49 protein-coding genes, 2 tRNA genes and 2 pseudogenes (1 of these 53 only partly in view) are annotated in these 57,671 nt (G+C 70.0%); 30 read left to right on the top strand and 23 right to left on the bottom strand.

The window, feature by feature from the left end:
• The first annotated feature begins 75 nt into the window (after window positions 1–75).
• The 7 genes from ACIP4Y_RS23070 (at window position 76) to trxA (ending at window position 9,848) form a co-directional block, all read left to right on the top strand.
• Window positions 76–2,448, top strand: coding sequence for a DUF6049 family protein (locus tag ACIP4Y_RS23070; RefSeq protein ID WP_401396492.1), 2,373 nt, complete (start codon window positions 76–78; stop codon window positions 2,446–2,448).
• 45 nt (window positions 2,449–2,493) lie between these two features.
• Window positions 2,494–4,830 carry a murein biosynthesis integral membrane protein MurJ gene (gene murJ / locus ACIP4Y_RS23065; protein ID WP_401396490.1) on the top strand — a complete coding sequence of 779 codons (2,337 nt, stop codon included), beginning with the start codon at window positions 2,494–2,496 and terminating at the stop codon, window positions 4,828–4,830.
• Window positions 4,831–4,948: 118 nt separating this feature from the next.
• Window positions 4,949–6,670 carry a protein kinase family protein gene (locus ACIP4Y_RS23060; RefSeq protein ID WP_401396487.1) on the top strand — a complete coding sequence of 574 codons (1,722 nt, stop codon included), beginning with the start codon at window positions 4,949–4,951 and terminating at the stop codon, window positions 6,668–6,670.
• A 26-nt stretch (window positions 6,671–6,696) separates the two neighbouring features.
• Window positions 6,697–7,446 (top strand): RNA polymerase sigma factor SigM, encoded by a 750-nt coding sequence (gene sigM, locus ACIP4Y_RS23055; protein WP_401396485.1) that lies wholly within the window; start codon window positions 6,697–6,699, stop codon window positions 7,444–7,446.
• Entirely contained in the window at window positions 7,443–8,345 is a 903-nt protein-coding gene (locus ACIP4Y_RS23050; protein ID WP_401396482.1) for an anti-sigma factor family protein, read from the top strand. The genes sigM and ACIP4Y_RS23050 overlap by 4 nt, the downstream gene beginning before the upstream one ends.
• 153 nt (window positions 8,346–8,498) lie before the next feature.
• Window positions 8,499–9,467: a thioredoxin-disulfide reductase gene (gene trxB, locus ACIP4Y_RS23045; protein ID WP_358635771.1), complete on the top strand. Its 969-nt coding sequence runs from the start codon at window positions 8,499–8,501 to the stop codon at window positions 9,465–9,467.
• Between the two features lie 48 nt (window positions 9,468–9,515).
• Window positions 9,516–9,848 carry a thioredoxin gene (trxA, locus tag ACIP4Y_RS23040; protein ID WP_401396478.1) on the top strand — a complete coding sequence of 111 codons (333 nt, stop codon included), beginning with the start codon at window positions 9,516–9,518 and terminating at the stop codon, window positions 9,846–9,848.
• Between the two features lie 85 nt (window positions 9,849–9,933).
• On the opposite strand, the gene ACIP4Y_RS23035 is transcribed toward trxA, so the two are convergent.
• The 9 genes from ACIP4Y_RS23035 to rpmH all read right to left on the bottom strand — a co-directional run bounded on the left by ACIP4Y_RS23035 (window position 9,934) and on the right by rpmH (window position 16,783).
• A complete protein-coding gene (locus ACIP4Y_RS23035) occupies window positions 9,934–10,551 on the bottom strand; it encodes a GNAT family N-acetyltransferase (protein ID WP_208033194.1) in 618 nt (205 codons plus the stop codon).
• A 208-nt stretch (window positions 10,552–10,759) separates the two neighbouring features.
• Window positions 10,760–11,860 (bottom strand): ParB/RepB/Spo0J family partition protein, encoded by a 1,101-nt coding sequence (locus ACIP4Y_RS23030; protein ID WP_358635777.1) that lies wholly within the window; start codon window positions 11,858–11,860, stop codon window positions 10,760–10,762.
• On the bottom strand, window positions 11,857–12,930 hold the full coding sequence (locus ACIP4Y_RS23025) for a ParA family protein (protein ID WP_358636047.1): 1,074 nt from the start codon (window positions 12,928–12,930) through the stop codon (window positions 11,857–11,859). Before ACIP4Y_RS23025 ends, ACIP4Y_RS23030 begins: the two co-directional genes overlap by 4 nt.
• Window positions 12,931–13,253: 323 nt before the next feature.
• Window positions 13,254–13,970 carry a 16S rRNA (guanine(527)-N(7))-methyltransferase RsmG gene (rsmG, locus tag ACIP4Y_RS23020; RefSeq protein WP_059250036.1) on the bottom strand — a complete coding sequence of 239 codons (717 nt, stop codon included), beginning with the start codon at window positions 13,968–13,970 and terminating at the stop codon, window positions 13,254–13,256.
• 117 nt (window positions 13,971–14,087) lie between these two features.
• On the bottom strand, window positions 14,088–14,600 hold the full coding sequence (locus tag ACIP4Y_RS23015; RefSeq protein ID WP_208875608.1) for a R3H domain-containing nucleic acid-binding protein: 513 nt from the start codon (window positions 14,598–14,600) through the stop codon (window positions 14,088–14,090).
• A gap of 15 nt (window positions 14,601–14,615) precedes the next feature.
• Window positions 14,616–15,887, bottom strand: coding sequence for a membrane protein insertase YidC (gene yidC, locus ACIP4Y_RS23010; protein ID WP_358635782.1), 1,272 nt, complete (start codon window positions 15,885–15,887; stop codon window positions 14,616–14,618).
• A gap of 3 nt (window positions 15,888–15,890) precedes the next feature.
• Window positions 15,891–16,256: a membrane protein insertion efficiency factor YidD gene (gene yidD, locus ACIP4Y_RS23005; protein ID WP_358635784.1), complete on the bottom strand. Its 366-nt coding sequence runs from the start codon at window positions 16,254–16,256 to the stop codon at window positions 15,891–15,893.
• Window positions 16,253–16,624 (bottom strand): ribonuclease P protein component, encoded by a 372-nt coding sequence (gene rnpA / locus ACIP4Y_RS23000; protein WP_078611778.1) that lies wholly within the window; start codon window positions 16,622–16,624, stop codon window positions 16,253–16,255. Before rnpA ends, yidD begins: the two co-directional genes overlap by 4 nt.
• Window positions 16,625–16,645: 21 nt before the next feature.
• Window positions 16,646–16,783, bottom strand: coding sequence for a 50S ribosomal protein L34 (rpmH, locus tag ACIP4Y_RS22995; RefSeq protein WP_003956500.1), 138 nt, complete (start codon window positions 16,781–16,783; stop codon window positions 16,646–16,648).
• Between the two features lie 396 nt (window positions 16,784–17,179).
• Between rpmH and dnaA the strand changes: the two genes are divergently transcribed.
• From dnaA to ACIP4Y_RS22950, 9 genes are all read left to right on the top strand, one after another.
• Window positions 17,180–19,132, top strand: coding sequence for a chromosomal replication initiator protein DnaA (dnaA, locus tag ACIP4Y_RS22990; RefSeq protein ID WP_401396470.1), 1,953 nt, complete (start codon window positions 17,180–17,182; stop codon window positions 19,130–19,132).
• A gap of 932 nt (window positions 19,133–20,064) precedes the next feature.
• On the top strand, window positions 20,065–21,195 hold the full coding sequence (gene dnaN / locus ACIP4Y_RS22985) for a DNA polymerase III subunit beta (RefSeq protein ID WP_351601089.1): 1,131 nt from the start codon (window positions 20,065–20,067) through the stop codon (window positions 21,193–21,195).
• Between the two features lie 191 nt (window positions 21,196–21,386).
• The gene (gene gnd / locus ACIP4Y_RS22980; protein ID WP_358635789.1) at window positions 21,387–22,262 is read left to right on the top strand and encodes a phosphogluconate dehydrogenase (NAD(+)-dependent, decarboxylating); all 876 of its coding nucleotides are present in this window, start codon (window positions 21,387–21,389) and stop codon (window positions 22,260–22,262) included.
• Between the two features lie 46 nt (window positions 22,263–22,308).
• A complete protein-coding gene (recF, locus tag ACIP4Y_RS22975; RefSeq protein ID WP_401396465.1) occupies window positions 22,309–23,430 on the top strand; it encodes a DNA replication/repair protein RecF in 1,122 nt (373 codons plus the stop codon).
• Entirely contained in the window at window positions 23,427–23,987 is a 561-nt protein-coding gene (locus ACIP4Y_RS22970) for a DUF721 domain-containing protein (RefSeq protein ID WP_401396462.1), read from the top strand. The genes recF and ACIP4Y_RS22970 overlap by 4 nt, the downstream gene beginning before the upstream one ends.
• Window positions 23,988–24,371: 384 nt before the next feature.
• On the top strand, window positions 24,372–26,441 hold the full coding sequence (gyrB, locus tag ACIP4Y_RS22965; protein ID WP_401396459.1) for a DNA topoisomerase (ATP-hydrolyzing) subunit B: 2,070 nt from the start codon (window positions 24,372–24,374) through the stop codon (window positions 26,439–26,441).
• A 42-nt stretch (window positions 26,442–26,483) separates the two neighbouring features.
• On the top strand, window positions 26,484–29,078 hold the full coding sequence (gyrA, locus tag ACIP4Y_RS22960; RefSeq protein WP_358635797.1) for a DNA gyrase subunit A: 2,595 nt from the start codon (window positions 26,484–26,486) through the stop codon (window positions 29,076–29,078).
• Window positions 29,079–29,096: 18 nt separating this feature from the next.
• Complete coding sequence (locus ACIP4Y_RS22955) at window positions 29,097–29,831, top strand: DUF3566 domain-containing protein (protein WP_401396455.1); 735 nt, start codon at window positions 29,097–29,099, stop codon at window positions 29,829–29,831.
• 112 nt (window positions 29,832–29,943) lie between these two features.
• Window positions 29,944–30,020: transfer RNA gene (locus tag ACIP4Y_RS22950), tRNA-Ile, on the top strand.
• 96 nt (window positions 30,021–30,116) lie between these two features.
• Here ACIP4Y_RS22950 and ACIP4Y_RS22945 read toward each other — a convergent pair.
• Together ACIP4Y_RS22945 and ACIP4Y_RS22940 are read right to left on the bottom strand one after the other, a co-directional pair.
• A pseudogene (locus ACIP4Y_RS22945) lies at window positions 30,117–30,265 on the bottom strand (helix-turn-helix domain-containing protein); the annotation flags it as partial.
• Window positions 30,262–30,446, bottom strand: a pseudogene (locus ACIP4Y_RS22940) (replication initiation protein); the annotation flags it as partial. The pseudogenes ACIP4Y_RS22945 and ACIP4Y_RS22940, both read right to left, overlap by 4 nt.
• Window positions 30,447–30,573: 127 nt before the next feature.
• On the opposite strand from ACIP4Y_RS22940, the gene ACIP4Y_RS22935 reads away from it, so the two are divergent.
• Entirely contained in the window at window positions 30,574–30,927 is a 354-nt protein-coding gene (locus ACIP4Y_RS22935) for a DUF1330 domain-containing protein (RefSeq protein ID WP_401396452.1), read from the top strand.
• A gap of 233 nt (window positions 30,928–31,160) precedes the next feature.
• Here ACIP4Y_RS22935 and ACIP4Y_RS22930 read toward each other — a convergent pair whose 3' ends face one another.
• On the bottom strand, window positions 31,161–35,204 hold the full coding sequence (locus ACIP4Y_RS22930) for an AAA family ATPase (RefSeq protein ID WP_401396449.1): 4,044 nt from the start codon (window positions 35,202–35,204) through the stop codon (window positions 31,161–31,163).
• 477 nt (window positions 35,205–35,681) lie between these two features.
• Between ACIP4Y_RS22930 and ACIP4Y_RS22925 the strand changes: the two genes are divergently transcribed.
• The gene (locus ACIP4Y_RS22925) at window positions 35,682–36,155 is read left to right on the top strand and encodes a hypothetical protein (protein ID WP_358635803.1); all 474 of its coding nucleotides are present in this window, start codon (window positions 35,682–35,684) and stop codon (window positions 36,153–36,155) included.
• Window positions 36,156–36,230: 75 nt separating this feature from the next.
• Window positions 36,231–36,449, top strand: coding sequence for a ferredoxin (locus tag ACIP4Y_RS22920; RefSeq protein WP_401396445.1), 219 nt, complete (start codon window positions 36,231–36,233; stop codon window positions 36,447–36,449).
• Here the strand turns inward: ACIP4Y_RS22920 and ACIP4Y_RS22915 are convergent.
• Together ACIP4Y_RS22915 and ACIP4Y_RS22910 are read right to left on the bottom strand one after the other, a co-directional pair.
• Window positions 36,439–37,215 carry a glycosyltransferase family 2 protein gene (locus tag ACIP4Y_RS22915; protein ID WP_401396442.1) on the bottom strand — a complete coding sequence of 259 codons (777 nt, stop codon included), beginning with the start codon at window positions 37,213–37,215 and terminating at the stop codon, window positions 36,439–36,441. The two genes, ACIP4Y_RS22920 and ACIP4Y_RS22915, sit on opposite strands and share 11 nt — an antisense overlap.
• A gap of 173 nt (window positions 37,216–37,388) precedes the next feature.
• Window positions 37,389–37,730: a DUF6344 domain-containing protein gene (locus tag ACIP4Y_RS22910; RefSeq protein WP_358635812.1), complete on the bottom strand. Its 342-nt coding sequence runs from the start codon at window positions 37,728–37,730 to the stop codon at window positions 37,389–37,391.
• A 349-nt stretch (window positions 37,731–38,079) separates the two neighbouring features.
• Between ACIP4Y_RS22910 and ACIP4Y_RS22905 the strand changes: the two genes are divergently transcribed.
• Window positions 38,080–38,208 carry a DLW-39 family protein gene (locus ACIP4Y_RS22905; protein ID WP_003999697.1) on the top strand — a complete coding sequence of 43 codons (129 nt, stop codon included), beginning with the start codon at window positions 38,080–38,082 and terminating at the stop codon, window positions 38,206–38,208.
• 228 nt (window positions 38,209–38,436) lie between these two features.
• Window positions 38,437–39,789, top strand: a complete 1,353-nt coding sequence (locus tag ACIP4Y_RS22900) for a hypothetical protein (protein WP_401396438.1) — start codon at window positions 38,437–38,439, stop codon at window positions 39,787–39,789.
• Here ACIP4Y_RS22900 and ACIP4Y_RS22895 read toward each other — a convergent pair.
• Together ACIP4Y_RS22895 and ACIP4Y_RS22890 are read right to left on the bottom strand one after the other, a co-directional pair.
• Window positions 39,753–41,057 (bottom strand): serine/threonine-protein kinase, encoded by a 1,305-nt coding sequence (locus ACIP4Y_RS22895; protein WP_401396435.1) that lies wholly within the window; start codon window positions 41,055–41,057, stop codon window positions 39,753–39,755. The genes ACIP4Y_RS22900 and ACIP4Y_RS22895 overlap by 37 nt on opposite strands.
• Window positions 41,058–41,198: 141 nt before the next feature.
• Window positions 41,199–41,747 (bottom strand): DNA-binding protein, encoded by a 549-nt coding sequence (locus ACIP4Y_RS22890; protein ID WP_358635818.1) that lies wholly within the window; start codon window positions 41,745–41,747, stop codon window positions 41,199–41,201.
• A 182-nt stretch (window positions 41,748–41,929) separates the two neighbouring features.
• On the opposite strand from ACIP4Y_RS22890, the gene ACIP4Y_RS22885 reads away from it, so the two are divergent.
• Window positions 41,930–42,002: transfer RNA gene (locus ACIP4Y_RS22885), tRNA-Ala, on the top strand.
• 75 nt (window positions 42,003–42,077) lie between these two features.
• Here the strand turns inward: ACIP4Y_RS22885 and ACIP4Y_RS22880 are convergent.
• On the bottom strand, window positions 42,078–42,779 hold the full coding sequence (locus ACIP4Y_RS22880; protein ID WP_358635820.1) for a DUF5324 family protein: 702 nt from the start codon (window positions 42,777–42,779) through the stop codon (window positions 42,078–42,080).
• Between the two features lie 270 nt (window positions 42,780–43,049).
• On the opposite strand from ACIP4Y_RS22880, the gene ACIP4Y_RS22875 reads away from it, so the two are divergent.
• Entirely contained in the window at window positions 43,050–43,580 is a 531-nt protein-coding gene (locus ACIP4Y_RS22875; protein ID WP_358635822.1) for a peptidylprolyl isomerase, read from the top strand.
• Window positions 43,581–43,682: 102 nt separating this feature from the next.
• Window positions 43,683–44,570: a rhomboid family intramembrane serine protease gene (locus tag ACIP4Y_RS22870; protein WP_401396430.1), complete on the top strand. Its 888-nt coding sequence runs from the start codon at window positions 43,683–43,685 to the stop codon at window positions 44,568–44,570.
• Window positions 44,571–44,828: 258 nt separating this feature from the next.
• Here the strand turns inward: ACIP4Y_RS22870 and crgA are convergent, their stop codons facing one another.
• A complete protein-coding gene (crgA, locus tag ACIP4Y_RS22865) occupies window positions 44,829–45,083 on the bottom strand; it encodes a cell division protein CrgA (RefSeq protein ID WP_053711550.1) in 255 nt (84 codons plus the stop codon).
• 152 nt (window positions 45,084–45,235) lie between these two features.
• Here crgA and ACIP4Y_RS22860 point away from each other — a divergent pair, with 152 nt between their 5' ends.
• The 6 genes from ACIP4Y_RS22860 (at window position 45,236) to ACIP4Y_RS22835 (ending at window position 49,509) form a co-directional block, all read left to right on the top strand.
• Window positions 45,236–46,024, top strand: a complete 789-nt coding sequence (locus ACIP4Y_RS22860) for a DUF881 domain-containing protein (RefSeq protein ID WP_401396426.1) — start codon at window positions 45,236–45,238, stop codon at window positions 46,022–46,024.
• A 21-nt stretch (window positions 46,025–46,045) separates the two neighbouring features.
• Complete coding sequence (locus ACIP4Y_RS22855) at window positions 46,046–46,735, top strand: class E sortase (protein WP_401396424.1); 690 nt, start codon at window positions 46,046–46,048, stop codon at window positions 46,733–46,735.
• Between the two features lie 63 nt (window positions 46,736–46,798).
• Window positions 46,799–46,960 (top strand): hypothetical protein, encoded by a 162-nt coding sequence (locus ACIP4Y_RS22850; protein WP_030344318.1) that lies wholly within the window; start codon window positions 46,799–46,801, stop codon window positions 46,958–46,960.
• A complete protein-coding gene (locus ACIP4Y_RS22845) occupies window positions 46,957–47,595 on the top strand; it encodes an aminodeoxychorismate/anthranilate synthase component II (RefSeq protein WP_358635832.1) in 639 nt (212 codons plus the stop codon). Before ACIP4Y_RS22850 ends, ACIP4Y_RS22845 begins: the two co-directional genes overlap by 4 nt.
• Window positions 47,592–48,722 (top strand): class E sortase, encoded by a 1,131-nt coding sequence (locus ACIP4Y_RS22840; protein ID WP_401396419.1) that lies wholly within the window; start codon window positions 47,592–47,594, stop codon window positions 48,720–48,722. The genes ACIP4Y_RS22845 and ACIP4Y_RS22840 overlap by 4 nt, the downstream gene beginning before the upstream one ends.
• A 28-nt stretch (window positions 48,723–48,750) precedes the next feature.
• Window positions 48,751–49,509, top strand: coding sequence for a class E sortase (locus ACIP4Y_RS22835; RefSeq protein ID WP_401396416.1), 759 nt, complete (start codon window positions 48,751–48,753; stop codon window positions 49,507–49,509).
• Window positions 49,510–50,584: 1,075 nt separating this feature from the next.
• Here the strand turns inward: ACIP4Y_RS22835 and pknB are convergent.
• The 5 genes from pknB to ACIP4Y_RS22810 form a co-directional block, all read right to left on the bottom strand.
• On the bottom strand, window positions 50,585–52,597 hold the full coding sequence (pknB, locus tag ACIP4Y_RS22830; protein WP_401396413.1) for a Stk1 family PASTA domain-containing Ser/Thr kinase: 2,013 nt from the start codon (window positions 52,595–52,597) through the stop codon (window positions 50,585–50,587).
• Window positions 52,598–52,792: 195 nt separating this feature from the next.
• Window positions 52,793–54,280 (bottom strand): peptidoglycan D,D-transpeptidase FtsI family protein, encoded by a 1,488-nt coding sequence (locus tag ACIP4Y_RS22825; RefSeq protein ID WP_401396410.1) that lies wholly within the window; start codon window positions 54,278–54,280, stop codon window positions 52,793–52,795.
• A complete protein-coding gene (locus ACIP4Y_RS22820; RefSeq protein ID WP_401396407.1) occupies window positions 54,277–55,722 on the bottom strand; it encodes an FtsW/RodA/SpoVE family cell cycle protein in 1,446 nt (481 codons plus the stop codon). Before ACIP4Y_RS22820 ends, ACIP4Y_RS22825 begins: the two co-directional genes overlap by 4 nt.
• Before the next feature lie 27 nt (window positions 55,723–55,749).
• Window positions 55,750–57,330: a Stp1/IreP family PP2C-type Ser/Thr phosphatase gene (locus tag ACIP4Y_RS22815; RefSeq protein ID WP_401397043.1), complete on the bottom strand. Its 1,581-nt coding sequence runs from the start codon at window positions 57,328–57,330 to the stop codon at window positions 55,750–55,752.
• A 140-nt stretch (window positions 57,331–57,470) separates the two neighbouring features.
• Window positions 57,471–57,671, bottom strand: the final stretch of a protein-coding gene (locus ACIP4Y_RS22810; RefSeq protein ID WP_358635844.1) for an FHA domain-containing protein. The gene runs 327 nt beyond the window's last position; 201 of the gene's 528 nt are visible here — the last part of the coding sequence; its start codon lies off the right edge, out of view; the stop codon is at window positions 57,471–57,473.

Raw genomic sequence — 57,671 nt, 5'->3', positions numbered from 1 at the left:
GTTCAGCGCGCATCGTTACCATGCGTGGACGCACATTCCGACGACCACTGACGACGACGAGGGACGGGCGAGCGCGTGGCCGAGGCGGCTGACTTCCAGAGGACCAGTGCCTCACCTGCCCGCCGGTGGCTGCGGCGCGCCGGAGCACTGCTCTCCGGAGCACCACTGCTGGCCGGCCTGCTCCAGCTGCCCGCGGCCGGGCCCGCGCAGGCCGCCTCCTCCGACACGGTGTCCGTCTCCCTGGACTCGCTCAGCCCCAGTGCCCCCACGGACGGCGACACGCTGACCGTGTCCGGCACAGTGACCAACAACGGCAAGCAGACCGTCACCGACGCCCATGTGGGGCTGCGGGTGGGCCCCCCGCTGACCACCCGCTCGGCCATCGACTCCGTCGCCCGGCACTCCGACGAGACACAGGGCAGCACCGGCACCGACGTCGGTGACAAGTACGAGGAGAACTTCGACAAGCTGGCCCCGGGCGTCGCCGAGCACTTCACCATCTCCGTCCCCGTGGACAAGCTCGACCTCGACGAGGAGGGGGTCTACGAGTTCGGGGTCGCCCTCTCCGGCCAGACCTCCGCCCAGCCCTGGGACCAGGTGCTCGGCATCCAGCGGACCTTCCTGCCGTGGCAGCCGTCCGACGCCGACACCAAGACCAAGACGACGTTCCTGTGGCCGCTGATCTCCACGGTCCACATGACCGCCAAGACGGGCGCGGGCGAACTGCAGACGCCGGAGTTCCTCGACGACGACCTGGCCAAGGACCTGGCACCGGGCGGGCGGCTGGCCCGGATGGTGGAGCTGGGCAAGGACCTGGACGTCACCTGGGTGATCGACCCGGACCTGCTGGCCTCGGTCGACGCCATGGCCGTCGGCAACTACCGGCTCCAGGGCCCCGACGGCACCAGCACGCCCGGCTCACGGGAGAACCAGACGGTCGCCAAGCAGTGGCTGGCCGGTCTGCAGAAGGCGGTGGCCGGCAAGGAGGTCGTCGCGCTGCCGTTCGGCGACCCGGACCTGGCCTCCCTGGCGCACAGCGGCACGAGCGTCACCGGCTCCCTCAGCCACCTCAAGGACGCCAGCGACGTCGCCGCGATCACCGTCAAGACGGTGCTCCATGTCACGCCGAGCACCGACTTCGCCTGGCCGGCGGACGGCGCCGTGGACCCGTCGATCATGAAGGTCGCGACCTCCGCCGGCGCAGACCGGGTGATCGCCCGCAGCGACAGCCTCCAGGAGACCGCCGGACTGCCGTACACGCCGTCCGCCGCCCGCCCGGTCGGCGGCGGCACCACGGCGGTGGTCGCCGACGCCCGGCTGTCCACGGCGTTCGAGGACGACCTGACGAAGGCGGGCTCGGGCACCCTCGCCGTCCAGCGGTTCCTGGCCCAGAGCCTGGAGCTGAACACGCAGACGGACAAGCAGCGCAGCATCGTCGTCGCTCCGCAGCGGATGCCCACGGCGAGCCAGGCACAGGCGATGGCGGCGGCGCTGAAGGCGCTCCAGGGCGGCACCTGGTCCCAGTCCCAGAACCTCACCGCCGCGGCCAAGGACAAGCCCGACCCGGGCGCCACCACGCGCATCCCGTCGAGGTCCGCCTATCCCTCCTCGCTGCGCCGGCAGCAGCTGCAGAGGACGGCCTTCGAGCAGATCGCCCGCACCCAGGACAAGCTCGACAGGTTCCGGGTGGTCCTCTCCAACCAGTCGCGCGTGGTCACGCCGTTCGGCCGGGCCATAAACCGCGAGATGTCCACGTCCTGGCGCGGCCGGGCCGATGCGGCGGACAGCTACCGCGACGGCGTGGAGGCCTGGGTCGACGACCTGGCGGACCAGGTCAAGCTGATCGACAAGTCGGAGACCAAGCTCTCGGGCCGCAGCGCCACCATCCCGGTGACCGTCCAGAACAACCTCGTCCAGCCCGTCGGCCACCTGGTGCTGCGCCTCACCTCGACCCAGCCGACCCGTCTGAAGATCGGTGGCAAGGCCTACTACGAGCAGCCCGTGGAGATCTCCGGCGGGCACAGCCAGTCGGTGAAGTTCACCACCTCGGCCAACGCCAACGGCCGGGTGACGGTCCTCGCGCAGCTGTTCACCGAGGACGGCCAGCCCTACGGCGACGCCGTCAGCTTCGACGTGAAGGTCACCGAGGTCACGCCCACCGTGATGCTGGTCATCGGCGGCGGCGTCCTGCTCCTGGTGCTCGCCGGTTTCCGGATGTACACCCAGCGCAAGCGCGCCGCCGCCCGGCAGACCGAGGAGGACGGCCCCGGCACGGCGGGGGAGGGCGCGGACGAGCCCGGGAACCCGGGGGCGCCTGGGGACCGTCTCACCGGAGAGTCCGGCTCCGCCTCCGGGGCGGACGACCCGGAGCAGCCGAGTGACCCTGCGCCGGACACCGCACCGGAAAGCGCCGACCCGTCCGGGACGGGTGAGAGAGTGGACCGTTGAGCGATGTCGTGGCCGGTGGGCCCGGGACGATGAGGTGGGGTAAGCATGAACGCGCCGTACGACGGTGACCGCGGTCAGGGCGCGGCCGGCTCGGGCTACCCCGAGCCGCCGCCCGAGCCCGGCCAGGTGCCGCCGCAGCACGCGGCGGACATGTACCTCCAGGACGCCTACGAGCAGGACCCCTACCGGGCGCACGACCTGTCCGCCCAGGACCCGGTCGCCGAGGCGCTGTACGACCGCGCCGCGCACCCGCCGCCTCCCCCGGACCCGTACGACCAGCAGCAGCCGTACGCCCCGCCCGCCCAGTCGCCCTACGCCCCCGACCCGAGCGTGTGGGCGCAGACCCCGGCGCCGGAGCCGGGGGGCGCCACCCAGTACCTCCCCTACGGCGAAGACCCGCGCACGACCCAGTTCGTCGGCGTGGACGACCTGGTCACGCACTCCGGCGAGGAGTACCACGAGCCGGACGCCTTCGCGCATCTCTTCAAGGACCAGCAACAGGGCGGCGGGCACACGCCGACCGATCCCCCGGCCGTCCCGGGACCGGCCGCCGCTCCGGGCGGTGGGCTCGGCCCCGGCCAGTACCCGCAGCCGCACGGTCGGAGTCCGCAGGAGGGCCACCCGTACGCCGGGGCCGGATATCCGGCGCAGTCGTCAGTGCCCGCCCCGGCCGTCGCTCCGGATACAGCCGGTCCGGCCGTGGCCGGCGAGCCGGCGGCCTCCGCGGCCGCGGCCGTTCCCGCCAAGAAGGGCGGGCGGGCCGCCGGGCTGCTGAAGTCCAGCGCGGTCATGGCGGCGGGCACGATGGTCTCCCGTCTCACCGGCTTCGTCCGCTCCGCGCTGATCGCCGCCGCGCTGGGCCTGGGCTTCCTCGCCGACTCCTTCCAGGTGGCCTACCAGCTGCCGACCATGATCTACATCCTCACCGTCGGCGGCGGCCTGAACTCCGTGTTCGTGCCGCAGCTGGTGCGCTCCATGAAGGAGGACAAGGACGGCGGCGAGGCCTTCGCCAACCGGCTGCTGACCCTCGTGATGGTGGCCCTGGCCGCGCTGACCGGGCTCGCGATGCTCGGCGCGCCCCTGCTGGTGCGGGCGCTGGCCAACCCGGTGGCCAACAACCCGGCTGCGAACGAGGTCGCGGTCACCTTCACCCGCTACTTCCTGCCCTCGATCTTCTTCATGGGCGTCCACGTGGTGATGGGTCAGATCCTGAACGCGCGTGGCAAGTTCGGCGCGATGATGTGGACCCCGGTCCTGAACAACATCGTCATCATCGTGACGCTCGGCATGTTCATCTGGGTCTACGGCACCGCCTCGAACTCGCACATGGCGGTCGAGAGCATCCCGCCGGAGGGCCAGCGCCTGCTCGGTGTCGGTGTGCTGCTCGGCCTGGTCGTCCAGGCCCTGGCGATGATCCCCTACCTGCGCGAGACCGGCTTCCGGATCAGGCTGCGCTTCGACTGGCGGGGCCACGGTCTGGGCAAGGCCGCGATGCTCGCCAAGTGGACGGTGCTGTTCGTCCTCGCCAACCAGGCGGGCGCCCTGGTGGTGACCCAGCTGTCCATCGCCGCGGGCAAGGACTCCGGCGTCGCGGGCACCAGCTTCGCCGCCTACGCCAACGCCCAGCTGATCTGGGGTCTGCCGCAGGCCATCATCACCGTGTCCCTGATGGCCGCCCTGCTGCCGCGAATCTCCCGCTCGGCCGCGGAGGGGGACTCGGGTGCCGTCCGTGACGACATCTCCCAGGGCCTGCGCACCACCGCGGTCGCCATCGTGCCCATCGCCTTCGGGTTCATCTCGCTCGGCATCCCGATGTGCACCCTGGTCTTCGGCTCCGCCGGCACCGGCTCGGCCACCAACATGGGCTACATGCTGATGGCCTTCGCCCTCGGTCTGATCCCGTACTCCGTGCAGTACGTCGTGCTGCGTGCCTTCTACGCCTACGAGGACACGCGCACGCCGTTCTACAACACGGTCATCGTGGCCGCGGTCAACGCGGGTGCCGCGGCACTGTGCTACTTCCTGCTGCCGGCGCGCTGGGCGGTCGTCGGAATGGCCGCCGCCTACGGTCTCGCCTACGCCATCGGCGTGGGTGTCGCCTGGCGCCGGCTGCGTACGCGGCTCGGCGGGGACCTGGACGGGTCCCGGGTGCTGCGGACGTACGCACGGCTGGGGATCGCCTCGGTGCCGGCGGCCCTGCTGAGCGGCGCGGCCTGCTACGGCATCGGGAACACCCTCGGCCAGGGCGTGATCGGCTCGTTCGCCGCGCTGCTCGTCGGCGGTGTGATCCTCTTCGGCGTCTTCTTCGTCGCCGCGCGCCGGATGCGCATCGAGGAACTCAACTCGCTCGTCGGCATGGTGCGCGGGCGCCTGGGTCGTTGAGGCGGGGGTAGCCGCACAACCATCGTCCGCCGCCGCGTGTCGTGCATAGCGGCGGACTGTGGGCACAATTGGTTTCGGCGTCGGACAGCGTGCAACGGATGGGGAGGCAGGGACGACGGTGGCGGAACGGAGCACGGCTGCCGTCGACGTGGCAGACAACAGCGGTGAGCAACCGCTGACCGCGGAGACGGACCAGTCCACGGCCGACGGGGTGGCCAAGAACCCGGAGCGGGACACGGACAGTGACGAGGCACAAGGGAGCGGCGGAACCGAGGGTCCCGGACGGAAGGCGTCGCCTCCCGAGCTGCACAGCGGTCACAAGCTCGCCAGACGCTACCGGCTGGAGGAGTGCGTCACCCGTCTGGACGGATTCAGCAGCTGGCGTGCGGTCGACGAGAAACTCCGTCGTGCCGTCGGCGTGCATGTACTGCCCGCGGACCACGCCCGGGCCCGTTCCGTCCTCGCCGCCGCCCGTTCCTCCGCCCTGCTCGGTGATCCACGCTTCGTCCAGGTCCTCGACGCCGTCGAGGAGAACGATCTCGTCTACGTCGTCCACGAGTGGCTGCCCGACGCCACCGAGCTGTCCACGCTCCTCGCCGGCGGCCCGCTGGAGCCGCACGACGCCTACCAGATGGTCAGTCAGGTCGCCTCGGCCATGGCGGCCGCGCACCGGGAAGGCCTCGCCCATCTGCGGCTGAACCCGAACGCCGTACTGCGCGCCTCCACCGGCCAGTGGCGCATCCGGGGCCTGGCGGTGAACGCGGCGCTGCGGGGCATCAGCTCCGACACCCCGCAGCGAGCCGACACCGAGGCGATCGGCGCCCTGCTGTACGCGGCGCTGACCCAGCGCTGGCCCTACGAGAGCGACGCCTACGGCCTGTCCGGCCTGCCCAAGGACATCGGTCTCATCGCCCCGGACCAGGTGCGGGCCGGTGTGCACCGCGGCCTGTCCGAGCTGACCATGCGCGCCCTCGTCAACGACGGGGCCACGGCGTCCCGGCACGAGGCGCCGTGCACCACGCCGGAGGAGCTGGTGAAGGCGATCGGCGAGATGCCGCGCATCCGCCCGCCCGAGCCGGCGTTCACGGCCCCGCCGGAGTACCAGCGCACGACCTACCAGCAGGGCACCTACGGCCGCCCTGCGCCGCACCCCGGTGCCACCCAGCCGATCGGGGCCCCGCCGCCCCCGCTCCAGAGCCGCACCGGCAGGGCCCTGAAGTGGGCGGTGTCGGCCCTGTTGATCGCCGCCCTCGGCCTGGGCAGCTGGCAGCTGGCGGACGCCTTGATGGACCAGAGCGAGAAGTCGGACGACACCCACAAGACCCAGACGACGGACGGCGGCGACAAGAACGTCGTGAAGCCGAAGCCGACCCCGATAAAGGTCCAGAACGGCCAGGAGTTCGTCGCCAAGGGCGACCCCCAGAACTCCGGCGCCGAATCGAAGACCTACGACGGCGACACGTCGACGTACTGGAAGACCAAGAGCTACAACGAGGGACCGACGTTCGCGCCGTACAAGCCGGGCGTCGGCATCGTGTACGACCTCGGCTCGGCGAAGAAGCTCAGCACCGCCACCCTCGACCTGCGCTACGGCGGTGACCACACGACGGTCGAGCTGTACGCTGCGGACTCGCTGACGCCGGCGTCGCTGGACTCCATGACGAAGATCGGCAGCGTCACGACCACGGGCACCAACGCCACGGTGAAGGTCACCAAGCCGGTCGAGACGCAGTACGTCCTCGTCTGGCTGACGGCCGTGCCGAACTCGGGGTACGACTCCACTCTGTACGCCAGTGCCGGCTTCAAGCAGGCCATCGGCGAAGTGAAGTTCACGGGCTGACGTCTCACCCGGACCGGAGGGGGCAGATGGCGGAGGGCGCCGGATACGACGGAGTGGGCGACCGCGACCTGCTCGCCCGTCACGTGGAAGGCGACCCCGAGGCCTTCGGTGAGATCGTGCGGCGGCACCGGGACCGGCTCTGGGCGGTGGCCCTGCGGACCCTGGGGGACCGCGAGGAGGCCGCTGACGCGGTGCAGGACGCCCTGGTGTCGGCCTACCGGGCCGCCCACACCTTCCGGGGCCAGTCGGCCGTCACGACCTGGCTGCACCGGATCACGGTGAACGCCTGCCTGGACCGGGCGCGCAAGGCGGCCTCGCGCAAGACGGCCCCGGTCGACGACACCGAGCGGCTGGAGCAGCTGCTGGAGCCGCACGAGTCCGCCTCGGCGCCGGCCGAGCGGAAGGATGTGCACCGCCAGCTCCTCGAAGCGCTCGGCACCCTTCCGCCGGAGCAGCGGGCCGCGTTGATCCTTGTGGACATGCAGGGCTATCCCGTGGCGGAGGCCGCGCGGATCCTGGACGTGCCGACGGGAACGGTGAAGAGCCGATGCGCCCGGGGCAGAGCCAGACTGTTCCCCCTGCTGACGCACCTGCGCCCCGAAGGAACCGCAGACCCAGCACCGGGCGGTACCGGGAGCGCGAAAGAAGCCCGTCCGGGACGGAACCGGGGACAGGGGCCATCCGTCCCACCGGCAACGGGGTCCCCGGGCGGGCGCCCCAAGGACGCGGGACCAAGCGATTCAGCCGTAGCGAAGGGCGGAGGTGGGCGAGCGTGACTTCCACGACAGACACGGCCGGGCACCCGGACGTCGCCGAGATCTCCGACCTCACCGAAGGCGTGCTGCCACCGGACCGCGGCACGGACGTACGGCGCCATCTGGACGCATGCGAGGCGTGCGCGGACGTGTATGCCCAGCTGGAGGAGATCCGCGATCTGCTGGGCTCGGTGCCTGCACCGGAGCGGATGCCGGACGATGTGTCGGCGCGTATCGACGCCGCCCTTGCCGCCGAGGCACCGCTGACCGCAGGCGACGAAGACACCACGGGCCGTGTTTCACGTGAAACATCGACCTCCGCCGATCACCCTGCGGACCTCCCCGCCGACCGCCCCGCGGGGCGTCCGCGTGCGGCGACCGGACCGGGACGCAAGGACAAACGAGGGAGGCGGCGCGGACGGCTCGTGCTGGGTGCCGTTCTCACGGCCGCGGTACTGGGTGCCGGAAGCCTCGTCCTGACCTCGCTCGGCGACAACGGCGATCACACGACGGCCCACGGCACCCCGACCGCCTCCGCCGAGACCTTCTCGGGTGACAGCGTGCAGCACCAGGTGAAGACCCTCCTCATCACCAAGAAGGGTTTGCAGCGGGGCAGCGAGAGGCCCCGGCTGAACTCCGACGGCGGGTCCGACACCCCCGGCTCGACCGAGGGGCCGAACACCTTGATCCAGACCACGGTTCCGGTCCCCGACTGCGTCCGGCAGGCGCTCCGGCAGAGCGCTGACGTCCTGGGCGCCAAGACGGGAACGTATGCGGGGAAGGCCGCCTACCTCGTCGTCGTGGCCGACACCCAGGACAGCAAGCGGGTCACCGCGTACGTGGTCGACGCAGCCTGCGTACACCAGCAGACGGCTTCGACCGGCACCGTTCTGCTGAAGCAGTCCGTCTCGCGTCCCTGAGTCGGCTGGAACACACCTTCGGCCGTCCCCGGGCGCGCGTGTGCCCGGACACACCGGGAATGCGCGCCCCGTAGGATCCGTTGGGTGGGGTGAGAGTCCCGAAAGGGACTCGCACCGGTCGACTGATGCAGACCAGAGACGAGGAATCAAGCCGTGAGCGACGTCCGTAACGTGATCATCATCGGCTCCGGGCCCGCAGGCTACACGGCGGCGCTGTACACCGCCCGCGCGTCGCTGAAGCCCCTGGTGTTCGAAGGCGCCGTCACCGCGGGTGGTGCACTGATGAACACCACCGAGGTGGAGAACTTCCCGGGCTTCCGCGACGGCATCATGGGTCCCGACCTCATGGACAACATGCGTGCCCAGGCCGAACGCTTCGGCGCCGAGCTGGTTCCGGACGACATCGTCTCCGTCGACCTGACCGGTGAGATCAAGACCGTCACCGACACCGCGGGCACCGTCCACCGGGCGAAGGCCGTCATCGTCACCACCGGCTCGCAGCACCGCAAGCTGGGCCTGCCGAACGAGGACGCGCTCTCCGGCCGTGGTGTCTCCTGGTGCGCCACCTGTGACGGCTTCTTCTTCAGGGAGCACGACATCGCCGTGATCGGTGGTGGCGACACCGCGATGGAGGAGGCCACCTTCCTGTCGCGGTTCGCCAAGTCCGTGACGGTCGTCCACCGCCGCGACACCCTGCGCGCCTCCAAGGCGATGCAGGAGCGCGCCTTCGGCGACCCGAAGATCAAGTTCGTCTGGGACAGCGAGGTCGCCGAGATCCAGGGCGACCAGAAGCTCTCCGGCCTGAAGCTGCGCAACGTGAAGACCGGCGAGCTGTCCGAGCTGCCCGTGACGGGTCTGTTCATCGCGATCGGCCACGACCCGCGCACCGAGCTGTTCAAGGGCCAGCTGGACCTGGACGAGGAGGGCTACCTGAAGGTCGCCGCCCCGTCCACCCGCACCAACGTGGCCGGTGTCTTCGCCGCCGGTGACGTGGTCGACCACACGTACCGTCAGGCGATCACCGCGGCCGGCACCGGCTGCTCCGCCGCTCTGGACGCCGAGCGTTACCTCGCCGCCCTCGCCGACGAGGAGCAGGCGGAACCCGAGAAGACCGCAGTCTGACCTTCCCCTCTCCCCGCCCCACCGCACGACCAAGGTAAGGAGCCCACTGTGGCCGGCAACCTGAAGATTGTGACCGACGACTCCTTCGATCAGGAAGTCCTCAAGAACGACAAGCCTGTCCTCGTGGACTTCTGGGCGGACTGGTGCGGTCCGTGCCGCCAGATCGCTCCGTCCCTGGAGGCGATCGCCGCCGAGCACGGCGACAAGATCGAGATCGTCAAGCTGAACATCGACGAGAACCCGGGCACGGCCGCCAAGTACGGCGTCATGTCCATCCCGACCCTGAACGTCTACCAGGGCGGCGAGGTTGCCAAGACCATCGTCGGCGCCAAGCCCAGGGCCGCGCTCCTGCGCGACCTCGAAGAGTTCATCGCCGAGTGACGTTTCACGTGAAACACGAATGGGCCAACCCCCTCGGGTTGGCCCATTCGCATTGAACGGCCATGCGCGCGGCCGCTGCCCAGGACTACAGCGGCCTGAGCGCCGGCTCCTTCTGGACCGCTCCCAGGAGCCGGTCGAGTGCCATCTCCACGTCTTCCTTCCAGGAGAGCGTGGACCGCAGCTCCAGCCGCAGCCGGGGATGCGTGGGATGCTGCCGGACCGTCTTGAAGCCCACGGCCAGGAGATGGTCGGCGGGCAGCAGACAGGCGGGCTCCTTCCAGCGGGCGTCCCCGAACGCCTCGATCGCCTTGAAGCCCCGGCGCAGCAGATCCTTGGCCACCGCCTGCACCAGCACTCGGCCCAGCCCCTGCCCCTGATAGCCGGGCATGACGAAGGCCGTCATCAGCTGGACGGCGTCCGGCGACACCGGGCTCGTGGGGAAGGCCGTCGAGCGTGGGACGTAGGCCGGCGGAGCGTAGAGGACGAATCCCGCCGGTACGTCATCCACGTACACCACCCGGCCGCACGACCCCCAGTCCAGCAGGACGGCGGAGATCCAGGCTTCCTTCTCCAGTGCGGCCGTGCCCGCCTTCACTGCCGCTTCGCCGCTGACGGGGTCGAGCTCCCAGAAGACGCACGAGCGGCAACGATGGGGAACGTCCTGAAGGTTGTCCAGCGTAAGCGGCACGAGCCGACGCCCCATGAAGGCTGATCCTCGCTTCCTTCACCCGCCGCATCGCGAGCGACTGTCAGAGCGCTGCAGATGCTGTCCGGTGGATGTGCCTTACCTGATCGCATCGTATCCACGATGGGATTCACTCGATACCGCCTCAAAGCAAAGAGCGGGCCGCGTTCCGGTACCACCGGACACGGCCCGCTCCCCTGCCCCACCGGGCAGAAACACCCGAGGATCAGTCGTGCGTCTCCTCGCCGTCGTTCTCGTGGAGGCTCTTCTGGAGCGCCAGCTTCTCGCCCGGGGCGAGCGTGCTGAGGATCCTTTCGAGGTCGTCCGCGGAGGCGAACTCGACGGTGATCTTGCCCTTCTTCTGGCCCAGCTCGACCTTCACCCGCGTCTCGAAGCGGTCCGAGAGCCGCGTGGCGAGCTCGCTCAACGCCGGCGAGGGCACGGAGCCGGCCCGGGGCCCCCGGGCGCGCGAGGCCTTCTGGGGCCGCGAACCCATCAGGGTCACGATCTCTTCCACGGACCGCACCGACAGCCCCTCGGCGACGATCCGGTGGGCCAGCCGGTCCTGCTCCTCCGAGTCCTCGACGGCCAGCAGCGCCCGGGCATGACCAGCCGAGAGCACGCCGGCGGCCACTCGCTTCTGTACGGTCGGGGAGAGCTTCAGCAGCCGCAGGGTGTTGGAGACCTGCGGGCGGGAACGCCCGATCCGGTCGGCCAGCTGGTCATGCGTGCAGTTGAAGTCCTTCAGCAGCTGGTCGTAGGCAGCGGCCTCTTCGATCGGGTTCAGCTGCGCGCGGTGCAGGTTCTCCAGCAGCGCGTCCAGGAGGAGCTTCTCGTCGTCCGTGGCCCGGACGATGGCCGGGATAGCCTCCAGGCCGGCCTCGCGGCAGGCCCGCCAGCGGCGCTCGCCCATGATCAGCTCATAGCGGGCGGGCCCCAGCTGCCGCACCACGACGGGCTGCAGAAGGCCGACCTCCTTGATGGAGGTGACCAGTTCCTGGAGCGCGTCCTCGTCGAAGATCTCACGGGGCTGGCGTGGGTTCGGCGTGATGGCGTCGAGGGGGATCTCGGCGAAGTGGGCCCCCATCGGAGGCGCAGGCACCTCGGCGCCCGGGCTCGCGGGAGCCGCCTCGGCTTCCTGTGCAACCGGCGGCAGCGTGGCCACCTTTGCCGCGGCCACTCCGCGGTCGGTCGTCAGCACCGGCACGGCTGCGGGGGATGCGGACGCTCCGCCTCCCATCGCCGCCGGGGCCGGGGCCTTCTCGGTCGGGGCAGCGGGAATCAATGCGCCGAGACCACGGCCCAGACCCCTCCGTCGCTCGCTCACTGGATCCCCTCCACCATGCTCGGGTCTTTCTGGGCGCCGATATGGGCCTGGCTTGCGTCGTAGCTGAGGCCGATGCCCTTCAGCGCGATTTCTCGTGCCGCCTCAAGATACGAGAGGGCGCCGCTCGATCCTGGATCGTAAGTGAGCACCGTCTGCCCGTAACTCGGCGCCTCGGAGATACGGACCGAGCGAGGAATGCTCGTCCGCAGCACCTCGTCACCGAAGTGGGTGCGCACCTCTTCCGCGACCTGCGACGCAAGGCGCGTCCGGCCGTCGTACATGGTGAGCAGGATGGTCGACACATGCAGGGTGGGGTTGAGGTGCCCCCGCACCAGGTCGACGTTGCGCAGGAGTTGGCCGAGGCCCTCCAGTGCGTAGTACTCGCACTGGATCGGGATGAGGACCTCGGCGCCCGCGACGAGCGCGTTGACCGTCAACAGTCCGAGCGAGGGCGGGCAGTCGATGAGGATGTAGTCCAACGGCTGCTCGTACGCCTGGATGGCTCGCTGCAGCCGGCTCTCCCGGGCCACCAGGGACACCAGCTCGATCTCCGCACCGGCGAGATCGATGGTGGCGGGGGCACAGAAGAGGCCTTCGACATCCGGGACCGGCTGGACGACCTCGGCGAGAGGCTTGCTCTCCACCAAAACGTCATAGATGGAGGGCACTTCTGCGTGGTGGTCGATTCCCAGGGCCGTGGACGCGTTGCCCTGAGGGTCGAGGTCGATCACCAGGACGCGGCCACCGTGCAGAGCCAGCGAGGCGGCAAGGTTGACGGTTGTCGTCGTCTTGCCGACGCCGCCCTTCTGGTTGGCGACCACGATGATTCGGGTCTGCTCCGGTCGTGGCAGGCCTTCGCCGGCGCGGCCGAGAGCCTCTACCGCCAGTTGGGCCGCACGACCGATGGGAGTGTCGTCCATCGGGGGCGGTGTTTCACGTGAAACATCCGCCCCCATCGACTCGGTACGGGGACCGGGGACCGGATCGGTCATCGGTCCCGCGATGTTGGCGTCGGACCGCAAGGATTCACTCTCCTCGACTTCAGGCTCGCAATGAACAGAGCCTCCCATGTCTTCGGGGTCGTGAACCAGTGAGGCCTGGCGTTCTGTGGAGAAATCCACCTCTGTGGACAACTCCGTACCCCTCGAGGGGGACGGAGTGTCCGGGGAAACGGGATCCTCTCGAAGGGCACCGAGAGGCTTCCGGTCGCGGGGTTCGGCCGCAGCGCGGCCACGACTGATGATGCCGTGCAGCAGTGAGCGACGTTTCACGTGAAACACGATGCACAGCCGCTGCGACCGGACCTTCGCGACACTCCGGCTTGCGTAGGTTTGGCAGCTTGTGTGGAGTACGTCTCGTCGTCAGGACGGATCAGCGCCGCCCGTCACTCGCATCACCGACGACGGCGAGCGCGGCCGGTGCGGGCCGCCTTGGCTCGCTTCGCGGCGAAGCGCACACCGCCCGGGCTCTCCCCGACCTCGACCCGCACCACCGTGGACAGCGGATCCACCACGCCCTCGCCCACATGGAGGATGGAGGTCTCCACGGCACCGAGCTTGCTGAGGGCGGTGGCCGCGGCCTTCAGCTCCTCCTCTGCGGTGTCGCCCTTGAGCGCGAGCATCTCGCCGTACGGGCGCAGCAGCGGAATGCCCCAGGCGGCCAGACGGTCCAGCGGGGCCACGGCCCGGGCGGTCACCACATGGACCGGCGGCAGCTTGCCCAGGACCTCTTCGGCCCGGCCGCGCACCACGGTGACATGGTCCAGGCCGAGCAGTTCGACGACCTCGGTCAGGAAGTTGGTGCGCCGCAGCAGGGGCTCCAGCAAGGTGATGTTCAGGTCGTCGCGGACCAGGGCCAGCGGGATGCCCGGCAGCCCGGCACCGGAACCGACGTCGCAGACCGTCACTCCCTCCGGGACCGCCTCGGAGAGCACCGCGCAGTTCAGCAGGTGCCGCTCCCACAGGCGGGGCACTTCCCGTGGGCCGATCAGCCCCCGCTGCACGCCCGCCTCGGCGAGCAGCTCCGCATAGCGGACCGCATCGGCGAAGCGATCACCAAACACTTCCCGCGCCTGCTCGGGCGCGGGGGGAAGCTCCGCTGCCTCCGTCACGGGGACCGTCCTTCCGTACAGCGCCGACGCTTCACGCGCCGGCCACCAGAACTACCAGGCTGACAAAATTCGGCCCCGCCTGCTCAACAGACGGGGCCGGTGAAACGAGAGGACCGATCAGGCGGGCAGCACGACGACGAAGCGCTGCGGCTCCTCGCCCTCGGACTCGCTGCGCAGTCCCGCGGCCTTGACCGCGTCGTGCACGACCTTGCGCTCGAACGGGGTCATCGGCTTGAGCTTCACGGGCTCGCCGCTGCTCTTCACCTCGGCGGCGGCCTTGGCGCCCAGCTCGGACAGCTCGGAGCGCTTCTTGGCCCGGTACCCCGCGATGTCCAGCATCAGCCGGCTGCGGTCGCCGGTCTCCCGGTGCACCGCCAGGCGCGTCAGCTCCTGCAGCGCCTCCAGCACCTCGCCGTCCCGGCCGACCAGCTTCTGCAGATCGCGGCTGCCGGTGTCGCTGATGATCGACACGGAGGCCCGGTCGGCCTCGACGTCCATGTCGATGTCGCCGTCGAGGTCGGCGATGTCCAGCAGACCCTCCAGGTAGTCCGCCGCGATCTCACCCTCCTGCTCCAGGCGGGTGAGGGTGTCTGCACCCTCGGCAGCGGCGGAGGTGGTGCCTTCCGTCACGGGATGGGCTCCTTCTTACTTCTTGGACGGGGACTTGGGCCGCTGCGGTCCACCCTTGCGCTGGCCGGACTGGGCCTTGCTGCGGGTGCCCGAGCCGGGCTTCTGGGGCTGCTTGGCAGCGGCGGGCTTGGCGTCCTGCGGCTCGGACTTCTCCAGCGACGGGGAGTCCTCCGCCTGCTTGGCCGTACCCGACTGACGCTGGGACTTGGACTGACGCTTGGGCTGCTGGCGCCGTACGGCGGTGGCCGTGGCGGTGCCGGCGACCGCGCCCTCCTCGGTCTGGGCCGCGGCCTGGGTCGTGCTGTGCGTCACCGAGCCGTCGGCCTGGGCGGCGAGGCCGGCCTTGTTCAGCGCGTTGATGAACTTGCGCTCGAACTCGTTGCGGTCGCGGCCCTTGGCCACGATCGCCTTGACGATGACCTTCTCGCTGCGCCGGCGGACCTTGCCGTGCTGCGTGACGTGCTTGGTCAGGCGCTCCAGGTAGGCGGCCTGGGCCTTGGAACCCGGGGTCGGGTTGTTGTGGATGACGTACATCTGCTGGCCCATGGTCCACACGTTGGTGGTCAGCCAGTAGACGAGGACACCGACCGGGAAGTTGATGCCGAAGACGGCGAACATGACCGGGAAGACGTACATCAGCATCTTCTGCTGCTGCATGAACGGCGTCTTGACCGTCGTGTCGACGTTCTTCGTCATCAGCTGGCGCTGCGTGTAGAACTGCGAGAACGACATCATGACGATCATGACCGCGGTCACGACCCGGACGTCGGTCAGCGTGGCACCCAGCGCCGCGACCTTGTCCGAGCTGTCCATGAACTTGGCGGCGAGCGGAGCACCGAAGATGTGCGCCTTACGGGCGCTGGCGAGCAGCGGCTCGTTGATGACACCGATGGTCTTGCCCGTCGCGATGCCGTTGAGCACGTGGTACAGGGCGAAGAAGAACGGGGACTGCGCCAGGATGGGAAGGCACGAGGAGAGCGGGTTGGTGCCCGTCTCCTTGTACAGCTTCATCATCTCTTCGGACTGGCGCTGCCGGTCGTTCTTGTAGCGCTCCTGGATCTTCTTCATCTCCGGCTGGAGCGTCTGCATCGCGCGCGTCGACTTGATCTGCTTCACGAAGAGCGGGATCAGGCAGATGCGGATCAGAATCACCAGGGACACGATGGACAGGCCCCAGGCCCATCCGGTGTTCGGACCGAAGATCGCGCCGTACACCTTGTGGAACTGGACGATGACCCAGGAGACGGGTGTCGTGATGAAGCTGAAGAGGCTGGCAATCGTGTCCACTAATCATGCTCCTTGGGCATGGGACGAGGTCTCTGCGGCCGGGCTCGAAGGAGACTCGCGAACAAGCTTCGCTTCGGTGGCCGGTTCGGCGGCGGAGGGCCCCGCCTTGCGTGCGCGCCACGCGTTGCGCAGCATTTCGTGCCACCGCGGGCGCTTACGCGGCGGAACATGGTCCACACCGCCGAGCGACCACGGATTGCACCGGAGGATGCGCCAGGCGGTGAGTGCCGTTCCCTTGATCGCACCGTGCCGGTCGATGGCCGTATAGCCGTAGTGGGAGCACGACGGGTAGTACTTGCACACCGGCCCGAGCAGCGGACTGATCGTCCACTGGTACAGCTTGATAAGAGCCAGCAGCGGGTACTTCATCGCGCGCCCCCTCCCAGCAGCCGCTGTAGGGCGGCATCCAGGTCTCGGGCCAGCTGTGCGTGGTCTGCGTCGCCCGCTCCGGGCAGCGCTCGTACGACTACCAGGCTACCGGGGGGAAACAGGGCGACTCGGTCACGCATCAGATGGCGCAGTCTGCGCTTCACTGTGTTGCGCACGACCGCGCCACCCACGGCCTTGCTCACGACGAAACCCGCACGCGTCGGGGGAGCGCTCTCCCCAGGCGCGTGCGGGTCCGTGGCACCGCTACGAAGGTGGACGACGAGAGTCGGGCGTCCGGCCCGACGACCTCGTCGTACAGCGGTCGCGAAGTCCTCGCGCCGCCTCAGCCGGTTCTCGGTGGGCAGCACGACGTCATGACCTGATCGGGATCAGGCGGACAGGCGGGCGCGACCCTTGCTACGGCGGGACGCGAGGATCGCGCGGCCGGCACGGGTGCGCATACGCAGCCGGAAGCCGTGGGTCTTCGCGCGACGACGGTTGTTCGGCTGGAAGGTGCGCTTGCTCACTCGGGGGCTCCAGAAGAAATCGGTAGTGGCGGGGTGCCGTCCTGGCTGTCACCGTGCGCCCACGAGTAGCTCGCTTCACGCCCGAGTGCACCGCTTCCCGATCACCCGAAGTGATCTGTGCCCATCGGAGGCAGGCGGCAGCAGCCATCGACAACTCGACCTGGTTACGGTACGCGGGGCTGCGCCATTCGGTCAAACCAGGGGTCACCGAGAGACACTGTCCACAGGCTGGGGACAACAACTTGAACCGTACCCGCCGCGCTGACTACCGTGGCTGGACTCCGATTCGTTCCCTTGTGCCCCGCCCGAGCGGGACCGCCCCGACCACCCACCCGGATTCCATCCCGACCCGTCCCCGGACCACACGTTCGTGGGACTCGTGAGAGAGCGTGCCCTGTGGCTGACGTACCTGCCGATCTTGCCGCAGTGTGGCCACGAGTACTGGAGCAGCTCCTCGGCGAGGGCCGCGGACAGGGTGTGGAGGCGAAGGACGAGCACTGGATCCGCCGCTGCCAGCCGCTCGCGCTGGTCGCGGACACCGCCCTGCTCGCCGTACCGAACGAATTCGCGAAGGGCGTACTGGAGGGCCGTCTCGCGCCGATCGTCAGCGAGACCCTGAGCCGTGAGTGCGGCCGTCCCATCCGGATCGCGATCACCGTGGACGACTCGGCGGGCGAACCGCCGGCTCCCGCGGCGCCCCCCGCCCCGCAGAGCCCGAAGCCGCGCTACGAGGAGCCGGAGCTGCCCTCCGGACCGTACGAGGGCTACGGCCGCCACCGCGGTGCCGAGCAGCTCCCGGGCACCGAGCCGCGCACCGAGCACCCGCCGGCCCGCCCGGATCAGCTCCCGACCGTCCGCCCGGCCTACCCGTCCGAGTACCACCGCCCCGAGCCCGGCGCCTGGCCGCGCCCCGGGCAGGACGACTACGGCTGGCAGCAGCCCCGGCTCGGCTTCCCCGAGCGGGATCCGTACGCCTCCCCGTCGTCCCAGGACGGCTACGGCTCGGGCGCCGACGCGTACGGCTCACCGGCCCAGGACTACCGCCCGCAGGGCGTGGACCGGCCGCCGTACGAGCAGCAGCGCGGCGAGTACGACGGCCCGCGCGCGGAGTACGAACCGTCCCGCCCGGACTACGACACCGGGCGCGGGGAGTACGACCCGTCCCGGACCGAATATGACCAGCGGGACCCGGTCCGCCGTGAGCGGCCCGAGCCGCCGGCGCACCGCGGCGGCCCCGGCCGCCCGGACGTGCCCCCCACCGGTGCCCCCGGTCCGCTGGCCGCGCAGCCGGCACCGGCGAGCGGCCCCGGTGAGCCGACCGCGCGCCTGAACCCGAAGTACCTCTTCGACACGTTCGTCATCGGCGCCTCCAACCGCTTCGCGCACGCGGCGGCGGTCGCGGTCGCCGAGGCACCCGCGAAGGCGTACAACCCCCTGTTCATCTACGGGGAGTCGGGACTCGGCAAGACGCACCTGCTGCACGCGATCGGGCACTACGCGCGCAGCCTGTACCCGGGCACGCGGGTGCGGTACGTCAGCTCGGAGGAGTTCACCAACGAGTTCATCAACTCCATCCGCGACGGCAAGGGCGACAGCTTCCGCAAGCGCTACCGCGAGATGGACATCCTGCTCGTCGACGACATCCAGTTCCTGGCGGACAAGGAGTCGACGCAGGAGGAGTTCTTCCACACCTTCAACACGCTCCACAACGCCAACAAGCAGATCGTGCTCTCCAGCGACCGGCCGCCCAAGCAGCTGGTCACGCTGGAGGACCGGCTGCGGAACCGTTTCGAGTGGGGCCTGATCACCGACGTCCAGCCGCCGGAACTGGAGACGCGTATCGCGATCCTCCGGAAGAAGGCGGTCCAGGAGCAGCTCAACGCCCCGCCGGAGGTGCTGGAGTTCATCGCCTCCCGGATCTCGCGGAACATCCGCGAGCTGGAGGGCGCGCTGATCCGGGTGACGGCGTTCGCCTCGCTCAACCGGCAGCCGGTGGACCTGGGCCTGACCGAGATCGTCCTGAAGGACCTGATCCCCGGCGGTGAGGACTCGACGCCGGAGATCACGGCGACGGCCATCATGGCGGCGACGGCGGACTACTTCGGGCTCACGGTCGAGGATCTGTGCGGCAGCTCGCGCGGCCGCCAGCTGGTCACGGCCCGGCAGATCGCGATGTACCTGTGCCGGGAGCTGACGGATCTGTCGCTGCCGAAGATCGGCGCGCAGTTCGGCGGCCGTGACCACACGACCGTCATGCACGCCGACCGCAAGATCCGCGCGCTGATGGCCGAGCGGCGCTCGATCTACAACCAGGTCACCGAGCTGACCAACCGCATCAAGAACGGCTGACACGGGCCGTACGGCGGCGCCGAGGGCGCCCTGGGGACAACCACGTCCCCAGGGCGCCCTTTCGTGTGCCGGGCGTCGGCGCAGACCGGTGGGCGCCGCCCCGACGACACGGCTGCGGCAGCTGCGGCCGGGTTCACGCGGGGTGTGCAGCGTTCCTCGTCCGTCATCCGGTGTTCGATTAATTGCCTGGTTACGGCCACTCTCCACAGATTCGGTGACTTTCTTCCGTCCACATCCTGGGGACTGCGGAGTTGTCCCGAACTGCGTCCACAGGGAAGCTGGTCCCACGGCTTCCGCCCAGCTCAGAGGCCTGTGGAATCGTGGACGAACGATCTCCACAGACTGTGGACAACTCGAAGATCCACAGCCTGTGCACGGAGTTGTCCACCGCTCACCCACAGGCTGAGGGCGGTTGTCCCCAGCGATCCCCGGCTTCTCCACAGCGCTGTCCACTGTTCGGCAACGCGGCGCACCCCGTCACCGCGTCGAGTGAAAGGCGTCACAGGAAGCTGCCGGGTTGGGGTGTGGGTAACGTGGGTATTCCTGGGGACACAGCTGGGGAGAACTGCCCTCAGCCTGTGGGCGGAGTGTGCAGAACTTTCTGTTCTCCACAGACAGCCCCAGTTGTCCACCGCCTCCACCCACAGGACCGGTGGATAAAAAACCTGTGCTGAGCTGGGCAAACGTGGTTATCCACGGTATCCACAGGCCCTACTACTACTCCCAACTAGAGAGAGCTCGGCAATCGCTTTGAAGCGGGGGCTGTGCACAACTCGCCGTCTCGCGCCCGGCTGCCCCTCGGACCGACTTGACCCCGACGGGCACCTACTGTCAGTGGGGTGCGTCAGACTGGTCCCCGGTGTCCTTCCCTTCGCAGTGGGCGGTGACACCGAGTCGGAGGACTCAGTAGCAACAGCAGGAGGCGGCTTACGGTGAAGATCCGGGTGGAACGCGACGTACTCGCGGAGGCAGTGGCGTGGGCGGCACGCAGCCTCCCGGCCCGTCCGCCGGCGCCTGTCCTCGCCGGCCTGCTGCTGAAGGCCGAGGACGGCCAGCTGAGCCTGTCGAGCTTCGACTACGAGGTCTCCGCGCGCGTCAGCGTCGAGGCGGAGGTCGAGGAGGAGGGCACCGTCCTCGTCTCCGGCCGCCTGCTCGCCGACATCTCCCGCGCGCTCCCCAACCGGCCGGTGGAGATTTCCACAGACGGTGTACGGGCGACCGTGGTCTGTGGATCCTCCCGGTTCACCCTGCACACCCTGCCGGTGGAGGAGTACCCGGCGCTGCCGCAGATGCCGAACGCGACCGGCACCGTCCCCGGCGAGGTCTTCGCCGCCGCCGTCTCCCAGGTGGCCATCGCGGCCGGCCGTGACGACACGCTCCCGGTGCTCACCGGTGTGCGCATCGAGATCGAGGGCGACACGGTCACCCTGGCCTCCACCGACCGCTACCGCTTCGCGGTCCGCGAGTTCCTGTGGAAGCCGGAGAACCCGGACGCTTCCGCCGTCGCCCTGGTCCCCGCCAAGACGCTGCTGGACACCGCGAAGTCGCTGGGCGCGGGCGACAGCGTCACGCTGGCGCTGTCCGGCTCCGGTGCCGGTGAGGGCCTGATCGGTTTCGAGGGTGCGGGCCGTCGTACGACCACCCGGCTGCTCGAGGGCGACCTGCCGAAGTACCGGACGCTGTTCCCGACCGAGTTCAACTCCGTCGCGGTGATCGAGACCGCGCCGTTCGTCGAGGCCGTCAAGCGTGTGGCGCTGGTGGCCGAGCGGAACACACCGGTGCGGCTGAGCTTCGAGCAGGGCGTGCTGATCCTGGAGGCCGGGTCGAGCGACGACGCACAGGCTGTGGAAAGGGTCGACGCGCAGCTGGAGGGCGACGACATCTCGATCGCCTTCAACCCGACGTTCCTGCTGGACGGTCTGAGCGCGATCGACTCCCCGGTGGCCCAGCTGTCGTTCACCACGTCCACCAAGCCGGCGCTGCTGAGCGGCAAGCCGGCGGTGGATGCCGAGGCCGACGACGCGTACAAGTACCTGATCATGCCGGTGCGGCTCAGCGGCTGATCGTCGTCCACAGCTGTGCACGGTGCCGGGGCCTCCTGTGGGTACCCGGCAGCGTGGCCAGGCGGAGTGGGTGCCCTGGGTTTCCGCAGGTGAGCGCGTATGCCCACAACTGTGCGGGAGGGGTCGGGTCTAGGCTCGGCTCGGCACGAAGGTGCCCCATACGCCACACAGCGACCTAAGGAACACAACTGATGGAGCTCGGTCTCGTCGGCCTCGGCAAGATGGGCGGCAACATGCGCGAGCGGATCCGCCGCGCGGGCCACACCGTCATCGGATACGACCGCAACGCGGACGTCGCGGATGTCCACAGCCTGGAAGAGCTTGTGGGCAAGCTCAGCGGCCCGCGCGTGGTCTGGGTGATGGTCCCGGCCGGCGAGCCCACGCAGTCGACCATCGACCGGCTCGCCGAGCTGCTGGAGCCCGGCGACGTCGTCGTGGACGGCGGCAACTCCCGCTGGACGGACGACGAGAGGCACGCCGAGGAGCTGGCCGCCAAGGGCATAGGCTTCGTGGACTGCGGCGTCTCCGGCGGCGTCTGGGGCCTGGAGAACGGGTACGCGCTCATGTACGGCGGCGACGCCGAGCACGTCGCCAAGGTGCAGCCGGTCTTCGACGCGCTGAAGCCGGAGGGCGACTTCGGTGCGGTCCACGCCGGCAAGGTCGGCGCGGGGCACTTCGCGAAGATGGTCCACAACGGCATCGAGTACGCCATGATGCAGGCCTACGCCGAGGGCTGGGAGCTGCTGGAGAAGGTCGACTCCGTCACGGACGTCCGCGAGGTGTTCCGGTCCTGGCAGGAGGGCACGGTCATCCGGTCCTGGCTGCTGGACCTCGCGGTGAACGCCCTCGACGAGGACGAGCACCTGGAGGGCCTGCGCGGTTATGCACAGGACTCCGGTGAGGGACGCTGGACTGTGGAGGCCGCCATCGACAACGCGGTGCCGCTGCCGGCGATCACCGCGTCGCTGTTCGCGCGGTTCGCCTCCCGCCAGGAGGACTCGCCGCAGATGAAGATGATCGCCGCGCTGCGCAACCAGTTCGGCGGGCACGCCGTAGAGAAGAAGTAGGCCGCGGCAGCAGGCCTGAGACAAGCAGGGAGGTCGGCGGACGACCATGCACGTCACGCATCTTTCGCTGGCCGACTTCCGCTCGTACGCCCGGGCCGAGGTCCCGCTCGACCCGGGCGTCACCGCCTTCGTCGGCCCCAACGGGCAGGGCAAGACCAACCTCGTGGAGGCGGTCGGCTATCTGGCGACCCTCGGCAGCCACCGGGTCGCCTCCGACGCGCCCCTGGTGCGCATGGGCGCCGAGCGGGCCGTCGTCCGGGCACAGGTCCGGCAGGGCGACCGGCAGCAGCTGATCGAGCTGGAGCTGAACCCGGGCAGGGCCAACCGGGCCCGCATCAACCGGTCCTCGCAGGTCAGGCCGCGGGACGTGCTGGGGATCGTACGGACCGTGCTGTTCGCGCCCGAGGACCTCGCCCTCGTCAAAGGCGACCCGGGCGAGCGGCGGCGGTTCCTGGACGAGCTGATCACCGCGCGGTCCCCGCGGATGGCGGGCGTGCGCTCCGACTACGAGCGGGTGCTCAAGCAGCGCAACACCCTGCTGAAGACGGCCGCCCTGGCGCGCCGGCACGGCGGGCGGTCCATGGACCTGTCCACGCTCGACGTCTGGGACCAGCATCTCGCGCGCACGGGCGCCGAGCTGCTCGCCCAGCGGATCGATCTCATCGCCGCCTTGCAGCCGCTCGCCGACAAGGCCTACGAGCAGCTGGCCCCCGGCGGCGGGCCGGTCGCGCTGGAGTACAGGCCGTCGGCTCCCGGTGAGGCGCACACGCGCGAAGAGCTGTACGCCCAGCTGGTGGCGGCGCTGGCCGAGGGCCGCAAGCAGGAGATCGAGCGGGGTGTCACCCTCGTCGGCCCGCACCGGGACGATCTGGTCCTCAAGCTCGGCCAGCTGCCCGCCAAGGGGTACGCCTCGCACGGCGAGTCCTGGTCCTACGCCCTCGCCCTGCGGCTGGCCTCCTACGACCTGCTGCGCGCCGAGGGCAACGAGCCGGTGCTGATCCTGGACGACGTCTTCGCCGAGCTGGACGCCCGCCGCCGGGAACGGCTGGCGGAGCTGGTCGCGCCCGGCGAACAGGTGCTGGTCACGGCCGCCGTGGACGACGACGTACCGCATGTGCTGGCCGGCGCCCGGTACGCGGTGGCCGACGGGGCGGTGGAGCGCGTATGAGCAGCGAGGACCCCACCCCTAAGACCCCCAAGGCCGCGAAGGCGCCGAAGAAGAACGAGCCCTCCGGTGTCGACCTCGCGCGCGTTGCGTTGCGCGCCGCGAAGGAGCAGGCACGCGCACGTGGGGACGCGGCCCGGCAGAAGAAGCAGGCGCGGCGGGGCGGCGGTCTGCGCTCCGGCGCGCGCGCCGACGGCCGCGATCCGATGGCACTGGGCTCGGCGATCAACCGGCTGATCACCGAGCGCGGCTGGGAGACGCCGGCCGCGGTGGGCGGGGTGATGGGCCGCTGGCCGCAGATCGTCGGCGAGGACCTGGCCAAGCACTGTGTGCCGCAGCGGTACGACGAGGACGAGCGGGTCCTGACCGTGCAGTGCGACTCGACGGCCTGGGCGACCCAGCTGCGGGTGCTCGCGCCGACGCTGGTGGCGCGGATCAACGAGGACCTCGGGCACGGCAGCGTACGGATGATCAAGGTGCTGAATCCGGGCGGTCAGACCCGGCGCTACGGCCCGCTGCGGGCCCCCGGGAGTACCGGACCCGGCGATACCTACGGGTGATCTACCTCACGTCGGGAGGCCGTCCCGGCGTCCCGTCACATGCGCGCGCACCGGTGTCGATCACCGCCGTACCGCGCCCGGACGGGCTGCGGACCGCCATCTGACCCCCCAGTAGCCAAGGGTTGACGGCTCAAAGCTCTGAGTGCCGCTGTGAGCCGCTTGGAGCCCCCTTCCGTATATCGGGACCCGGCCGAGACCGGTTGAGGGCGGCACATGGGGACTCAGGTACCGGCAAACCCCCATCGATGTCAGTGCTACCGGTAGACTGGAAGACAATCCCGCCCCAACGTGGGGACCGCCCGGGAAAAGCTGAGCAACGCTGATCAAGGCTTACCAACGCAACATGCCGCAGCCGCTCCGGCAATCCGCCGACGAGCCCGGCTCGTGCTGTGCCAGAAAGGGCGCTTCGTGGCCGATTCCGGCAACCCCAACGAGAACATCCCGTCCACCGACGCAGGCGTGAGCGCCGAGGTCACCGCCTCGGCCTCGTACGACGCCAGCGCCATCACCGTGCTCGAAGGGCTGGACGCGGTCCGCAAGCGGCCCGGCATGTACATCGGCTCCACGGGCGAGCGCGGTCTGCACCACCTGGTGTACGAGGTCGTCGACAACTCGGTCGACGAGGCGCTGGCCGGCTACGCCGACACCATCGACGTGACGATCCTCGCCGACGGCGGTGTGCGCGTCGTCGACAACGGCCGTGGCATCCCGGTGGGCATCGTGCCCTCCGAGGGCAAGCCGGCCGTCGAGGTCGTGCTGACCGTGCTGCACGCGGGCGGCAAGTTCGGCGGCGGCGGGTACGCCGTCTCCGGCGGTCTGCACGGTGTCGGTGTGTCCGTCGTGAACGCGCTGTCCACGAAGGTCGCCGTCGAGGTGAAGACCGACGGCCACCGCTGGACGCAGGACTACAAGATGGGCGTTCCGACGGCTCCGCTGGTCCAGCACGAGGCGACGGAGGAGACCGGCACGTCGGTCACCTTCTGGGCCGACCCGGAGATCTTCGAGACCACCGAGTACTCCTTCGAGACGCTGTCGCGGCGTTTCCAGGAGATGGCGTTCCTCAACAAGGGCCTGACGATCCGGCTCACCGACGAGCGCGAGTCGGCGAAGGCGACGAGCGGTGCGGACGAGGCGGGTGCGGACGAGAAGGCCGAGGTCAAGACCGTCACGTACCACTACGAGGGCGGCATCGTCGACTTCGTGAAGTACCTCAACTCCCGCAAGGGAGAGGCGGTGCACCCCACCGTCGTCTCGCTGGAGGCCGAGGACAAGGACAAGAGCCTGTCCCTCGAGGTCGCCATGCAGTGGAACAGCGGCTACACCGAGGGCGTGTACTCCTTCGCGAACATCATCCACACGCACGAGGGCGGTACGCACGAGGAGGGCTTCCGCGCGGCCCTCACGAGCCTGATCAACAAGTACGCGCGCGACAAGAAGCTGCTGCGCGAGAAGGACGACAACCTCACCGGTGACGACATCCGTGAGGGTCTGACCGCGATCATCTCGGTCAAGCTGAGCGAGCCTCAGTTCGAGGGCCAGACGAAGACCAAGCTGGGCAACACGGAGGCCAAGACCTTCGTGCAGAAGGCGGTCTACGAGCACCTCAACGACTGGCTGGACCGCAACCCGGTCGAGGCCGCGGACATCATCCGCAAGGGCATCCAGGCGGCCACCGCGCGCGTGGCGGCCCGCAAGGCCCGTGACCTGACCCGCCGCAAGGGCCTGCTGGAGTCGGCGTCCCTGCCGGGCAAGCTCTCCGACTGCCAGTCGAACGACCCCACCAAGTGCGAGATCTTCATCGTCGAGGGTGACTCCGCCGGCGGCTCGGCCAAGTCCGGCCGCAACCCGCAGTACCAGGCGATCCTCCCGATCCGCGGCAAGATCCTCAACGTGGAGAAGGCCAGGATCGACAAGATCCTGCAGAACCAGGAGATCCAGGCGCTGATCTCGGCCTTCGGCACCGGTGTGCACGAGGACTTCGACATCGAGAAGCTCCGGTACCACAAGATCATCCTGATGGCGGACGCCGACGTCGACGGCCAGCACATCAGCACCCTGCTGCTGACCTTCCTGTTCCGCTTCATGCGGCCGCTGGTCGAGGCCGGGCACGTGTACCTGTCCCGTCCTCCGCTGTACAAGATCAAGTGGGGCCGGGACGACATCGAGTACGCCTACTCGGACCGCGAGCGCGACGCGCTGATCGAGATGGGCCGGCAGCGCGGCAAGCGCGTCCGCGAGGACTCGATCCAGCGCTTCAAGGGTCTCGGCGAGATGAACGCCGAGGAGCTGCGCGTGACCACGATGGACCAGGAGCACCGGGTCCTCGGCCAGGTCACCCTGGACGACGCCGCCCAGGCCGACGACCTGTTCTCGGTGCTGATGGGCGAGGACGTCGAGGCCCGGCGCCAGTTCATCCAGCGCAACGCCAAGGACGTCCGCTTCCTCGACATCTGAGTCGGTCTCAGCTGACCGCACCAGGAAGGATCTTCACCAGCAATGGCCGACGAGAACACCCCCGTGACGCCTGAAGAGGGCGGCGAGCTCGCGATGCGTGTCGAGCCCGTCGGGCTCGAGACGGAGATGCAGCGCTCGTACCTGGACTACGCGATGTCCGTCATCGTGTCCCGTGCGCTGCCGGACGTCCGTGACGGTCTCAAGCCCGTCCACCGCCGCGTGCTGTACGCGATGTACGACGGCGGCTACCGCCCCGAGCGCGGTTTCTACAAGTGCGCCCGTGTCGTCGGCGACGTCATGGGCAACTACCACCCGCACGGTGACTCCTCCATCTACGACGCCCTGGTGCGCCTCGCCCAGCCGTGGTCGATGCGGATGCCGCTGGTCGACTCCAACGGCAACTTCGGCTCGCCGGGCAACGACCCGGCGGCGGCCATGCGCTACACCGAGTGCAAGATGGCGCCGCTGTCGATGGAGATGGTCCGGGACATCGACGAGGAGACCGTCGACTTCACGGACAACTACGACGGCCGCTCCCAGGAGCCGACCGTCCTGCCGGCCCGCTTCCCGAACCTGCTGATCAACGGCTCGGCCGGTATCGCGGTCGGCATGGCCACCAACATCCCGCCGCACAACCTGCGCGAGGTCGCGGCCGGCGCCCAGTGGTACCTGGAGAACCCCGAGGTCTCCCACGAGGAGCTGCTGGACGCGCTCATGGAGCGCATCAAGGGCCCCGACTTCCCGACCGGCGCGCTGGTCGTGGGGCGCAAGGGCATCGAGGAGGCGTACCGGACCGGGCGCGGCTCCATCACGATGCGCGCGGTGGTCGAGGTCGAGGAGATCCAGGGCCGCCAGTGCCTGGTGGTGACCGAGCTGCCGTACCAGGTGAACCCGGACAACCTGGCGCAGAAGATCGCCGACCTGGTGAAGGACGGCAAGATCGGCGGCATCGCGGACGTCCGTGACGAGACGTCGTCCCGGACCGGCCAGCGTCTGGTGATCGTCCTCAAGCGGGACGCGGTCGCCAAGGTCGTCCTGAACAACCTGTACAAGCACACCGACCTGCAGACGAACTTCGGCGCCAACATGCTGGCGCTGGTCGACGGTGTGCCGCGCACGCTGTCCCTGGACGCGTTCATCCGCCACTGGGTGACGCACCAGATCGAGGTCATCGTCCGCCGGACGAAGTTCCGGCTGCGCAAGGCCGAGGAGCGGGCGCACATCCTGCGCGGTCTGCTGAAGGCCCTGGACGCCATCGACGAGGTCATCGCGCTGATTCGGCGCAGTGACACCGTCGACGTCGCGCGCACGGGCCTGATGGACCTGCTGGAGATCGACGAGATCCAGGCCAACGCGATCCTCGAGATGCAGCTGCGCCGTCTGGCGGCCCTGGAGCGGCAGAAGATCGTCCAGGAGCACGACGAACTCCAGGCGAAGATCAGCGAGTACAACGAGATCCTCGCCTCGCCGGTCCGCCAGCGCGGGATCGTCAGCGAAGAGCTGGCCGCGATCGTCGAGAAGTACGGCGACGACCGCCAGACCAAGCTGATCCCGTACGAGGGCGACATGTCCATCGAGGACCTGATCGCCGAGGAGGACATCGTCGTCACCGTCACGCGCGGCGGCTACGTCAAGCGGACGAAGACGGACGACTACCGGGCGCAGAAGCGCGGCGGGAAGGGCGTGCGCGGCACGAAGCTGAAGGAAGACGACATCGTCGACCACTTCTTCGTCTCCACCACGCACCACTGGCTGCTGTTCTTCACCAACAAGGGCCGGGTGTACCGGGCGAAGGCGTACGAGCTGCCCGAGGCCGGCCGGGACGCGCGCGGTCAGCACGTGGCGAACCTGCTCGCCTTCCAGCCGGACGAGGCGATCGCCGAGATCCTGGCCATCCGGGACTACGAGGCGGCGCCGTACCTGGTGCTGGGCACCAAGTCCGGTCTGGTCAAGAAGACGCCACTGAAGGATTACGATTCGCCCCGCTCCGGCGGTGTCATCGCGATCAACCTGAGGGAGCGCGAGGACGGTTCGGACGACGAGCTGATCGGTGCCGAGCTGGTCTCGGCCGACGACGATCTGCTGCTGATCAGCAAGAAGGCGCAGTCGATCCGGTTCACCGCCTCGGACGAGACGCTTCGCCCGATGGGCCGCGCCACCTCCGGTGTCAAGGGGATGAGTTTCCGGGAGAGCGACGAGCTTCTCTCGATGAATGTTGTTCGACCCGGTACGTTCGTGTTCACTGCCACCGACGGTGGGTACGCGAAGCGCACCGCCGTCGACGAGTACCGCGTCCAGGGTCGCGGCGGCCTCGGCATCAAGGCCGCCAAGATCGTGGAGGACCGTGGTTCGCTCGTCGGCGCGCTGATCGTCGAGGAGAACGACGAGATCCTCGCGATCACCCTCTCCGGCGGTGTGATTCGTACGCGAGTCAGCGAGGTCAGGGAGACGGGCCGTGACACCATGGGCGTCCAACTGATCAACCTGGGCAAGCGCGATGCCGTGGTCGGTATCGCACGTAACGCCGAGGCCGGGCGCGAGGCGGAGGAAGTCGACGGCGATGTGGCCGTGGACGAGACCGCCGAGGGTGCCGCGACCACCGGCACGGACGAGGGTGAGGCACCCTCGGCCGAGTAGCACGAGGAGTGAGTCATCGTGAGCGGAGCCACGGGCGCCGGATCGGCCGGTACCTCCACGGGTACGGAAACGGGCGGCGGCGGCCGTGGCTCCGCCGCGCGTGCGGGGAGTGCGAGCGATCCGCACACGACCAACCTGAAGCCGGTGAAGGCTTCCGTGGCGGAGTCCTCCGGCACGCAGGAATCCCAGCAGGAGTCCCAGGGGGGAACTGTGGCGGACACCCGAGGCCCGGGCGCGGCCGGTGAGGCGCGGTCGGCGTCGCCGCTGCCCGGCGAGCGGCGCTCTGAGCAGCCCGACGGGCCCTACCACCCGCCGCAGGCCTATCCGGCGGCCCCCGCGGGTGCGGTGCGCAAGCCGCGTACGGGTGTGCGGACGGCGCCGCGGACCCGCAAGGCGCGGCTGCGGGTGGCCAAGGCCGACCCGTGGTCGGTGATGAAGGTCAGCTTCCTGCTCTCCATCGCGTTCGGCATCTGCACGATCGTCGCCTCGGCGGTGCTGTGGATGGTCATGGACGCGATGGGCGTGTTCTCGACGGTGGGCGGCACGATCTCGGAGGCGACCGGCTCGAACGAGGCGAACGGCTTCGACCTCCAGGCGTTCCTTTCCCTCCCCCACGTCCTGACCTTCACGACGATCATCGCGGTCATCGACGTCGTCCTGGCCACGGCCCTCGCGACCCTCGGCGCGTTCATCTACAACCTGTCCGCGGGCTTCGTCGGCGGCATCGAGCTGACCCTCGCGGAGGACGAGTGATCGCCGGACCAGCGGCGTACCGACGGCCCCCGGACAACCGATTTTGGGACTGACGCGGTCGTGCGCTAATCTTCAGGAGTCAGCGCGCGGGACACACACCGCAGAGCGCGGCGGGGCTATAGCTCAGTTGGTTAGAGCGCATCCCTGATAAGGATGAGGCCACAGGTTCAAATCCTGTTAGCCCCACCAGCGAAAAGACCCCCAGTCGGTATCGGCTGGGGGTCTTTGACATCCATGGTCATGCTGATCTGGCTGTGCCGGAGGATCGCCTGAGCGACCTTGGGATACCGCGTGGTCAGGGATGCGGCGGCACCCGTCGACCTTGATGGACACGAGGCGTGGGTACGGATCAGGTCGTACACCTTGGTCCGGCCCACCTTCAGCCGCGCCATGACTTCGGGCACGGTCAGCAGCTCGGGGACGGCGGGGGTCATGTAGCGGCGCCTTCCAGGTCGAGCAAGGCGGGCAGTTCTTCGCGGGCGATCTCGCGGTTGTGCTCTATGTCCCGGCGGATGTTGGCGGCGAGCCAGGATTCGCCGGGGGTGTGGCCATGGCCGGCGTAGGTCCAGTGGGCGAGGCTTCCTCGTCGTTGGGGTCGGGCAGGCCGAGGGCGGCTCATTTCGGGAGCGACCGCGTCGAGTCTGAGCGGCCCGTTCGGCGATTACCTCGAAGGTAATCGCGGCGTGCGGGGCGCGCGGCTACGTTCAAGTCGTCGTACCGGAGCGAACGAAGGGAAGGGGACGTGCCTGCATACGGCTTTGCCCACCTACGTGATCGCCGTCATCACCCTGATGTCCTTGAGTACTTGGATCGCATCCAGGACACCCTAGATCCATTCCACGGCCGCTTCCTGATCCACGGCCCGCCGACTGAGGTGGTGGAGGGGAGCTGGCCAGGCAGCATGGTGCTGATCGAGTTCCCCGGCCTAGCCGAGGCCCGCGCCTGGTACGCGTCCCCCGCGTATCAGGAGATCCTGCGGCTGCGGACCGATCACATCGATGGGGACGTCGTGCTGGTCGAGGGCGTTGGTGTTGGGTACGACCCGCGTGAGCGGGCGGTGAAACTCAGGGCAGAGACGGCCGGGGAACAGGCCTAGTACGCTGCGCAGGCATTGTCAACGGTGCTTGTCTCTGGTGACACCAACGTTTGACACCAACAAGCACGGACACCGGCGGTCAGCCCGCTCGCAGCCGATGCCGTCGTGTGGGAGCAGCCAAAAACCCGGCCGCTGGCGACGGGGGATGCACCAGCGACCGGGCTATGGCCAAGGGTAACAAGGTTGTCGGTTCCGTGGGGCCAAGTCCGGGGGGAATCAGGGATGTTGGCCGATCATCGACCGCACGGAGGGTCGTAGGAGAGGCGGGAGAGGTACTCGTGCCACCGGTGCGGGGTGAGGACGCCCCGGGTGACCGAGCAGATGTGCCGGATCGCCGCGTCGGCGTCCAGGCTCCACAGGCGGACGGTGTCGCTGCCGCTGGAGACGCCGAGGACGTGGCTGTTGGGGCTGAACGAGAGGAAGGCGCCGGTCTTGGCGTTGGGGCTCATCGACTGGCCGATCGGGGTCGCCGAGTCCGGCTCGGTGACGTTCCACAGGCGGACCGTGTTGTCGTTGCCGCCGCTGGCCAGGGTGCGGCCGTCGGCGCTGAACGTCACGGACGTGACCGCTTCGGTGTGGCCCGTGAGCGGGGCGCCCAGCGCGCTCGCGGTGGCGGGGTCGGTGACGTTCCACAGGCGGACCGTGTCGTCGTCGCTGCCGCTGGCCAGCGTGTGCCCGTCCGGGCTGAAGGCGAGCGCGTTGACGGGCCCGGAGTGCTCGGGCAGCGGCGCGCCCAGCGGTACGGCGTGCGCGGGGTCGGTCACCTTCCACAGCCGGATCGTGCTGTCCGCGCTGCCGCCGGCCAGGGTGCGGCCGTCCGGGCTGAAGGCGAGGGCGTTGACGTAGCCCCGGTGGCCGGTGAGCGGCTTGCCCAGCGGGACGGCGTGGGCGGGGTCGGTGACGTTCCACAGCTGGATGGTGCGGTCGTCGTAGGCGGTGGCCAGGGTGCGGCCGTCGGGGCTGTAGGCGAGCGCGTCGGGGCCCATGAAGCGGGTGCGCAGGCGCAGCGGCGGGCCGGCGGAGACGGGGTGGGCGGGGTCGGTGACGTTCCACAGGTGGACCGCGCGGACGCCGGTGAGGACGGCGAGGGTGCGGCCGTCGGGGGAGAACACCAGGGAGCGCTGGTCGCCGTCGGCGTGCATGAACGGCTTGCCGAGCGGGACGGGCCGGCCGGGCCGGGTCACGTTCCACAGCCGGAGCCGGCCGTCCCGGGCGGCGGTGGCCAGAACCCGCCCGTCCGGGCGGAACGCGCCGTTGCGCCCGAGCATGTCCGAGGTCGGCACCGACCACAGGCGCACCTTGCCGTCGCCGCTGCCGGTGGCGAGGGTACGGCCGTCCCGGCTGAACCCCAGCGCGTACATCTCACCGCTGCTGCCCGCGAGCGGCTCGCCGATCTGGGACGGGGAGGCCGGGTCGCCGACGTTCCACAGGCTCGCCGTGCTGTCGGCGCTCGCGGCGGCCAGCCGGCCGCCGTCGGGACTGAACGCCACGGACCAGATCGGGCCGGTGTGGCCGGTCAGCGGCGAGCCGATCGCCGCAGCGCGGGCGGGGTCGGTCACGTCCCACAGCCGGATGGTGTCGTCCGCGCTGCCGCTGGCCAGGGTGTGCCCGTCCGGGCTGAAGGCCACCGAGTGCACCAGGTCGGTGTGCCCGCGCAGGGTGCGGACCGCCGCCGGCCGGCGTGGCGCGGTGACGTCCCACAGCCGGACCGTGTCGTCGTCGCCGCCGGTCGCGAGCGTCCGCCCGTCCGGGCTGAACGCCACGGAGCGCACCGCCGCGGAGTGCCCGCGCAGCGTGGCCTTCGGGGCCGGCCGGCGCGGGTCGGTGACGTCCCACAGCCGCACGGTGCGGTCCTCGCCGGCCGTGGCCAGGGTGTGGCCGTCCGGGCTGAAGGCGACCAGGTAGATGGTGCCCCGGTGCCCGGTGAGCGGCGTGCCGAGCGGTACGGGGTGGGCGGGGTCGGTGACGTTCCACAGCCGGACGGTGCCGTCGTCGCCGGCGCTGGCCAGGGTGTGGCCGTCCGGGCTGAAGACGGCGCTGCTCACCCAGCTGGCGTGGCCGGTGAGCGGCGTGCCGAGCGGGGCCGGGCGGTGGGGGTCGGTGACGTTCCACAGCCGGACCGTGCGGTCGTAGCTGGCCGTGGCCAGGGTGTGGCCGTCGGGGCTGAACGAGGTGAGGTAGACGGCGCCGGTGTGGCCGGACAGCGGGGTGGCCAGCGGCGCGTTCACGATGGAGATCAGGCGGCTGTAGGTGCCCTCGTCGCCGGGGCGGAGCTGGTGCGCGACCAGGTCGAGCTGGGCGGCCAGCGACGGATCCGTGTGCTGCACCCGGTCGGCCTCGGCGAGCACCTGCGCGAACACGGCGTCGTCGCGCTGCTTGGAGGCGATCACCGCGGAACCGGCGGCGAGCAGGGCCAGCACCACCAGCGCCGCCACCGCGGCCCGGCTCAGCCACACCGAGCGCTTGCGCAGCCGTACCGAGGCGGCCAGGAATTCCACCGCGCTGCGGGTCAGGTAGGTGTCCCCGGCCGACCGGGCCCAGCTGCGGGCCTGCTCCAGCCGGGAGCCCCGGTACAGCAGGGAGCTGTCCCGGCCCGAGTCCTCCCAGGCCCGGCCGTCCTCCTCCAGCCGCTGGCGCAGCAGGTGGTCGCCGCGGCCCTCGTCGATCCAGTGCCGCAGCCGGGGCCAGGCGTGCAGCAGCGCCTCGTGGGTGATCTCCACGGTGTCCGCGTCCAGGGTCACCAGCCGGGCCCGCACCAGGGCCTCCAGCGACTCCTCCGTCTTGCCGGGGTCCGCGGACTCCTGCGCCAGCTGCCGCCGGGTGCCGCGCCGCCGGGTGGCCTGGGTGTCCTCGCCCAGCCGGACCAGCCGCAGCAGCAGCAGCCGGGCGGCGGTACGGGCCGCCGGGTCCAGGCCGGACCAGGCGCGCTCGGCGGTCGCCGCGACCGCGCCCTGGATGCCGCCCGCCGCCCGGTAGCCGGCCAGCGTCAGCTTCCCGGCCTTGCGGCGCTGCCAGGTGGCCAGCAGGGCGTGCGACAGCAGGGGGAGCACACCCGCGTCGTGAGCGCCGCGCGGGCCGTCGGCGCTCACCTCGCGCACGATCAGCTCGGCGAGCCCCGGTTCCAGTTCGAGACCCACCGCCTTGGCCGGACCGGTCACCGCCTCGCGCAGCTCGGTGCTGGTCAGCGGGCCGAGCACCATGTGCCGGTGCTGCAGCGCGTCGGCGAGTTCCGGATAGCCGAGGCACTGCTCGTAGAAGTCGGCGCGGATGCCGAGGACGACCTGGACGGGGGCGGGTCCGGCGGAGCCGGCGGGCGGGGTGCAGGCGGTGTGCAGGAACTGGATGAAGGTACGGCGGTCCGCCTCGTCGGCGCAGAGGGTGAACGCCTCCTCGAACTGGTCCACGATGACGACCGGCCGGGCGTCCGCGTCCTGGTCGTGGCCCGCCCAGACCGCGACCGCCTCGCGCACGGCCCGGGCGACGTGCGGGGCGCCGCTGCCGGGCAGCGCCGGGTTCTCCGAGGCCTTCTGCTCGGCCCTGCGCGCGACGGCGGCGATCTCGGCCAGCTCCGGGATGCGGCGGACCAGTTCTCCGAGCGGATCGGCACCGGGGACGAGCTGCAGGACCCGCCGGGACCGGGCCGCCGCCTCCGCCGCCGGGCCGTCCGGGGCGCCGCTGCGGATCGCGGGGACCAGGCCGGCGTTCAGCAGGGACGACTTCCCCGCCCCGGAGGCGCCGACCAGCATCACCAGGCCGCCGGACCGCTCGGCCGCGCGGAGCTGGGCGACGAGGGCGTTCGTACTGCGTTCCCGGCCGAAGAACCACCGGGCGTCCTCCCGCCGGTACGGGGCCAGCCCCCGGTACGGGCACACGCCGCCGGCGACCGGCGGGGCCTGGGCGGGGGGCCGCCGGTTCTTCTCCGCGGGCGGCGCGGGCGGCTCGCCGGTCGGACCGGTCAGCGCCAGCTCCCACAGCCGCTGCCAGTGGGCGAGGTCGTACAGGCCGGTGGAGACCGGGGCGGGCCGCAGGCGCCGCGCCTCCGGGATCAGGATCTGCAGCACCGCGGCGAGGGCCGCGAACTGGGCCGGCACGTTGCGGGCCCGGCGCCAGTCGCTGATCCGCTGCGCCGACACCCGTACGGGCCGGCCGCGCTCGTCGACCCGCTGCAGTCGTACGACCGCCTCGGCGACGCTCTTGAGGGGAGGGTTTCCGGCTTCCTTGTACAGCAGCGCCAGGCGCTCGGCGAAGGCTGTGCGTGCCCCTGAGTCGGAACTCAAGGTCCCACCCCTTACTTTCCCCCGCGTGTGGACGTCCGGACCGGAAAACTCACCTTATACGGCTGACCTGCGGCGAAGAGCCGGTCCGGAGACCGGAACCTCCTCCTGCGGGGCCGTAGATGGCAGGATCCGAACCCGGTAGCGGACCCGTCACACACCGTCCGGACAGGCCACCGGCCCGGTGCTCGGAGAGACAGCCCATGGCGCCGAACGTTCTCAGCCGAAATCGCTCATCCCCTGCCGCGCCCGGCGGGTGAGCCCGCGCGTCCCGGACACCGTCCGGCCCCCGTACTTCGACCCGTGCTGCACCGCCGACTTGGCACGGGTCGACGGCCCGGCACCGTCCGGCACCGGTCCCCACGAGGGGAGGGACCGGTGCCGGACGGGCGGGAACGGCGCTTGTCCACACCCTGGAGATCTGACGATGTGTCAGTTACGGTCGCCTCGCCGGTCCTTTCCGAAGGGGTGAGGTGTCCCATGGAGAAGCAGCGTCCCCGGTGCCCGCGGCCGCCCGGTGAACCCCGCTGGGTCGCGATGTTCCACGAGCCGGCCCAGGACACCTGGACGGTGGGCGCCGAGTCCCCGTACCGGGAGCCGGTGCTGTACGCCGTCGGGGACATGACCCGGACCGTGCGGGCGCGCGGAGCCGAGGCGGCCGTCGCGCTCTGGGGGCCCGAGGACGGCGGCTGGCGCCTCTTCGACGCCCCGTCCGCCCCGCCCCCCGCCCCCGCGCCGGAGCGGCCCGCGCCCGGCTCCCCGGAACCGGCCCGGCTGGCCGAGCGCATGACGGACCGCCGCCACCAGGTGCTCATGGCCGCGCTGAGCAAGGCGGGCCTGTACGACCTGGGCCCCGAGGACGGCGAGGCCGTCCGCACGCTCGCCGACCGGCTCGACGAGCCGACGGTCCGCCGGGTGGCCCACTGGCTCTCGGCCGCGGGCGGGCAGCGGTAGCCCGGCGGTCCGGTTCAGCGGGGGCGCGGCCGGGCAGTGACGTTCCTGAAGGCACCGCCCACGCGTGGAGGACGCATGAAGGTCTCCGTCGACCGCTCCCTGTGCTACGGCTCCGCCGAGTGCGCGCACCGGGCGCCGGGCGTGTTCGCGTTCGAGGACGGGTACGGCGTCGTACGGCCCGGCGGGGCGGAGGCGGCCGGGGACCCGTCGGTGCGGGAGGCGGTCCGGGAGGCGGCCGAGAAGTGCCCCTCGCAGGCGGTCCGCCTCACCGAGGAGGAGCCGTTCAGCGGGTAGGGGCCGGCGGATAGGTCCAGCCGAAGGCGGCCAGCGCGCGGGCCCGGGCCTCGGCGACCGCCATGCGGGCCGCGCGTTCGACGGGGTCGACGTGCGCCGTCTGGCCCGTGACCTGTCCTTCCCACTTGCGGTACAGCAGACCGGCCTCGGCCGAGAACCAGCCGCGGCTCACCGCGTCCAGCGCCAGCAGCAGACCGGTGTCCTCCGAGGCGGGCAGCGCCATCCAGCCGCCCAGGGCGGTGAGCAGCTCCCGCCGTACGCACAGGCTCGCCGGGTGGACCGGGGCGCGGAAGTCGTTGCGCTTCCACCGGTCGAGGACCGTGCCCCGCTCGATCGGGCCGTCGTCGGGGTCGCCGGGGAAGCCGGCCGTGGAGCCGTCGGGCAGCAGGTCCAGGACGCGGGACGTCGTCCAGCCGACGGTGGGCTCCGCCTCCAGCACGGCCACGTCCCGGGCGAGCGCACCCGGGGTGAGCCGGTCGTCTGCGTCCAGCACCTTGACGTAGGCGCCCTCGGCGCGCGCCAGCGCGATCGTCCGGGCGACCCCGGGCCCGCCCGGCCGGCCCTGGCGGAAGGACACCCGGGCGTCGTCCGGGACGTGGGGGCGGACCTCCTCGGTCGTGCCGTCCTCCTGCACGACCCAGTCCCACTCCCAGCCGGCGGGCAGCCGCTGCGCGCACAGGGACGCGTACGCGTCCGGCAGGAACCGGGCGGACGGGCCGTGGACAGCGGTGACTACGGTGACGCGCCGGTTCACGGCAGCGCTCACCACCTTTCCGGGTCGTACGTCTGTGTCTACGAGGTTCTCCGAGCATGTCGTACCGGGGCCCCGAACAGCGCGAGACCCCCGGCCGAGACTGGCCGGGGGTCTTTCCGTGTCGACTGGTGCGTACGCAAGTCGCCGTGCGGTCGAGACGTTGCGGTACTGCAGCGGGGGAGGGATCAGCAGTCGAGGGACTCCGCGGGGTGGTCCTGGGACGTGGTCTCCGCCTGGGTGTCGGTGAGCGGACGGTGCCGGCAGCCGGGGGTCTTGCCGTGGGCCTCGGCCCGGATCCGCTGCTTCATCGTGGGGGGCAGGGCACTGGCATGGGACCAGATCCCGTGGTGTGCCGCCGGAATCGCCGGGGTCGTGCGCTGCGCGGTGCCGGTGCGGGGGCTCTCGGTCCGGGGTCCGGCCGCGGCGGCGGTCGCGGAGGCGGCGGTGACGAGTCCGAGCGCCGTGCACAGCGCGAGGAAGGCGGTGACGATGGCGGTCCACAGCTTCATGACCTTGTTCTTGGCCATGGCCCCTCACTTTCGGGTTGGGCGATTTGCGTACTTTCCTCATGATGTGTATGAGCGCCGCGAGGTGGTGGACCTGCGCCCGTGGCGCGTCGATGTTCCGATGAACACCACTCGGATGGGTGCAAGAGCGAGGAAAACCCCGCAAAACGCGGTGAGGGTGAGCGAAGAGGGAGCAAAGTAACCGTGCGTGGAGGTGCCGTCACCCTCCGGCCGGAACCGCCTGCGACCAGGCTCATTGCGCTTCCGGAGGCGGGAGTTGGGCCCCGAAGCAGGTCACCGATCGATATCGGTCGGTGTGTATAGTCGGGCGCCAGAGGTCCCCTACGTCAAGGAAAGACGAGGTCGCGCGGTGAAGAAGCTGCTCCTGGTCGCACTGGCCGCCATCGGCGGGCTCCTCGTGTACCGCCAGATCCAGGCGGATCGCGCCGAGCAGGATCTGTGGACGGAGGCGACTGACTCCGTGCCCACGGGTTCGTGAGTCCCGATACCCGATCTGAACCGACCCCGGCCGCCTGCGCGGTCGGGGTTTTGCGTTGTCCCGGGGTTGCGGGCGCCCGGCGGGTGAGCTAGCGGGCGGGCAGGGCTCCGGGGGTGCCGGGTGCGTTTCGGACGGGCGCGGGCGTTGCCCGGATGGCGCAGCGACGGCCGGGGCAGGATGGGGCCTGCGGTCCGTGTGCGGCCGTCCGACGACTGGGGGTGGTGGCGCGTGCGGGCGCGAGGCGGTACGACGGCATGGACGAGGCGGCAGGCCCTGGCCGCCCGGCGCGCCCTGATCCTGCTGCCGGCACTGTGCGCCGCCCTCGCCCTGCCGGCCGGCGCCCCGGCCGCCGCCGCGCCTCCCGTGCCGGGGCCGTACACCTTCGCGCCCGGCGCCCGGACCGTCACCGGCGCGCAGCGGCCCACCGCGGACGCCGCCCCGCTGGACCCCGGCCGCACCTACCGCAGCTCCGTGCCCCGCAACGGCAGGCTCTACTACCGCCTCCACCTCACCGCCGCCGAGACGGCGTACGTACCCGTCACCGCCGTACCGCCCGCGGACGCCGCCGTCTCCGCCACCGACGGCATCCGCGTCTCGCTGCAGGACGCCAAGGGCACGCCCTGCTCCTACGCCTCCGCCCGTTTCGGCGCCGGGCTCAGCCCCCGCCCGGTCACCGCCCTGGCCCAGCGCGACACCGGCAAGGCGCTGTGCCAGGGCGCAGGGACGTACTACGTGCTCGTCGAACGGCTCGACGCCGAGGGCTCCGGGGCGGCGGCCCGGGCCGGCCGGTGGGACCTGGAGATCGCGCCCGCCACGGAACCCGGCCTCGCGCAGGCCGGCCCCACCACCGCGCCGCAGACCTGGAACTCCGCCACACCGGAGCCCCTCACCGGCACCGCCCGCGAGCGCCCCGGGGGCACCGGTTTCACCACCGCCCGCCCGCTCGGCCAAGGGGTCTGGCGGACCACCCTCGCACCCGGCGAGACCCGCTTCTACAAGGTGCCGCTGGACTGGGGCCGGCACCTGCACGCCTCCGCCGACCTGGGCGGCGCCCCCGGCCACGGCTATGTCGGCGGCGCGCTGAACCTCTCCCTGTACAACCCCGTACGCGGCTACGTCGACGACACCTCCCTCGGCTACACCGGCGCCCCGAAGTCCGCCGCCCTCGCCCCGCTCCCGCCGGTGGAGTACGCCAACCGCTACGCCGTGCCCGCCGGAGTGACCTCCGTCCGCTTCGCCGGCGACTACTACCTCGTCGTCCACCTCAGCGCGCAGCTGGCCGGCACGTTCGGGCGGGGGCCGTTCGAGGTGACCCTGCGGGTGCGGACGGGCGGCTGGGCGCACGCCGGGCCCGGATACGCCGGCCGGCCCGCGCCCGACGACGTGTTCACGATCAGCGCGCAGGACCGGGAGTCCGTGCTGACCGGAGGCAGCGGGGACGGGAGCGAACACCGGGCGATGCGGCTGGTCGCCGTCGGCGGGATCGGCGCGGGAACCGTGCTGCTGCTCGTCCTCGGCGGCTGGACGGTGGCGGCCCGGCGGGCTCACGCCCGGGCCAGCGCCCAGAAACCCACCGCGTAGCAGACGAGCGCCAGCAGCAGGATCGGGATCGCGGCCTTGGCCGGGGGCCCGGGACGGCGGGCCGCACGCCGGCGACGGCCGCGTGCGCGCGGAACGGGCGGCGCCGGGGACGGGTGCAAAGGGGGAACCTGCGGATCGCGGGCGGTGTACGCCGCGGTAGCGGTGTCGACGCGGGGGTCCGGCACACCGCCAGGCACCGGGGGCGCGGGCGGGGCGGGGTCCGGATCGGGGGCCGGGGTCCGCTCGGGCGGCGGCAGACGGAAGCTGCCGGTGTCGGAGAGGGAGCCGGTGTAGGTGGGCGTACGGGAACCCGTGAACGCTCCCGCGCCCGGCGCTGCTTCGGGGGCCTCGCCCGGCACCGGCTCCAACGCCACACCGGACGCCTGCTGGAGCGGGCCGTCCGGCCCGAACCCCGAGGGGAGCGGGCCGAGTTGGTCGAAGATCTCGATGAGTTCGTCGTCCGGGCCCGGCTCCGGCAGTAGTTCCGCGGCGGCTGCGAGCGCCTTGCGCGCCCCCGTGGCGGTGCGGAAACGGTCCGCGGGGTCCGGCTGGAGCAGCGAGGCGACGACCTGCCAGAGCGGCTCCGGGATGCCCTTGGGCGGGCCGGGCGTGCCGTGTTCCAGGAAGTACTGCACCAGCGCCTTCGCGTCGGGCTTGGCCCCCTCCAGGAGGTACAGGGCGACCAGGCCCACGGCGAACAGGTCGGCCGGGAAGTCGGGTTCGGCGCCCAGCATCTGCTCGGGCGCGAGGTAACCGGGCGTGCCCACCACGAGGTTGGTCTCCGTCAGCCGGGGTTCCCCCAGCCGCATGGCGATGCCGAAGTCGGACAGCCGGAGCCGCGGCCGGGCCGTACCGGTGGCCTCCAGGAGCACGTTGGCGGGCTTGATGTCCCGGTGGACGACGTCCTCCGCGTGCACGGCGGAGAGCCCGGACAGCAACTGGTCGAGCAGGGTGCACACGAACGCCGGCGGGAGGGGGCCGTAGTCGTTGACCAGGTGGACCAGCGAGCCGCCGGCGACCAGGTCCATGGTGAACAGCACCTTGTCGTCGTCCGCGGCCCAGCTGGCCGGGGCGAGCACGTGCGGATGGTCGATGCGCAGCCCCTGCTCCCGCACGAAGCGGAGCAGGGAGTGGGCATCGCGCTGCTGGAGGACCTTCGCGGCCACGTACCGCCGGCGGCGATGGTCCCAGGCACGCCATACGGCGCCCACCCCACCCCGGCCGATCGGGTCGGCCAGCTCGTACCGGCCGGCGAACACCTCACCCATGGCAGCCGCCGCTCCTCCCCTAGCCCGACGAACCCCCCGCGCCCCTTGCTCCCCTCAGCACTCCCTACCCACGAGAGGAGCACCCGCCCCGCTGCGGCTCGGCCGGCCACCGGACCCCCTCCGGTGTGCCGGCCGAGCCGGTCAGTTCTGGTGCGACTGGTAGTGCGCGACGGCGTCCGAGGTGCGGCCGGCGCCGTAGACACGGAGGAACTCGGCGAGCTCGGGGTGGCTCGGGGCGAGGGCGTCCGCGGCGTCGATGATGTCGCCGGCGGCGGCCACCGAGCGCAGCAGCGACTGGATCTCGCGTACCACGCGCTTCACCGTGGGCGCACCCGAACTGTTCGTGGTATGCGTGGTGTTGTTGAGCACCGAGCCCCCCTGCGACTTCTTGATCTCGTCCATGCGCTCGGTCGCCTCGGCGGCGCTGACACTGCCGTCCGCGACCTGGGACGCCAGCTCCTGCAGCAGCTGCACCCGCTGGACCACCGCGGGATTGCCGATCTTCGCGCGCTGGCCGCTCATCAGCTGCGAGAGCATCGGAGCGGACAGGCCCAGGACCGCCGCGAGCCGGGCCTGGTTCAGCCCGAGATCGTCGATGAGCTTACGGAAGAGCGCCCCCAACGGCTCCCCGTACCAGTTCCGCTGCAGCTCCCGCGCTCTCGCGGTGGCTTCCTGCTGTGCGGCGTCCATTGCGTCTCCCCATCGCTTCCCCTGAAAACCGCGGTTCGCTGTAGCGAACCACGCCGAGCATCTTACGGAGAGTGGTCATCCGCGGGGAGCCCCAATCTTTTTGCGGGATACGGGGGGTGACCCGGTACTCTGGTCTGCGGCACCCGCCGGAACACGATTCTTCCGGCCGGGCGCTCCTTTCCGGGGCCTTAGCTCAGTTGGTAGAGCGCCGTCTTTGCATGGCGGATGTCAGGGGTTCGACTCCCCTAGGCTCCACCCAGAAAATGCCCTCCGGCCTGCGAAACCGCAGTGCCGGAGGGCATTTGCCGATCAATCGTCAGTTTTCTGTACTCAGGCCTCGTCGTCGCGGTCGGCCGCGTCCTCCTCCGCCTGCTTGGCCTCGACCTCGGGATCCAGGCCCGCCGGGCCGGTGCCGTCGACCGAGGTGAGGCGGCCCCCGTCGGGGACCTCCGTCGCCGCGGGCGGTTCGACCAGCCAGTCCGGGTTGGCCTGCTTGTCCCACCACTTCCAGGCCGCGAAGGCGCCGCCCGCCACGACGGCCAGCACCGCCGTCAGCTTCACGGCGCGGCCGGCCCGGGACCGCCGGGCATTGCGCCGGGCCAGCTTCTGGATCTCCTGCGCCGACACCTGGCCGCGCAGTGCGGCCAGCGCGGCGGCGCCGCGCGCGGCGGCCTCGTCGCGTACCGGAGCGGTCGCGGCGACGGCCTGCTCCAGCTTGGGACGTGAGTAGTCGGCGGCCTGCCGGGCGGCCTTACGGGTACGGACGGCGGCCTCGTGCGCGGCCACGTCCACCTTCGGCGGCACATGGGCGCGGGCCTGCTCCAGGCGCGGGGCGAGCCGGGCGTCGTACTGCACGCGGGCCTGTTCTGCGGCCTGCGACACCACGGGCGCCAGCCGTACGCGTGCCTCCTGCGCGTAGTACGCGGCACGCTCCTTGGCCGTGTCGGCGTAGGGCGCCACCACTTCCGCGGCGTGCAGCACGCTGTCCTTCGCCGAGCCGGTCGCGGCGCGCACGCTGTCGATGCGGGTCACGGGTTCCTCCTCCTCGGTGGCGTACGGTATTTCGACTTTCCACCCTTTTACGGATCATGCCTGCCGAGGGCGGGTGCGGCATGCGCGGGCGGGCATATGGGTGCCGATCGCTTGCTTCGGCCTGATTCGGGGCACCGGGGTGCCCGCCGTCGACACTGCCACGAATCGCCGCGCCGCGCCGCACGCCCCGCGGAAGTCGTGGCCGCCCGGAGACGCGCGGCCGGGACCGTGGAAGGATCGAAGGCGGCGGACGACAACGGAAGGCGGACCGTGGCCGAGCAGCTGTATGCCACCTTGAAGACCACCCTCGGCGACATCGAGGTGCGGCTCTTCCCGCTGCACGCTCCCGTCACGGTCAGGAACTTCGTCGAGCTGGCCCGCGGGGAACGCGAGTGGACCCACCCCGGCACCGGCGAGAAGAGCAGAAGACCGCTCTACGACGGCACGGTCTTCCACTGCGTCATGAGCGGATTCATGATCCAGGGCGGTGACCCGCTGGGGAACGGCCTGGGCGGCCCCGGCTACGGATTCGAGGACGAATGCCACCCCGACCTGGCCTTCGACGTCCCGTATCTGATGGCCATGGCCAACGCCGGCCCGGGCACCAACGGCTCCCAGTTCTTCATCACCGTCACGCCGAGCACCTGGCTCGACGGCAAGCGGACCATCTTCGGCGAGGTCACCGGCCCGGCCGGCCGGAAGGTGGTCGACGCCATCGCGAACGTGCCGACCGGACGCAACGACCGGCCGCTCGCCGACGTCGTGCTCGAGACGGTGGTCGTCGAGACGCGCGAGGACTGAGAAGGGAACCAAAGGCATCGCTCGTCCGTAAGGATGAACGGGGCAGGATGGTGCCGTAGGCACCGTACGACCAGGTACGGGCACGACGACCAAGGGGAACTGATGGACCAGGCCGCAGGGAGCGCGCAGGACGCCCGGAGCGTGCCCGTGTGCTACCGGCACCCGGACCGAGAGACCGGCGTGCGCTGCACCCGCTGTGAGCGCCCCATCTGCCCCGAGTGCATGGTCAGCGCCTCGGTCGGCTTCCAGTGCCCGGACTGCGTCCGCGGCGGCTCCGGTACGGGGCACGCACCGCAGGCGTCCCGGCCGCGCACGCTCGCCGGCGGCACGGTCACGACCGATCCCCGGCTGCTCACCAAGATCCTGATCGGGATCAACCTCGCGGTGTTCATCGCGATCCAGGCCGACCGCTCCCTCCTGGACGACGTGGTGCTCTACGGCGCCTGGCCGCCGAAGCCGTTCACGCCGACCTCGGGGGTCGCCGGCGGCGAGTGGTACCGCTTCGTGACGTCGATGTTCGCGCACGAGCAGTACTGGCACATCGGCTTCAACATGCTGAGCCTGTGGTGGGTCGGCGGTCCCCTGGAAGCGGCCCTCGGCCGGGCCCGCTACCTGGCGGTCTACTTCGCCTCCGGGCTGGCCGGCGGTGCGCTGACCTACCTGCTCGAATCCCCGACCACCGCGTCGCTCGGTGCCTCGGGCGCGATCTTCGGCCTCTTCGGCGCCACCGCGGTGCTGATGCGCCGGCTCAACTACGACATGCGGCCGGTCGTCGCCCTGCTGGCGATCAACCTGATCTTCACCTTCAACCCGTCCATGAACATCTCCTGGGAGGCGCACATCGGCGGGCTCGTCGCCGGTGTCGTCACCGGGTACGCGATGGTCCACGCCCCGCGCGAGAGGCGGTCGCTGGTGCAGTACGGCACCTGCGCCGTCGTCCTGGTGCTGTCGCTGGCGCTGGTGCTGGTCAGAACCGCGCAGCTCACCTGATCCGAACCGTTGTCCACAGGCTGTGGCGGATCTTGTGCACACGGTGCGGACACAGCTGTGCCCCCTGCCGCTCGGATGTGTTTCCGCAGGTCAGGCAGGGGGCGAACGGGTGTCTGACGGGCACTTGGCCAGTCACACCGGCGTCAACACCCGATGAGTTATCCACAGATCGTCGTTCTTTTCCCCACTGTGGAAAACAGCTGTGGATAACTCAGTGGATAGCCCTGGGCAGAGCTGTTTCCGGAGGTGCCGGGAACGCTACTTCCACTGCGTGGAGACGCCGAAGCCCGCGGCGATGAAGCCGAAGCCCACCACGATGTTCCAGTTGTCCAGGCTGTCGATGGGCAGCGAGCCGTCCGTCACGTAGAACACCACGATCCAGGCCAGGCCGATCAGGAACATGGCCAGCATGACGGGCGCGACCCAGGCGCGGTTGGTGAGCTTGATGGCCTGCGCCTGCTTCGCGGGCGGCGGCGTGTAGTCGGCCTTCTTGCGGATACGTGACTTCGGCACGAGGGTCTCTCCTGTCGATGCGCTGCGTGGCCGCGCAGGTAACTGGGTCGGGCTCGGGGCAGCGTACAAAGGGCCAACATGACGACTCTGTGTGCTCCCCCGGGCGTCCGTTAGCGTAGTGCTTCCGTGGCGCCGAAGGAGATAAGGGTACGTTGAGCAATTCTGCCGACTCCCCCGGGACGGGATCAACGGGTGCGGGCCCCGTTCGCAGGCTGCGTCTGCGGCCCGTACGGATGCTCACGGCGGCCGTCTTCGCCCTCGCCGGGCTGATCTTCTTCACCAGCTTCGACACGGCCAGGGGCACCGACATCCGCCAGGACGGCTCGCTGCTGAAGCTGTCCGACCTGATCCAGCAGCGCAGCCGTAAGAACAAGGCGCTGGACGAGTCCAACGCGACCCTGCGGGACGGCGTGGAGTCGCTCGCCGAGAGCGACGACGGCAGCACCAGGGCCCAGGACGAGAAGCTCGGCGGACTGGAGAAGAGCGCGGGCACCCGGAAGCTGACCGGCAAGGCCGTCACCGTCACCCTCAACGACGCCCCGCCGGGCGCCACCGCCAAGCTCCCCGGCTATCCCGAGCCGCAGCCCGATTACCTGGTCATCCACCAGCAGGACCTCCAGGCCGTGGTGAACGCGCTGTGGCAGGGCGGCGCCCAGGGCATCAAGGTCATGGACCAGCGGCTGATCTCCACCAGCGCGGTGCGCTGCGTCGGCAACACCCTGATCCTCCAGGGCCGCGTCTACTCACCGCCGTACAAGATCACGGCGGTCGGGGACCCGGACCGGCTGAAGCAGGCGCTCGCCGCGAGCAAGGCGATCCAGACCTACATGGTCTACGTCAACGTCTACGGCCTCGGCTGGAAAGTCACCGACGACGGGACGGTGACTCTTCCGGGGTACTCCGGCACAGTGGATCTGCGCTACGCGAAGCCAGTGGGGTAGACGTCCGTCCGGGAGCCGCCGGTGCGCGTGATCGTCAGAACCGTCAGCGAGCTGTGCCTCACGGTCGGCACCCTGATCGTGCTCTTCGTCGGCTACGTGCTGTTCTGGACGGGCGTCCGGGCCGACAGCGCGATGAGCGACCAGATCGACCGGCTGCACGCGGAGTGGTCGCGGGGCGGCCGGCCGCAGACCGCGGCAGCGCCGGGGCCGTCCGAGGCGGCAGAGGCTCCGAAGCCGTACACACCCGGCGAACCGTTTGCCCTCATGTACGTCCCGCGGCTCGGTTCCACGTGGAACAAGCCGGTGCTTGAGGGCACCGGGAGCGGCACCCTAAAGAAGGGCCTCGGCCACTACGCGAGCACCGCGCGGCTCGGCCGGCAGGGGAACTTCGCCGTCGCCGGGCACCGGCGGACGTACGGCGATCCGTTCAAGGACTTCCCCCGGCTGCGGCCGGGCGACGCGATCGTGCTCACGGACGGAACCACCTGGTTCACGTATCGGATCGACAAAGGCCCTTACAAAACGGTGCCGACCGATGTCGAGGTGATCGACCCTGTCCCACGTAAGTCCGGGTATACGCGTCCGGGCCGGTATCTGACCCTGACCACGTGCGATCCGGAATGGGGGCACAGTCACCGGCTGATCGTCTGGGCGCACCTGGATTCCACCCAGCGTGTGGAGGCAGGCGAACCGAGGGCTCTGCGCCGTTAGTCTGGTGACGTACGGCGTGGGTCTGGTGCCGTAGGGGATACGGAAGGGACGGCAAGGGACGGCATGTACGGCTGGATCTGGCGGCATCTGCCGGGCAACGCGTGGGTGAAGGCGCTCCTCTCGCTCCTACTGATCCTGGCCGTGGTCTACGTCCTGTTCCAGTACGTCTTCCCGTGGGCCGAACCGCTCCTGCCCTTCAACGATGTGACGGTGGACAACCAGTGAGTGCGCGGATTCTCGTCGTCGACAACTACGACAGCTTCGTCTTCAACCTCGTCCAGTACCTGTACCAGCTGGGCGCCGAGTGCGAGGTCCTGCGCAACGACGAGGTGTCGACCTCGCACGCCCAGGACGGCTTCGACGGCGTGCTGCTCTCGCCCGGCCCCGGGACGCCGGAGGAGGCGGGCGTGTGCGTGGACATGGTCCGGCACTGCGCGGCCACCGGGGTGCCGGTGTTCGGCGTGTGCCTCGGCATGCAGTCGATGCAGGTGGCGTACGGCGGTGTGGTCGACCGGGCGCCCGAGCTGCTGCACGGCAAGACCTCGCCGGTCGAGCACGAGGGCAAGGGCGTCTTCGCCGGCCTCCCCTCGCCCTTCACGGCGACCCGCTACCACTCGCTGGCCGCCGAGCCCGCCACGGTGCCGGCCGAGCTGGAGGTGACCGCCCGCACCCACGACGGGATCATCATGGGCCTGCGCCACCGTGAACTCCCGGTCGAGGGCGTGCAGTTCCATCCCGAGTCGGTGCTGACCGAGCACGGGCACCGGATGCTGGCCAACTGGCTGGCGGAGTGCGGCGACCAGGGTGCCGTGGCGAGGTCGGCGGGGCTCGCCCCGGTGGTGGGCAGGGCCACGGCGTGACCGCCCTGCGCCCCGAGCGCGAGGACTTGTACGGCGGCGGGAGTCCGTACGAGTCCTCCGCCGGTGCGCGGCCGTACGCGGGACGGCGGCCGGATCCGCCGACGGCGCCGATGCCCCGGCTGACCGAGGCCGACCTGGCGGGACCGCTGCCTCCTGCCGCGCCTGGCACCGTGCCGGCCGGCATGCCCGTGGTCGACGAGGAGACGATGGCCCTGCGGATCCCGGCGCGAGCCGGATCCGGCCCGGAGAGCGAGCCCACAGGCGGTTCTACGGCCCCTTCGGCCTCTGCCGCCTACGGAGCCGCTCAGGGCGGCCGTGCGGCCCGGAGAAAGGCCGCCAAGCGCCGTGGCGGGCGGCACGGCGGGGCCCGGGAGACGACGGCTCCCCCGGCCCAGCGGGACCCGCAGCGGCCCCTGACCCGGGTGGAGGCCCGGCGGCAGGCCCGGCTGCGCAAGGCCAGCCCGGCCACCGTCGCGAGCCGGGTGATCGGCGAGGTGTTCATCACCACCGGCGTGCTGATGCTGCTGTTCGTGACCTACCAGCTGTGGTGGACCAACGTCCGCGCGCACGCGCAGGCCGGCAGCGAGGCGCACCAGCTCCAGGACGACTGGGCCAGCGGCAAGCGGAACCCGGGTGTCTTCGAGCCGGGGCAGGGCTTCGCGATCCTGCACATCCCGAAGCTGGACGTGGTGGCGCCGATCGCGGAGGGCATCAGCAACAAGAGGGTGCTCGACAAGGGCATGGTCGGGCACTACGGCGAGGCCCCGCTGAAGACGGCGATGCCCGACGCGAAGACCGGCAACTTCGGGCTCGCGGCGCACCGCAACACGCACGGTGAGCCGTTCCGGTACATCAACCGGCTCGAGGCCGGTGACGCGGTCGTGGTCGAGACGCAGGACACGTACTTCGTGTACAAGGTGACCTCGATGCTGCCGGTCACCCCGCCGTCCAACACCAGCGTGCTCGATCCCGTCCCGCCCGGTTCCGGTTTCACCAAGCCCGGCCGCTACATCACCCTCACCACCTGCACGCCGGAGTTCACCAGCAAGTACCGGTTGATCGTCTGGGGCAAGATGGTCCAGGAACGCCCGCGCAGCAAGGGCAAGCCGGACGCGCTCATCGAGTAGGGCTTCACCGAGTAGGGGCAGAGGAACTGTGGCAGCGACCGCCGACGAGACCGACGAGACCACGGACGCGTCCGAACCGGTTCCGGATACGGCCCTGCGCCGCCGGCGCCCCGGCCGGATCGCGCTGGCGGTCAGCGTCTTCGGGGAACTCCTCATCACGGCGGGTGTGCTGCTCGGCCTGTTCGTCGTCTACTCGCTGTGGTGGACGAACGTGATAGCGGACCGCAAGGCCGACCGGCAGGCCGACGAGGTGCGCGAACACTGGGCGCAGCAGCAGGAGTCCGGTCCCGGCGCGCTCGACACGAAGGACGGCATCGGGTTCCTGCACGTGCCGGCGATGAGGAACGGCGAGGTGCTGGTCGAGAAGGGCACCGGCACGGACGTCCTCAACGACGGTGTGGCCGGCTACTACACCGACCCGGTCAAGGCCACGCTGCCCACCACCGGCAAGACGGGCAACTTCGCCGTCGCCGCCCACCGGGACGGGCACGGCGCGAAGTTCCACAACATCGACAAGATCGAGAAGGGCGACCCGATCGTCTTCGAGACCCGGGACGACTGGTACGTCTACAAGGTCTACGCGGTCCTCCCCGAGACCTCGAAGTACAACGTCAAGGTCCTCTCGGCGGTCCCCGAGGAGTCCGGCGCGAAGAAGCCCGGCCACTACATCACCCTGACGACCTGCACCCCCGTGTACACCTCCCGCTACCGGTACGTGGTGTGGGGGGAACTGGTCCGCGTGGAGAAGGTGGACAGCAGGCGGACGCCGCCGGCGGAGCTGCGCTGATTCAACTGACCCTCCTGTCCGCAGGGACAAGGTCACTGCAGACAGGAGACGGTACCTTATATGAGCGGGATGGCACGCCGCCGCTCAAGTGAGGGTTTTTGAAGCAGGCACCACGTCTTAAGTGTCGAAGTTTTCCTGCGTATACCCGTAGCTTCCGTCGCTCCCCTTCACCCACACCTCAACGAGATAACTCGTCCCTTCCTTGAGGTCTCCAGTCTTCCAAGAAGTGCACTGACCAGCCGTAAGGCCTCGAGAACTTACCGTACGATCATCATAGGAGTAGCCATCCTGGTCGGTGTCTATTCCGACAACAATCCACTTACCGTCTGCTCTGCTGTCGCATGCTCTGATTGCATCGCCGGGTATTGACCCACTCGGATCATCGTTGAATTGCCCGTACCCGAATTTCTCGTGGAACCCGTTGTATACGGGAAGTGAATACGGTGCTGCCATTGCTGAACCGCTCACTCCGAGCGCTAGGGTCAGTGCGCATGACGCTGTGGCGGTAACCTTCAGGATCTTCCCTTTATGTTGCCTCATAATCTCAATTGCCTCGCAGAAATTGGGCTATGTGTCTGGAACAGCCTCATCATATCTACATGCAGTCGAGCGGTGAGAGCTATTTTGCGCCAAGGTGGTAGGTCGCGGGCGGTGTGCGGCCAGGCGAATCTCTTTTACGTGCTTCTTGGGTGCAGTGTCCTAAGGGAGCCGAGCACCGTCGGTGAGCCAGCAGACGGTTCAAGCCATCATGTCTGCAACAACGGACGCTGTGGCCGAGCTCCGCCATGTCTCTAGACTGATCACATTCCAGGACTGCAGAGGGTGATCTCCGAGCGAGGGGATGACGGCCAAACACAGTAATTATCGTGATGTCTGCACGCGCTCGGCGTACGCAATTAGCTGCGGTCAGGTGGCCAACCTGTCGTTGATTTACAGGCGAATGCTTATCTAGTCAGGAGGAGGTCATGTCGAAATGAGGCGATGCTGTATTCAAGGCCGTGGCAGTATGACTTAAGCTGACAGGGCCCTGCGCCCCGAGTTCTACCGTTGTGCAGGGCCATCTGCGCCGTTTGTATTATCCGTCGGCGCCGCCAAAGATCCCGCCATTGTTGTTATTGCCGTTGCTGCCATTGTTCCCGCCGCCGAAGCCTACGGTCGTCAGGGTGATCGTGGTGCCGGCCGGGTCGTCGACCTGCTCGTTTTGCTTCGGGTCCTGCTGGGCGACGAGCGCGGTGTCACTGCTGTCGCTGCCCGGGCTGAACTGGATGTTGGTGAAGCCAGCGGCGTTCAGTAGCTGCTTGGCCACAGCGACTGTGCGGCCACGGACGTCCGGGACCTGCGTCTTTTGCTTTTCCTGCACCTTGCCGACGTTGATCGCGACGGCCGTGTTCTTGGAAACCTGCTGGCCTGCCGAAGGATTGGTCGAGAGGACCTTGCCGTTCTGTTGCGGGTCGCTGGTGGGGGTGTCGTTGCACGTCGGGGCCAGACCCTTGGCCTGGATCTCGGCCTTCGCCTCGTCGCAGGACTTGCCGGTGACGTCGGGGACGGTCACCTTCTCCTCGGCCTTGGCGATGATGAGGGTGATGTCAGAACCCTTTTGCCGCTGCTTGCCGCCGATCGGGTCCTGGTCGAGCACGGTGTTCGGGATCTCCGTGGAGATGCGGGTCTCCGTCTTCACCGTGAACTTGTAGTCGTCGCTCTCCAGCTTCGCCTTGGCATCGTCGAGACTGAGGCCGATGACGCTGGGCACGGTGACCTTCGGCGCGCCCGTGGACACCACCAGGGAGATCGTGTCGTTCCTGTTGACCTGCGTGCCGGCCGTCGGGTCTTGGGAGCAGACGTTACCCTTCGGCTGGTTCTCACAGGCCTTGCGGATCGGTTCCGCTAGCCTTAGGTCGGAGTTCACCGCCATTTTCTGGGCTTCTTGGTAGGTGTGGCCGACGAAGTTCGGTGCGTCCAAGGTCTGGTCGGCGTTCTTGTCGCTGAAGGCCCACTTGCCGATCAGGATCGCGCCGATCAGGACCAGCAGGCCCGCGACCACCAGCAGGATCGTGGAGGTGTTGGACTTCTTCTGCTGGCGGCGGCGGTCCGGGCGGTCGTCGTAGCCGTAGCCGCCGTCGTCCGGGTTCATCGGCGGGAGCATGGCGGTCGCCCCGGCCGCGGACTCCGAGCGCAGGGCGGTCGTCGCCTGGTCGTCGGGGTAGCCGCCGTAGCCGACAGCGCCCATCCCGGCCGCGGCCGCGACCGGCTGGCCGTCCAGGCACGCCTCGATGTCGGCGCGCATCTCGTCGGCCGACTGGTAGCGGTAGTTCGGGTCCTTGACCAGTGCCTTCAGGACGATCGCGTCCATCTCCGGCGTGATCTCGGGGTCGAAGACCGACGGGGGTTGCGGTTCTTCCCGGACGTGCTGGTAGGCCACGGCCACCGGGGAGTCGCCCACGAAGGGGGGCCGTACCGTCAGCAGCTCGTAGAGCAGGCACCCCGTCGAATACAGGTCCGAGCGGGCGTCGACCTGCTCGCCCTTGGCCTGCTCCGGGGAGAGGTACTGGGCCGTGCCGATGACCGCCGCGGTCTGGGTCATGGTCATGCCGGCGTCGCCCATGGCGCGGGCGATGCCGAAGTCCATCACCTTGACCTGGCCGTTACGGGTCAGCATGACGTTGGCCGGCTTGATGTCGCGGTGGACGATGCCGTTGCGGTGCGCGTACTCCAGGCCCTGGAGGATGCCGATGGTCATCTCCATCGCGCGCTCGGGCAGCAGCTTGCGGCCGGAGTGCAGCAGCTCGCGGAGCGTGGATCCGTCGACGTACTCCATCACGATGTACGGGATGGAGACCCCGTCGATGTAGTCCTCGCCCGTGTCGTAGACCGCGACGATCGCGGGATGGTTGAGCGAGGCGGCCGACTGGGCCTCCCGGCGGAACCGGGCCTGGAAGGACGGGTCGCGTGCGAGGTCCGCACGCAGCGTCTTCACCGCCACGGTGCGGCCGAGGCGGGTGTCATGCGCGAGGTAGACCTCTGCCATGCCACCGCGGCCGAGCACCTGGCCCAGCTCGTACCGGCCGCCGAGGCGACGCGGCTCTTCCATAGCTACCTACCAGCCCTCTCCGTCGGTCTCGGCCGCGCACCCGTGTGCACGGCCGGAGGCTGCCGTCCGGGCCTACCGTACCCGGCTCGCTCTGTGTGACCTGGCCAAGCCCGTAACCCGATACAGGACCGGTATCGCAACGTGCGGCGTTGTGAAGGGGATGTGAGCGGCCTCACTCCCGGTGATCGGCTGCGGTCACTTCTTGGAGTCGATGACCGCCTCCATGACGTTCTTCGCGATCGGCGCGGCCAGGCCGCCACCGGAGATGTCGTCGCGGTTGGCGCCCTCGTCCTCGATCACCACGGCCACGGCGACCGGGGAGCTGCCGTCGGGCAGCTTGGCGTAGGAGATGAACCACGCGTACGGGTTCTCGCTGTTCTCGACACCGTGCTGGGCGGTACCGGTCTTGCCGCCGACCTTGACGCCGTCGATCTTCGCGCGCGTGCCGGTGCCCTTCTCGACCACCGTCTGCATCATGTCCTGCAGTATCTGCGCGTTCTTCGGCGACAGCGGCCGGCTCAGCTCCTCCGGCTGGGTCGTGGCGACCGGGTCCAGGTTGGAGGACTGCAGGGAGTCGACCATGTACGGCTTCATCAGCTTGCCGTCGTTGGCGACCGCGGAGGCGACCATGGCCATCTGCAGCGGGGTGGCGGCGGTGTTGTACTGGCCGATGGAGGACAGCGCGGTCTGCGACTGGTTCATGTCGTCGGAGAACACCGAGGCGCTGGAGCGGACCGGGGTGAACTGCTCGGAGGTGAAGCCGAACTTCTTCGCCTCGTCGAGCATCTTGTCGTTGCCGAGGTCGGAGCCGATCTTGCCGAAGACCGTGTTGCAGGAGTACTGGAGCGCGACCCGCATGGTCGCGTTCTCGCAGGGGATGTTGCCCTCGTTCTTCAGCTGGGTCGTGGTGCCCGGCATGGTCCACGGCAGCGGCGAGTCGGTCTTCTCGTCGGCCGAGGTGTACTTGCCGTTCTCCAGCGCCGCGGCGGCCGTGACCACCTTGAAGGTGGAGCCCGGCGGGTAGGTCTCGCGCAGCGCCCGGTTCAGCATCGGGTCGTTGGGGTTGTACTTCTTCTGGAGCTTCTTCCAGGCCGCGGCGTCGTCGTTGGTGTTCCCCGCGAAGGACGAGGGGTCGTACGACGGGTAGGAGGCCAGCGCCAGGATCTTGCCGGTGGAGGGGTCCAGGGCGACGACCGCGCCCTTGCCGCCCTGGTTCTTCAGGCCGTCGAACGCGGCCTTCTGCGCGGCGGCGTTGAGCGTGGTGACGACGTTGCCGCCCTGCTGCTCCTTGCCGGTGATCATGTCGAGGGTCTTGCGGAAGAACAGCCGGTCGTCGTCGCCGGTGAGGATGCCGTCTTCCAGGGACTCCAGCTGCGTGGCGCCGAAGGCCTGCGAGGCGTAGCCGGTGACCGGCGCCCACATGGGGCCGTTCTTGTAGGTGCGCTTGTACTTCAGGTCGTTCAGGCCGGTCTTGCTGGTCAGGGTGGACCCGGTGATCGGGTCGCCGCCGGACACGATGATGTCGCCCCGCGGGGTGGCGTAGCGGGCGATCGTGACGCGGCGGTTCTTCGGGTCGTCCTTGAGCTTGTCGGCCCGGACGTACTGAAGGTAGTTGTCGCGCAGCAGCAGGGTGAGGACGAGGAGGCCGCAGAAGATCGCGATCCGGCGCAGGGGCTTGTTCATGACGGGCGGACCACCTGGGTCATTTCGGCGTCGGGGTCGGCAGCGGGGGCGGGCGCCGGACGGCGGGCTGTGTCGCTGATGCGGATCAGGACGCCGATCAGCGCCCAGTTGGCGATGACGGACGAACCACCGTAGGCGAGGAACGGCATCGTCATACCGGTCAGCGGGATGAGGCCCATCACACCGCCGGCGACGACGAAGACCTGGAGTGCGAAGGCGCCGGACAGGCCGATGGCGAGCAGCTTGCCGAACGGGTCGCGGGCGGCGAGGGCGGTGCGCACGCCGCGCTCCACGATCAGGCCGTAGATCAGCAGGATCGCCATGATGCCGGCCAGGCCCAGCTCCTCGCCGAAGGTGGCGAGGATGAAGTCGGAGTTGGCGGCGAACCGGATCAGCTCGGAGTGGCCCTGGCCCCAGCCGGTGCCGAGGGTGCCGCCGGAGCCGAACGCCCACAGGGCCTGCTGGAGCTGGTCGGAGTGGACGCCGGTGACGCCGGGGGTGCGGCTGAGCGTGTACTCACGCATCGGGTCGAGCCAGGCCTGCACACGAACCTTGATGTGCGGCTCGAAGCTGGCCACGCCGATGGCGCCGGCGGCGGACATCAGCAGACCGAAGACGATCCAGCTGGTCCGCTCGGTGGCGACGTACAGCATGATCACGAACATGCCGAAGAACAGCAGCGAGGTGCCGAGGTCGGTCTCGAAGACGAGGATGAGGATCGAGATCGCCCAGACGACGAGGATCGGGCCGAGGTCGCGGCCGCGTGGCAGGTATAGCCCCATGAAGCGGCGGCTGGCGAGCGCGAGCGCGTCCCGCTTGACCATCAGGTAGCCCGCGAAGAACACCGCCAGCACGATCTTGGCGAACTCACCGGGCTGGATGGTGAAGCTGCCGATCGCGATCCAGATCTTGGCGCCGTACACGTCCGCGCCGAGGCCCGGGACCAGCGGCAGGAGCAGCAGGAACAGCGCGGCCACCATGGAGATGTAGGTGTAGCGCTGCAGCGTGCGGTGGTCCTTGAGGAAGACCAGTACCGCCACGAACAGCGCGATGCCCATCGCCGTGTAGATCAGCTGGTTGGTCGCCTTGCCGCCCGCGACATGGATCTGTTGGAGCAGCTTGGACTGGTCCAGCCGCCAGATGCACACCAGTCCCAGCCCGTTGAGCAGGGTGGCGAGCGGCAGCAGCAGCGGATCGGCGTACGGGGCGAACTTCCGTACGACGAGGTGGGCGACGCCCGCGAGTAGGCCAAGTCCGAGGCCGTAGCTCAGCAAGCCGGTGGGGACCCGGCCGTCGAGGGCCAGGCCCACGTTGGCATAGGCGAACACCGGGATGACCACGGCGAAGACCAGCAGGGCCAGCTCGGTGTTGCGACGGCTCGGCGCGCCGATGGCGCCGATCGTGGACGTGTGATGCGTCGGCGGGTTCGTAGTACTGCTCATCGTGTGACAGGGCCTCTCACGGCTTGCCTACTGCTTACCGCACAGCGAGACGACCTTCTGCTCATCCTCCGAGAGAGTGGGGCCGGGGCTGGGGGTCGCGGACGGGGTCGTGGACGGAGACTTCGAAGGGGACGCCGGCGACGTCGGGGACGTCGGTGACGTCTTCGAGGCCGACGGGTTCGGGGTCGGGGAGGCCTTGGTGAAGGCGGTCTGCGTGGTGGTGCCCTTGGTGCCGCCGGTCTTCCCGGCGCCCTTCTGGGCGTTCTTCTGGGCGTTCTTCGCGGTCTCGGCGGCCTTGCGCTCGGCCTGCTTGCGGCAGGCGGAGGCCTGCACGGCCAGCTCCTCGACCTTGGTCTGGGCCGCCTGCAGCCCGCCCTCCGCGATCGTGGCCTTCACCTGCTTCTGCTGGTACGGCGGCAGGTACTTGAGTTCGATCTCGGGGTGGTCCCTCTCCACCTTCGACAGCGACACCCAGGCCAGGTCCTGGCTGATCCCGCGGTACAGCGCGACGTGCTCGTCCTTGGCGCCGACGTAGTACTGGGTCTGCGTCCAGCGGTAGCCGCCGTACAGGCCGCCGCCGACGACGGCGAGGGCGAGGGCGCCGTAGAGCGAGGTCTTCAGCCATCTGCGCTGCTTGCGCGGCTTGGTCAGCTCGTCCTCGGCGTAGTCGCCGAAGCCGCCGGCCGGGACGTAGCCGGTGGTGTCGCCGGAGCCGGGCGGGCCGAACTCGCCGCCGCCGTGCCCCTGGCCCTGGCGGCCCAGGTGGGAGGCGCGGCCGGCCGGGGTCTGCATGATGCCGTTGTCGTGCAGGTGGTGCTGGTTCTCGGCGACGGCGCCGACCACGACCGGCTGGTCGGACAGCTGCCCGGCGAGGGTGTCGCCGGTGTCCAGGTCGAGCACGTCGGCGACGATGACGGTGATGTTGTCGGGGCCGCCGCCGCGCAGGGCGAGCTGGATCAGCTCCTGCACGGTCTCCTGCGGGCCCTGGTAGCTGGCGAGGGTCTCCTCCATCGTCTGGTGGGAGACCACGCCGGACAGGCCGTCGGAGCAGATCAGGTAGCGGTCGCCGGCCCGGACCTCGCGGATCGACAGGTCGGGCTCGACGTGGTCGCCGCTGCCGAGGGCGCGCATCAGCAGGGAGCGCTGCGGGTGGGTGGTGGCCTCTTCCTCGGTGATCCGGCCCTCGTCCACCAGCCGCTGCACCCAGGTGTGGTCCTGGGTGATCTGGGTGAGCACTCCGTCACGCAGGAGATACGCGCGCGAGTCGCCGACGTGCACCAGGCCGAGCCGCTGGCCGGTCCACAGCAGCGCGGTGAGGGTGGTGCCCATGCCTTCGAGCTGGGGGTCCTCCTCGACCATGGCGCGCAGCTGGTCGTTGGCGCGCTGCACGGCGACGCCGAGGGAGGTGAGGATGTCGGAGCCGGGCACGTCGTCGTCGAGCGTGACCAGGGTGGAGATCACCTCGGAGGAGGCGACCTCGCCCGCGGCCTGGCCGCCCATGCCGTCGGCGATGGCGAGCAGGCGCGGACCGGCGTAACCGGAGTCCTCGTTGCCCTCCCGGATCATGCCTTTGTGCGATCCGGCGGCAAAGCGCAGTGACAGACTCATGCGCACCTCGCCCGTCGGCTCCGGGTACAGCCGGTCGTGTCGAGCCACACTGCCCACCCTCCGGTTGGGAGCGCGCCGGAGACCGGGTGGCGGCCTGCCGCTGCGTGCTCGCTCCGCTCGCGCTTATTCATGACGTAGCACTACTTCCGCAGCTCGATTGCGGTCTTGCCGATGCGGATCGGCGCGCCCAGCGGGATCGGCGTGGGGGTCGTCAGCCGGGACCGGTCCAGGTAGGTGCCGTTGGTGGAGCCGAGATCCTCGATGATCCACTGGCCGTCGCGGTCCGGGTAGATCCTGGCATGGCGGCTGGAGGCGTAGTCGTCGTCCAGCACGATCGTGGA

The organism is Streptomyces sp. NPDC088810 (genome assembly GCF_044750305.1).
Lineage (GTDB): Bacteria > Actinomycetota > Actinomycetes > Streptomycetales > Streptomycetaceae > Streptomyces.
Note: the sequence above shows the minus strand (reverse complement) of the source record. Positions and strands in the feature narration are given on the sequence as shown.

Bases quoted from the DNA above. Each gene is read 5' to 3' on its own strand.
- murJ (WP_401396490.1), top strand. From the start codon at position 2,494: ATGAACGCGCCGTACGACGGTGACCGCGGTCAGGGCGCGGCCGGCTCG.
- sigM (WP_401396485.1), top strand. From the start codon at position 6,697: ATGGCGGAGGGCGCCGGATACGACGGAGTGGGCGACCGCGACCTGCTC.
- ACIP4Y_RS23035 (WP_208033194.1), bottom strand. From the start codon at position 10,551: ATGGGGCGTCGGCTCGTGCCGCTTACGCTGGACAACCTTCAGGACGTT.
- ACIP4Y_RS23025 (WP_358636047.1), bottom strand. From the start codon at position 12,930: ATGGGAGGCTCTGTTCATTGCGAGCCTGAAGTCGAGGAGAGTGAATCC.
- yidD (WP_358635784.1), bottom strand. From the start codon at position 16,256: ATGAAGTACCCGCTGCTGGCTCTTATCAAGCTGTACCAGTGGACGATC.
- gnd (WP_358635789.1), top strand. From the start codon at position 21,387: ATGGAGCTCGGTCTCGTCGGCCTCGGCAAGATGGGCGGCAACATGCGC.
- recF (WP_401396465.1), top strand. From the start codon at position 22,309: ATGCACGTCACGCATCTTTCGCTGGCCGACTTCCGCTCGTACGCCCGG.
- ACIP4Y_RS22970 (WP_401396462.1), top strand. From the start codon at position 23,427: ATGAGCAGCGAGGACCCCACCCCTAAGACCCCCAAGGCCGCGAAGGCG.
- gyrA (WP_358635797.1), top strand. From the start codon at position 26,484: ATGGCCGACGAGAACACCCCCGTGACGCCTGAAGAGGGCGGCGAGCTC.
- ACIP4Y_RS22925 (WP_358635803.1), top strand. From the start codon at position 35,682: ATGGAGAAGCAGCGTCCCCGGTGCCCGCGGCCGCCCGGTGAACCCCGC.
- ACIP4Y_RS22920 (WP_401396445.1), top strand. From the start codon at position 36,231: ATGAAGGTCTCCGTCGACCGCTCCCTGTGCTACGGCTCCGCCGAGTGC.
- ACIP4Y_RS22910 (WP_358635812.1), bottom strand. From the start codon at position 37,730: ATGGCCAAGAACAAGGTCATGAAGCTGTGGACCGCCATCGTCACCGCC.
- ACIP4Y_RS22895 (WP_401396435.1), bottom strand. From the start codon at position 41,057: ATGGGTGAGGTGTTCGCCGGCCGGTACGAGCTGGCCGACCCGATCGGC.
- ACIP4Y_RS22890 (WP_358635818.1), bottom strand. From the start codon at position 41,747: ATGGACGCCGCACAGCAGGAAGCCACCGCGAGAGCGCGGGAGCTGCAG.
- ACIP4Y_RS22870 (WP_401396430.1), top strand. From the start codon at position 43,683: ATGGACCAGGCCGCAGGGAGCGCGCAGGACGCCCGGAGCGTGCCCGTG.
- ACIP4Y_RS22850 (WP_030344318.1), top strand. From the start codon at position 46,799: ATGTACGGCTGGATCTGGCGGCATCTGCCGGGCAACGCGTGGGTGAAG.
- pknB (WP_401396413.1), bottom strand. From the start codon at position 52,597: ATGGAAGAGCCGCGTCGCCTCGGCGGCCGGTACGAGCTGGGCCAGGTG.
- ACIP4Y_RS22825 (WP_401396410.1), bottom strand. From the start codon at position 54,280: ATGAACAAGCCCCTGCGCCGGATCGCGATCTTCTGCGGCCTCCTCGTC.
- ACIP4Y_RS22820 (WP_401396407.1), bottom strand. From the start codon at position 55,722: ATGAGCAGTACTACGAACCCGCCGACGCATCACACGTCCACGATCGGC.
- ACIP4Y_RS22815 (WP_401397043.1), bottom strand. From the start codon at position 57,330: ATGAGTCTGTCACTGCGCTTTGCCGCCGGATCGCACAAAGGCATGATC.